Genomic DNA, 56,495 nt, shown 5'->3' on the forward strand with positions numbered 1-56,495 from the left:
GCAATTGCCAGAAACGACCGGCTCAATAGCTATTTGGCGGCCGGGCTGTCATTCTTCTTTGCTATCGCCTTCCTGAACCAAGGTGTTTTCCTCTTCAAATCGATGGGCTGGGAGATTCTCGGCGATAACGCCCTCCAAGCCACGCTAATTAACGCCATTGCCGGTACCCAGTTCCTCATGCTGGTAATCGCCATGGTGTATCTGGCAGTCGCCACCTTCCGAAGTCTCGCTGGCCAGTATTCGGCCCGAGATCATGAAGGCATGGTTGGCGCAGCTATGTTCTGGCACGCGGCGGTCATTGCTTATGCGGTGATCTGGGCTGCTATCTACAACATCAAGTAAGGGCATCACTGATGATTACACTTGGCGCAAAGATATATTTCGGCCTTAGCGTTATCGCCATTATCGCAGCAGCGATATTCGGTTTGGCCACCGATGCCTCACTCCTTGGGGTCCTTTCCTTTGGCTGGAGCGGGCCGATTGGCGATCAACACGCCTACATCTTGTTGATGAGCGTGGCGTTAGCGGCCTTCTTTATGGGGGTGGTAACCACTGCCTACCGTGATGCTGACCCACAAGCGGTGCTACAGCTCGCTGGCGGAGAAACTCTGCCAGTTGTAGAACCACCCGCCACTATTGCACCTTGGCCACCAGTGGCCGCCATGGGATTAGCACTGGTGATGATCGGCCTTGTGGCCGCCCCGTTTGTCTTCGGTGTAGGAATTTTAGTTCTTGCCATCGCCACCGTGGAGTGGACCGTTCTGGCCTGGTCAGATAGCGCCACTGGCAGCGCCGGAATCAATCGTGCCATTCGACATCGGGTGATGTCCCCGGTGGAAGTTCCTGCGGCAGCGGTACTCTTGGTCTTCACCTTTGTATTCTTTGTTTCGCGCATCCTGTTGTCGTTGTCACAGTGGGGGGCGCTAGCAGCATTTGCACTTACTGGAGCAGTGATTTTGTTGCTCGCGATCATTCTGTCTAACCGCGATGGCGCTGGCCGTGCTGTAGTCGCCACGGTCTTGATCTTGGGTGGTCTCGCAATTGTGGTCGGCGGCTTGATTGGTGTGGCTGTAGGGGAACGTGAATTCCACCAAGCTGGTGGTGGCAGTGCTGCGGTGGTTGTATCTAACGGCCACGAGCTAGTAGAAGCGACTGACGCCGGTGGGGCCAGTGCCCAGGCCAGCGTCCAGAGCCTTAGCATTGGAGAAAACAGAGCATGACCTTCGCTAAGAAGAATTCATCTCGCAAACCGAATTCCTGGCTTGGTTTAGGCCTCTTAGGTCTAGTAGCCGTTTTCCTAAGCGGTTGTGCTACTGGAACTCCGCTTGACACCTTGCAACCCGAAGGCCGCGAGTCAAAGGTTATTCACTCGCTGGTCGGCCCGGTCTTTATCGTGGCTGGCGTAGTCATGGTGTTCGTCCTGGGCGCGGCTATCTACATGGCTTGGCGTTTCCGTGAACGCTCGAGCGACGACCCCGATGTATTGCCAGAACAAATTCACGGTAATAACAAGCTTGAAATTGGCTGGACTGTGGTACCAACCGTGGTGCTAGCCGTGATCGCTGTGTTTACCCTGGTTCAGATTTTCGATCTCGAAAAGCGCGATGACGACGCCCTTCATGTGCTGGTGGAAGGTAACCAATGGTGGTGGCAATTTAGCTACGACCTTGATGGCGACGGTGAATACGACATCGTGACGGCCAACGAAATGGTTATAGAAGCTGGACGTCAGGCCGACCTTTCCATCACTTCGAACGACGTTATCCACTCTTTTTGGATTCCGCGGTTGAACGGTAAACGCGACGCAGTTCCGGGCCGTATGCACACCCTTTCCCTTGAGAGCGAGAAGCCTGGCTATTTCTTCGGACAATGCACCGAATTCTGCGGCTTGAGCCACGCTGAAATGCGTATGCGAGTGATCGTGCTTCCCCCCGATGAGTTTGAGCAGTGGATACAAGATCAGCTGGCCGATGCCCGCCCAGCCGAAACCGAAGCTCAACAACGTGGACAGGAAGTTTTCGAAGCAAACTGTGCCTCCTGCCACCGAATCCGTGGTTTGGAAACTCAACCCAGTGACGAAAAAATCCCTCTGGTGTCGAACACTGCTCCTGATTTAACACACTTCGCATCACGTCGGGTTTACGCTGGCGGGATCTTTGAATTGTACGACGACGACGGTAATGTTGATCGCGGTCAGCTGTCTGCTTGGATTCGAGATCCAAAGTCGCAAAAGGCAATGGCTCCCGATGAACAACGAGGAATGCCGACGCTTGGTTTGGATGAGGACCAGATCAGTGATGTTGTTGAGTATCTGATTTCGACCGCTGATGGACCGGTTTGGACCGGCCCCCGTAACGACTGAGCTTTCGGGCATCGGTCACTAGTTTCGGAGAACTAGCACTATGGCTAACATCGAGGCAACCCCCGCCGCATTAACAACAGGGGGCCATAAAGGTGGCACTGCCGCCCTGGGCGTATTCAAACGTCCAACGGCTAGCACGGGCTGGCGCTCATGGCTAACCACCGTTGACCACAAGCGTGTGGGCATCATGTACGGCGCGGCCGCGCTGTTCTTCTTGATGATCGGTGGTGTTGAAGCACTGCTGATCCGCTTGCAGTTGGCTGTACCAAACGGCACGCTGCTTGATGCTGACACCTACAACCAAGTGTTCACCATGCATGGCACCACCATGATCTTCTTGGCGGTGATGCCCATTGGTTCAGCTTTTGCTAACTACCTGATACCGCTACAAATCGGTGCCCGTGACGTAGCTTTCCCCCGCATGAACGCCTTCAGCTTCTGGGTGTTCCTCATGGGTGGAATTATGCTGAACTCGGCCTGGTTCCTAGGCGGCGCACCCGATGGCGGTTGGTTTAACTACGCTCCAAACTCTGGTGTCGTGTTCTCCCCAACTCACGGTATCGACTTTTGGAATATGGGTATCTTCCTCACTGGTTTCTCATCGTTGACCGGTGCGGTGAACCTAATTACCACCTTCTTTAACCTGCGTGCGCCAGGCATGACGTTAATGAAGGTCCCGGTATTTAGTTGGATGGCGATTGTTACCCAGTTCCTGCTGCTCTTCGCTGTTCCTTCGCTAACCGTTGCGCAGATCCTGTTGGCTATGGATCGCCTCTTTGACGCTAACTTCTTCAAGGTCGAAGCCGGTGCCGATCCGCTGTTGTGGCAGCACCTCTTCTGGATCTTCGGTCACCCTGAGGTGTACCTGATGATCATGCCAGCCTTCGGGATTGTCTCCGAGATCATTCCAACGTTCTCTCGCAAACCAATCTTCGGCTATCCCTTTATGGTGTTCTCTGGAATTGCCATTGGTTTCATGGGCTTCGGCGTTTGGGCGCACCACATGTTCGCCTCAGGTATGGGCCCACTTTCGGTGGCCGCCTTCGCCTTAGCCACCATGTTCATCGCGGTCCCAACCGGTGTAAAGATTTTGAACTGGCTGGCCACCATGTGGGGCGGGCGACTGCGCTTTACCTCGCCCATGCTGTTCTCGATTGGGCTTATCACCATGTTCACCATCGGTGGACTTTCAGGTGTAACCCACGCCATCGCGCCAGCTGATACCCAGCAAACTGACACCTACTACATTGTGGCGCACTTCCACTATGTGCTCTTTGGTGGTGCCTTCTTTGCCTTCATCGGTGGTTTCTATTACTGGTGGCCGAAAGCGTTTGGTTACACCTTGAGTGAGCGTTTGGGCCACTGGAACTTCTGGATCATGATGGTGGGCTTCAACCTCACCTTTGGTCCCATGCATATTCTCGGGCTACAAGGCATGAGCCGTAGGGTTTATACCTACGACGCTAACTATGGCTTCGAATTCTGGAACTTCTGGGCCACGGTTGGTGCCTTCATCCTGGCCACCTCGGTAATCATGTTCGTGGTGAACGTGTTAATGAGCTATGCCAAGTTCAAGAAGAACGCGGTCAACGTTGGTCCTGACCCATGGGATGCCCGAGGTTTGGAGTGGATGCTGCAATCTCCAACACCAGTTCACAACTTTGACGTAACGCCTACTGTCACTCAGATTGACGAGTTCTGGCACCGTAAATACGCCGAAGATGAAGACGGTGTGGTCCGTCGTATTGCTACCGGTGAGGAAATCGCACAGCCCGGTGACGGAACCGGGGTGCATTTGCCCTCACCGTCATACTGGCCATTGGTGACAGCGGTCGGAATGCCCTTCATTGCTTGGGGTCTAATCTTTAACCTGTGGATCACCCTTGGTGGAGTAGTGGTGTTTGTGGTCGGCGTTTGGGGTTGGGCTATGGAGCCACCAGATGACATCGACAACGTGCCTGGACACGGCGAAGACGATGCAGCAAGCCCATCGGGCGAAGCGTCGGCCATCGACGAGTCCGCCGAGAGCACCGATGCCGAATCGAGTGACGAATCCACGCTTACGCCTGAGGAGGCTCCCGTTGGCTGATGCAATGGCAGTAGCAGGGCATGCTCCTGCTGACCCAATGGATACCACCACAAATATTCCCAGCGTTAAGTTGGGCATGTGGGTGTTCCTTGGCTCTGAGTGCATGCTCTTTGGTGGGCTGATCTCCACCTATCTGCTCTATAAGGGGCGTGTCCCAGCGGGTGGTATCCAGCCGCGAGATGTGTTTGACATCTGGTTCACATCGGCTTCTTCGTTTGTGTTGCTGATGAGTTCTCTCACCATGGTTCTGGCACTGTCGGCCATTCAACGTGGCGACATTGCTCGGCTGAAGCTGTGGCTGCTGACTACCGGGCTTTTGGGTTCAACTTTCATCGCCGGTCAGGTTTATGAGTTCACTGCCTTCTACCGTGAAGGATTGGGCTTTACTACCAACATCTTTGCCTCGGCGTTCTACACGCTCACTGGTTTCCATGGCGTTCACGTAACCATTGGAATAGTGATGTTGTTCTCACTGCTAATACTGGCAATGCGCGGCAAATTAGATGAGCGTAGATCAGTGGCGGTAGAAACCGTTGGCTTGTACTGGCACTTCGTAGACATCGTGTGGATTCTGGTCTTCACGATTGTGTACCTGATCCCATAGGAACTAAAGATGAGCTCCATGTCTCCAGAATCTGGCGCGGCAAATACCAAGCTTAAGTCGGAAGCGCATCCGAGCGAAAAGACCTACGTCAAGATCGCCCTCATCTTGGCGGTGCTAACTGCAGCCGAGGTTGCCACCTACCCCTCAGAAGATGCTTTGGGCTCGGCGGTTATCCCCATCTTGTTGGTATTGATGGTCATTAAGTTCTGGTATGTCGCGGCCTTTTTCATGCACCTCAAGTTTGATACCAAGCTGTTTAGTTCGGTATTTGTTGCCGGGCTAGTGGCATCGTGTGCCGTTTACATTGGTGCTTTGGCTAGTTTCGAGTTCTGGTCGTCGGGTTACCTAAGCTAAACGGTCGGCGGCACGGTAACCGCCTACTAGGTTGCCACCACCGCGGTTAATACAACTCCATAATCTAAGAATTGATTTGGGCCCTTGCGCTCACTGCCAGCGAAAGAATTTACTCGCTAAAGCCGGTGAGACGAGGGCCCAAATGCTTAAAGTCACCCAGGCATGGGTCGGGCCCCATCCCCCGGCCAGGCTGGCCCTCACGAGCTGTGCGAAAGCTGTGCTAGGAAGCAAGCCCGAAAGGGTGGCCAGAATACCAGGTATACCATCAAGGGGAATGATGATGTCGCTGAAGAGGAGTAACACTAAGTAGACGGCGTTAGCAGCCGCCAAAACCACCAAACCGGGCAAGGTGCCTGCTAAGAGCAGGGCCACACCGGCAAAGGCAATGGTGGCCAAGACAACAGCGCCAACCAGCGGAAGCGGATGGATAGAAGGCGACCAGCCGAGCGCCAAGGCCAAAGGAAGTAGCACCAATAGCTGAATCAGTTCGATGGCGATGACGGTGGCGGTCTTGGCGATCAATAACCGAGGCCGACCAAGGGGCGTGGTACCTAAACGCTTCAAGACCCCGTATTGGCGTTCGAACCCAGTAGCAATGGCTAGGCCGGTGAAGGCACTTGATAGTACTGCCAGCGCCAAGATGCCCGGTGCCAAATAATCCACCGAATTGTCCACCTGCTCGGGCACCGGCAGAACGTCGACCAACGAAAAAAACGTCAGCAATAACACTGGAATGCCCAGCGTTAGAAGTAGCTGCTCGCCGTTACGAAGGTTCAGCTTCAGCTCAGTAGAAATCTGGGTGCGTAAAGCGTTCACTAGGTCTCTTCTTTAGTCAGGCGCAGGAAGATCTCTTCGAGACCCAAACGGCTGCCATGTAGCGTTCCAAGCGAAATCTGGTTCGCCGCCAGCCAAGCGGTCAGGGCTGCGATGAGAACTGGATCGGGCGGTGCGGCGATCAGATAGTTACCACCACCCAAACTTTCTACCTGATGTCCGAGGTGCCGCGATAGTTCGTGGGTTTCGAAGGTTGAGTTGGTTGAGAACTGCGTGTCAGCCGGATGGTCAGCAAGCAGCACTTCAATATCGGCATCGGCCACGACCAAACCGCGATTCATAATGATCACCCGATCGGCCAGGGTTTCAGCTTCCACCAGATCATGGGTGCCTAATACAAAGGTGACGCCTTCACTACGCAGTGTGCGGATAAGGCCATGCACCAGATGTCGTCCTTCAACGTCCAATCCAGCGCCCGGCTCGTCCAAGAACACAATGTCGGGCTGACCAATAAGAGCCAACGCCAGGCTCAACCGCTGTTTCTCACCTCCCGAAAGAGTGCGCCAGGTTGCTTTGGAGCGATGGGCCAGGCCAACCCTCTCCAAAAGAGTCTCGGGGTTCAGCGGGTTTGGGTAATAGCTAGCAAAGAGCCGCAGAACCTCCAGTGGTCGAATGCCAGGATACACGCCACCGGATTGCAGCATTACGCCCATGCGGGCCACCAAAGCTTTGTGATCACGAATGGGGTTCAGGCCGAAGACCGTAACAGAACCAGATGAAGGTTTAATATAACCTTCGAGCGCCTCGATGGTGGTCGTTTTCCCAGCACCATTAGGGCCTAGAAGAGCCGTTACTTGACCCGGGAAACCATGGAAGCTGATGCCTTTAACGGCACGGGTATCCCCGTAGTCAACCACCAACGAATCCACACTAATTGCGGGCGCCACACCTAGCTTCACCGCTACAACGCTAACCGCGAAAGGGCTGCTCTGCGATATAGGTATCGCATCATAGTGGGTGTGAGGGCGGTGTTAATTGCTAGCGTTTAGGTCATGCTGGATTTGCGCCGGGTAAGAACCGACCCCGAAATCGTGAAGGCTGCACTAGCGCGTCGTGGTGACGATGGTGTGTCTATCGACAACTTATTAGAGCTCGATGCTACACGGCGGTCGTTAGCCTCTTCTCGGGATGAACTGCGAACCCAAGTGAATGCCATCTCTAAAGAAGTGGGCCAGCTGTTTCGCGACAAACGCCAAGATGATGCCGCTCAGCTGCAGGCGAAAAGCCGTGAACTTGGTGCGAAAGAAGCTGAGCTAGATAGCCAAGTGGCCGAAGTAGAAGCGAAAATCCGTGAGGTGCTGCTGGTTCTGCCCAATCTGCCTAGCGACGATGCCCCTGATGGGGCCGGCGAACAAGACAACGTAATTTTACGGGTCGAGGGCTACGACGCCGCTAACTATGCTCCCCACCAGCGGGTACCGCATTGGGAAATTGCCAGTGAGCTGGGCTTGCTCGACCAAGAAGCCGCCGGTCGTATTTCAGGTGCCATGTTTTCTATGTACCGCGGCGAAGGTGCCCGTTTACTTCGAGCGATGATTCAATACTCCCTCGACCAAAACGGTGACGCCTACGAAGAAATTCGCCCACCAACTCTGGTACGTACTGACACCATGATCGCCACCGGCCATCTGCCGAAGTTTGTCGATGAGGCCTACCACATGGAACGCGACGAACTTTGGGCTATTCCCACCGCCGAAGTGCCCCTAACCTCGCTAGGTCGTGACCAGATATTTGAAGAGGCCGACCTACCAATGAAATTTATGGCCCATACCTCTTGCTACCGCCGTGAGGCTGGTGCGGCTGGCCGCGACACCCGCGGGGTGCTGCGCAGCCATGAATTCGACAAGGTGGAGTTGTTGGCCTACGCCGCCACTGCCGAAACGGCTCAGGAGGCCCAAGCCGATATTTTGGCTCGCTCAGAAGCTATTTTGCGTGACTTGGGGCTCGCATATCGGGTATTAGACTTGTGTGCTGGCGACATTGGAAATTCGGCTGCTCGTACTTGGGACATTGAAGCCTACGCGCCTGGTTGCGATATGTGGTTGGAAGTCTCATCGGTATCGTGGTTCTCGGACTACCAAGCTCGGCGTGCCAACATCCGTTTTCGTCCGTCCGCCGGTGGCTCTCCTGAAGTAATTCACACCGTTAACGGTTCGGCTATGGGCTGGCCTCGCACTTGGGCGGCGGTGGTGGAAACACACCGCCAAGCCGATGGCACCATTTCAGTTCCCGAAGTGTTAAGGCCCTACATGCGTGGCACCGAGGTGATTGGACCTCGCTGATGAGCGCGGATGAGGTAGCGATCCGGCTCGACTCGGTCACCAAAGTGTTTCCGGGCGCCACCACCGCGGCTGTTGCGTCGCTTGACCTCGAAATTCCGGCTGGTCGTCTGGTGGTCTTTGTGGGACCTTCGGGTTGCGGTAAAACCACCACGCTTAAAATGATCAACCGACTAATCGATCCCACCTCAGGCACGATTTCGGTGCTCGGCAACAATATTTTGGAACTCCCCAAGCATGAACTGCGTCGCCAAATTGGCTATGTGATCCAGCAAATTGGGCTGTTTCCTCATCGCACCATCGAAGCTAACATTGGCACTGTCCCCAAACTTTTAGGTTGGCCAAAGCGACGCATTCGTGAGCGGGTGGCCGAGTTGGTGTCATTAGTCGGCCTTGATCCGGAAATGATGCGGCGATATCCAAGTGAACTTTCCGGTGGTCAGCAACAACGGGTCGGTGTGGCCAGGGCCTTGGCGGCTGACCCACCGATCTTATTGATGGATGAGCCATACAGTGCTGTTGATCCAGTAGTTCGTGCTCGACTACAAAGTGAGCTGCTTGAACTTCAACGGCGGCTGAACAAAACCACGGTTCTAGTTACCCACGATATTGATGAGGCCATTCTCCTTGGTGATGAAGTAGTTCTCTTTGAAACCGGGGGTATTGTGGCGCAACAGTGCACCCCGGCAGAACTATTAGCGGCACCTGCCTCACCCTTTGTTGAAGAGTTCTTGGGTAAAGAACGGGGCTTGCGGCGGCTTTCATTAATGACCCCGAATGACATTGAAATCAGTTTGGACTGGACCGTGCAGGCCAATGCCACGGCGGCTGAAGCCTTAGGGGTAATCCAAGACCAAAAACTTGATTGGGTGGCGGTAGCTGATGGAGATCAGCTGTGCGGCTGGGTTTGGGAGGATGAAATACGTGGACTCGATCGAATGGGCGACGCAACCATGCATTCATTCCGAGCGGTCGTCGATTTAAACACCACCTTGCGTGCCACCCTTGATGAGATTGTAAATTCCAAGACCCGGGTGGCGGTCGTGATAGATGATGGGCGCTATTTAGGCATGGTGACCGTGGCGGCTATAAGCGAGGGCATCGCCTAGTAGGGGCAATTGTTGTGAACGAATTTTGGCTTGTCGCCCAAGCATCATTGCGAGATGAGTTCATCTCGTGGCGTTGGGTTGGCGACCACCTAGACCTGGTGTGGGAACGCACCATCGACCACCTTGAGTTGACGGCTTTTGCGGTGGGGGTGGGTTTAGCGATTGCGCTGGCCTTAAGTTTGGTGGCGCTGCGTTGGCCTAAAACCTACCCGCCCATTACTTGGGTCACAGGCTTCTTTTACACCGTGCCGTCGCTAGCGTTGTTCGCTTTCTTGGTCTCGATTACCGGTCTCGGCTTCACAACCTCAGAAATTGCGTTGGTTAGCTACACCCTGTTGATTTTGGTGCGCAATATTGTGACGGGGGTTAACAGTGTGTCGCCAGCAGTCATCGAGGCCGCTGATGCCATGGGCTATACGCCGCTGCGCCGATTCATAAGTGTGGAATTACGATTGGCGACCCCCACCATAATCGCCGGGGTTCGAGTGGCTACGGTGACGGTGGTCGGTCTAGTGACCATCACCGCCTTAGTGGGGATGGGGGGTTACGGCCTTTTTATTCTTGATGGTTTGCGCCGTGAATTCTCCACGCCCATCGTTCTAGGAACGGGACTCTCCCTCGTTCTAGCGGTACTGCTTGATCTGCTACTGGTGCTGTTGGAGCGGCTTTCGACCCCGTGGGCGAAGCGAGGTGCCCCATAATGCTCGACTCGTTTTCGGAGTTTTGGAACTACATAACCGAAGCCTCAAACTGGTGGGGTCGAAACGGTATCGCCAACCGTACCTGGGCTCATGTTCAGATTTCGGTGATAGCAACGGCCGTGGCCGCCGCCATCTCGATTCCACCGGCGTTGGTGCTCGGACATATAAAGCGTGGAGGTGTGTTGGCAGTCTCATTGGCCAACATCGGCCGGGCGCTACCCAGCTTTGGCATTATGGCATTAGCCGTGCCGTTCTCAATCCGTTGGGGGTTCGGCTTAGGGTTTTGGCCGACCATGGTTCCTCTGGTGCTCTTGGGGATCCCACCGGTTTTTACCAACACCTACACCGGGGTGCGCGAGGTTGACCCGGCCATAGTCCAGTCGGCTAACGGTATGGGACTGCAACCCTTTCAAGTGCTGGGCCAGGTAGAGCTGCCAATCGCGTTGCCATTAATTGTGAATGGTTTACGCATCGCGGCGGTTCAAATTGTGGCAACCGCTACACTTGGTGCGTTGATTGGTTTCTCTGCGCTCGGTTCTTTCATTACCGAAGGTTTGTCGCAATTTAATGACGGCAAATTGTTGACCGGGGCTTTCTTGGTAGCAGTGATAGCTGTTGTGACCGAGATGGCTTTTTCGGCGCTCGAGAAGGTGCTCACCCCTTGGCAACGCCAACGTGCTCGAGCACTGGCACCAAATCACGGTTCGAACAACAACCCCAACGGCAAATAATTGCCGGGAAGGAATAATTATGACTACTCGACGCCGAAGCTTGCTTCTGCTGGTTTCATTGCTTGGGGTACTTGGCCTCATAGCTGGTGCCTGCAGTAGCGATGACGACGACGCTGCTGGCGACGACGGTACTACCTCAACCACCGCAGCGAACAACGATGATAACGGTGGTGAAACCGACAACGGTGCCGGAGGCGATGTGGTGGCCTCTGACCTGCGCCTAGGTGGCCCCCCAGATTGCCCCACCAACCCGTTCTGCATTCCTGGTTTGGAAAGCGTTTACGGCGTTGACCTCTCAGCGAACTTTGTTTCCCTTGACGGTGCCGGTCCGTTAACCGTCGCGGCACTTCGAGGCGGCGAAATTGACGTAGCAGTTTTGTTTTCCACCAACCCGGTGATTGCTGAAGAAGGTTGGGTAGTGCTCGATGACACCGAAGGTTTGATCAACGCCGACAATATAGTGCCGGTCGCCTCGAACGAGCTTGATGAAGCCTACGGTGATGACCTAGAGAATGTGGTGAACGCCGTTTCCGCCAAACTCACCACCTCCGAGTTAACCGAGATGAACCGTCAGTTCGAAATCGAGCTGCTAGACGCCAAAGACGTGGCAGCTGATTGGTTAGAAGCACAAGAGCTTCTTGGTAACGATGGGGAAGCCAAAGATGGCCCCACCATTGTGATTGGTTCCCAAGACTTCAGCGAAAGCGAGCTGCTGTCACAGGTTTATGGCCAAGCCTTAGCCAGTGTTGGCTTCGATGTTAAATATCAGGCCCTCGGCGGTTACCGTGACATCGTCTTTTCGTCGTTCGACCGTGGAGACATTAATTTCACCGTGGAATACGTAGCTTCAGCGCTCGAGTTCCTAAACCAGAACGCTGGGGAAGCAACCGGTAATGTTGATGAGACCTTGGAGCTATTAATTCCTTATTTGGAAGACCAAGGGGTGCGTGCCTACGACGCTGCTCCGGCTGTTGATAGCAATTCGTTTGTGGTCACCCAAGAGACCGCCGATCAATACGGTTTGAAATCGATTTCCGATTTGGCTCAGTAATCCCACTTAGGCTGAAAAGCCCTAAGACTGATTAAGTTAGGTGGATAGTTCGCTGAAATAGTCAGCAGAACTATCCACCTTTTGTCTTTTGTCGCAAGGGCGGATGAATAGGTTGTGGCTACCAGCGTGCGACTTCAGGCATCACGGCTTGCGCAATCAGACCTAGGTGTTCGAGGTCCTCTAAGTCGAGCACTTGGAGATAGAAGCGCTTCGCTCCAGCATCGGCATAGGCACGAAGCTTGGCGAGCACCTCATCGGGGGTGCCCGCCGCACCGTTTTCACGAAGTTCAGCGCCTTCTCGCCCAATGTTGGCCGCTCGGCGAGCAAAGCTAGCTTCGTCTTCCCCGCAACAAACTACCAACGCCGCGGAATGCAACAAGGTGGCCGGGTCGCGCTCAATCGTTTCACAAGCGGCGTTCACACGGTCGTGCTGCTTGGCATAGCGATCAAGTGGTGTGAAGGGTTGGTTGAATTCATCGCCAAAGCGCGCCGCCAACGCCGGGGTGCGTTTAGGCCCACCGCCGCCAATTATGACGGGCGGACGCGGCTGCTGGTGTGGTTTGGGCAGCGCTGGTGAATTGGTCAATTGGTAATGCTTACCTGGATAACTGAACCGCTCACCAGCTGGGGTTTCCCACAGTCCAGTAATTATTTCTAGCTGCTCGTGAAGGCGCTCAAAACGCTCGCCGAGCGGCGGAAAAGGAATGCCATAAGCGGTGTGTTCCTCTTCGTACCAACCGGTACCAATACCAAGTTCAACGCGACCACCGCTCATCGCATCAACCTGAGCCACGCTGATCGCCAGCGGGCCAGGCAGTCGAAACGTCATGGCTGTTACCAAAGTTCCCAGGCGGATTCGTGAAGTCTCACGGGCTAGGGCAGCCAAGGTCAGCCAAGCATCCGTTGGCCCCGGTAAGCCCGACATGTTGCCCATCTTTAGGTAATGGTCGGAGCGAAAGAAAGCATCGAAGCCTAGGCGCTCAGTTTCTTTGGCTACGGCTAGAAGTGTGTCGTAGCTCGCGCCTTGTTGCGGTTCGGTGAAAATTCGAAGGTCCATACTTTCGAGTATGGCGCACCTAAGCTTCGGTGTTTGTCTTTTCCGGGGTGCTAGGCGATTTAGTGCCAATAGTGATGACCAAGGCGATGGCCACCACGGCACCTAGAACAATGGCCAAGCGTAGACCACCAACATTGGTAATAAGTTCTTTGAAGTTGGCGCTTAGATTGGTAACGAAGTCGACCGGCCCACTTGGCGGCGGATTCAACGGATCAGCAAGTACCCGCACTTCCCAATAGCCGTAATAGGTGAGGTAGAGACCTGCAATAACTAGCAAGACCCCAGAGATCTTATTGACGTAGGCCTGTAGCGACCGAAGACGTTTGACCAGTCCACCTTTAGCCAGTGCCAATGCCATGGTCACCGCCGAAAGGATTAGGCCCATGCCTGCCGCATAGACCACGAAAGTAGTTACCCCCGTGGCAAGGTTGTTGGCTTCAAATGCGTTCGCCATCACAGGCAAGAACAGTGGCAAAGTGCATGAGAGCGACGCGATGGCATACGAGATACCGAATAGAAACATCGATGAAAGCTCTCGACTACCAGTACCCATTTGCACCATGGGCAAGCGCACCGAAAGTTCAAAGCCCAACAACATTGCAATACCGAGGGCCACCAAGCCCACCCCAATAGCAAGAGTTACCCAAGCCAGGTGGTTGTTGATGGAAAGTGAGAGCTGTGTGATGGCCAACCCGATCACACCAAAAACACCCACAAATCCAGCCGTAACAGCCAAGCCAACGGCCAAGGCTCGTAGCACCCCAGCGCTCGTCTTCTCGGGGGCATCTTCAAGCCCAAGGAAGTAGGAAAGATAGGCGGGCAGCATAGCGAAGCCACAAGGGTTCACGGTTGAAACCATGCCCAAGGTGAACGCGTACGCCAGCTGCGTGCTGTTCATGGCTGCCTAGCCCTCACAAGATCAGCTCGTCGATCATGGAGCGCAAAGTTTTGGCATCAAGGGGACCGGTATGGACCTTAACCACCGTTCCACTACGGCTAACAAAGGCCGTGGTGGGCAAACCAAAGCCATCAAGGTCGGCCATCATCGTGCCCGATGGATCACGGCCCAACAAATACGTGACCCCGGTGGCGTCAATTACTTTTTGACCTTGTTCAGCCGACTCTAGGTGACTAACTCCTAAGAACTCGACCTCGCCATCCAGCTCTTGATAGACCGATTCAAAGGCTGGCATCTCGGCCAGACAAGGGGCACACCATTCGGCAAAAAAGTTAATAACTAGGGGAGTTCCCAGAAATTCCGCAGTGTTGGCCTCGGCCCCATCAAAAGTTTCATAAGGCAGCGCGACGGGCCGACCCTCAACGTCGGCGTTATCGTCTAGCGCTGGGTCGGAGAGGTTTACAACGTCGTCAGCTTTATTGGCGGCCGTGTCGTTGTCCGCCAAGGTGACAAAGGTGAGAAGGCCAGCTGCCACAGCGGCAATTACAGCCACGGCTAAACCGGTTAGCAAATGGCGAACCTGCATGCCCCAAAGGGTGCGGTTAGAGCTAGGCACCATCGACCTCCATATCTCTTAAGGTTAGTGGGTTAAATGCAACATGGGTAACACGGTTAGGTATCGTCGCAGCTATGAGTTCACCGATCGGGAAACTGCCAACCTCTAACGGTGAGATGGATAGTGAGATAGACATGGTCCCAATTCCTTCGCGGGGTAGAACGTTTAGCGCGAAGCGAATGGTGCGGCTAGGTGATGTTTCGCCGAAGGGCCGGTTAAGGCTCGATGCAGTGGCTCGGTATGTTCAGGACGTTTCAAACGACGACACGGTCGACGCGGGGTTGCGTGATGACATGTCGTGGGTGGTGCGTAAGACCGTGATAAACGTGCACCGGGAAGCAATGTTACGAGAGTCCTTGAGGCTTACCACTTTTTGTGGCGGCACCGGTAGCCGTTGGGCGGAACGCCGGGTGTCGATTCAAGGCGAAAATGGTGCGCATATCGAGGCCTCGACGTTATGGGTGCACCTCGATTCTGAAACAGGCAGACCCAAGAAGCTGCCGTCTCAATTTCACGAAATCTACGACGAGGCGGCCAATGGTCGAGTGGTACGAGCACGCCTTAGTCACCCCGGGCGTGATGACGCTGCCGATAAAACGGTTGCGTGGCCGTTACGTTTTTGTGACTTCGACGTCTTGGGGCATATGAACAACGCGCTGGCTTGGGCGGTAGTAGAAGAGGAACGTTCTACGGTCGGTGGTTTTGCTGTTCCTTATCGAGCCGAAGCCGAGTATCGGTTGCCGATCGAGCGTGGTGCCCAGGTCGAATATGCCGTGAAGCACGATATAAACGGCGGCCTACAACTCTGGTTGGTGACCCCAGAAGCCGATGAGCCGCTGGTGAGTGCGCTAATCGCGCCGCTTTAGCCTGCGTTCAATTACTCAGACACCAAATACTGCAATTCAGTGCCAGTGTCACGTACTTCGGCGCGTCCCGTGACGCGCAGATGTTCGAGATGAGCGTAGGTTTCACTATCAGCCAGACGACCCCAGGATCGAGGTTTGAACAGCTTGGTGGAATATTGAGAAACGGTGGCCCAACCGAACTCTCCAGAAGCTTCGCGCAATAGCCCGAGACGTTCTTGGTGGTGGTCAATCACGGCTTGGGCACGCTCTGCTAGGTTGGCGAACTCTAGACCGTGTGCGGGCAGAACTTTGTTGACCCCTTCTAGCTCTCCCACGGCTTCGAGCGAACGAAAAAAGTCGCTCAGCGGATCGACCACACTACCCAGACCAGAAATGTGTGGAGTGATGGTTGGCAATACATGATCACCGGAAATAAAGGTGCCAGTTTCTGGGTCTAGCAAACACAGGTGGTCATTGGTGTGCCCCGGGGTGAACACTCCCACCCAGCGCCGTCCGCCTAGCTCAATGCTTTGTTCATCATCGATACGGTGGGTGGGTCTTGGAACTGCACCCATTCGGCCGCCCACAAAGCGTAAAAGCCGGTAGCGCAAACGCTCTTTAGCCGGAACGTAATCGGGAGAATCTTGGTGCCCCTGGCTGCTGCCCCAGGGCAACTGGCCGGGCCAGGGATCGTTGCTCTTGTGGGTGGTGTTGGTCTCGTTGTCATTGATCGGGTTCACCACAGCCTTGGTGGTGGCAGCACCAATATCGTCGGTCGTGATCTCATCGATTTCTTCGTCGCGGTCGAAATACGTACGAAAGTTACGATGGGTCACAACTCGTGCTCCGTAGTCCTGGTGGAGCCGCCCGGCTTGGCCAAAATGATCAGGATGAGAGTGGGTAATCACCACGGTATGCACCCGCTTCACTGGTAGGTCAGCGGCTTTGAGGCGTTTGGTGAGCTCTCGCCAAGATTTGGGGCCGGGTAGACCCGGATCAACTAGTGTGATGCCCTCTTTGTCGGGCATGGCATAGCAGTTCACATGTCCTAGCCCGGGGATAGAGATGGGCAGCTGAACTCGAATTACACCAGGGCTGACTTCTACGGCCTCATCTTGTGGTGGCTGGCGCTCTTCACGGACAACGCCTTGGGTTGTGGCCCCGTGGCTGTGATCGTGCTGGTGGCCGTGTTCGGCTGAATTTCCCCGCATTAAAACGAGCTTAGGTCAATTCTTATGAATTTGCGCCCGGTGATGGCGGTGGTGGCAGTTCCGGTGACACAAACATGTAATGCCGATAAAACCGGAGCTCGTTGATGCTTTCTTTAATGTCATCCAGCGCTCGATGCGCCGTTTCTTTGCTGGGTGCCTTTTTAAAGATCGATGGGTTCCAACGTCGGGCCAGTTCTTTAATGGTGGAAACATCCACCGATCGATAATGCAAGAACTCCTCTACTTCGGGCATGTACTTATAGAGGAAACGCCGATCGGTGCCAATCGAATTGCCACAGAGCGGCACGGTACGAGCCTCCGGAATATGTTCTTGCAAGAAGGCCAGCGTTTGGGAAGTGGCATCGGCCAGGGTCACTTCCGACGATTCAATCCGAGGGATGAGACCACTTCTGGTGTGCATGTTCACCACGAAAGGGTCCATTTCGGCCAGCTCATCTGGTGAGGCGTGAAGAACTAACTCTGGTCCTTCGGCAATTATCTCTAGTTCATCGTTGGTGATGAGGGTGGCAATCTCAACAATTACGTGGCGTTCTGGGTCAAGCCCAGTCATCTCAAGATCCATCCAAACCAGCATTGTTGCGATGCTAGGCGTTCTTGGCGTCGCGCTCTAGCGGTCTAGGGTACATACATGCTTCACGTGCCAATTGTGCGTCTCGACCCCAAGCTTGCACTGCCCGCCTATGCCCGCGGCGGAGATGCTGGTCTTGACCTGGTCGCTAGTGAAGATGGAGTGGTGGATCGTGGTGGTGGCCGATTACTGGTCGCCACCGGCATGGCCGTGGCTATACCACCTGGTCACGCCGGTTTTGTGCTGCCTCGGAGTGGCTTAGCGCTGAATCACGGTGTCACGCTTATGAACTCGCCCGGCCTTATCGATGCTGGTTATCGAGGTGAGTTGAAAGTGATCTTGTTGAACACCGACTCCCACAATGATTTCGTGGTTAGCCGCGGTGACCGGATCGCCCAACTAGTAGTACAAAAAGTTGAAGAAGTTGGGTGGTTACCGGTGGCTAGTTTTGTCGAAGAAACTGAACGCGGTGCCGGTGGTTTCGGCCACAGTGGTCGCTAGAGCACCATCAGATAAGTAGCGATAACCAAATCGGCGAGAGCGCCTGAAAAGAGCACCTCAACACCGTCGAATGAAACGCCGTTAAAACGTGAGATCGAGCGTTTAACGAATGACCAACGCATTGGGTGGGCTGGCCACGCCTTGGCGAAGGTTCAACGGTGCCGAGGTGAAGAACCCCTCATAGGTGCCGGTAGCCGCGCAATCATCTGCTAGTGCATCCAGCTCGAAAAGTTCACCAATGGGAATGCCCAGAAGCGGCAGAATCCGCTGGTGAATGAACAGCTCCACGCTGGCACCTGGTCGGCCGCGAATGGCAGCAATTTCATCGGCACTATGTAGGGCACCCGGAGGCCACACCTCAAGTGAAGGGTTGTCGGCTGCCACCGCCGCCACGTGCAGATCCCACAGCATCTGAGCGGTGCTTTCGTCGGGGTGAAGCCCCGGGTTGGTATGAGATGGGCCCATAGCTTGGCGCTCGTCTTGGCTAAGTTGGCGGTACCACCCCAACCAACCGGTACGGATTAATAAAACATCACCTACCTGCGGCTGGGTGCCTTGGCTCTCTAGTGTGGCCAACACCTCTTCGGCGGTAATGGGGTCAGCTTTGGTGTGATCAATTGGGCGGCCCTGAGCGTCACGCCATAGGGCGACATCGGCCAGAATGGCACGTCCAGCCAAGCCTCGTTCCGCCCATGCGTCTATACCGTGAAAGCCTTCCGCGGCACCGCTGTACCAGCCATGGAGTGGATGGCGGATATGGCGAAAGCCATCCCACTGCGACGAGCCCTGCGTATTCCACCCGTGCAGCACGTCATCGTGGCTCGGGCCATCATCACCACCAGTCACCTCGTGGGTAAAGGGTTGACGATTAAAAAGCGGCGGATCGGGCGTGGCCATATCGGCGTTAAGGGCGAAAACTCTGCCCAGCTTTATGAGCTCGGCCGCGGCCGTGGCGCGCTCGGGGGTTAGCAGGTTCAGACAGCCGAACCGGTCGCCTTCACCCCACATTCCCCACGATGAGCCTTGGGGCGCACCATCGACTACCGGAAGCTCAGTGTAGGAAGGCAATATGCTTCGGTCAGAAGCGACCGGCCCCACCTCATCTTGCCAGCTCATTGGTTGTGCCCCCTTAAAGTCGTTGTAGCGATAGGTTTGACTCTACGCTAGGAAACATGAGCGTGCCGTCGGACACCAGCGATGAAGTTCGTTTGGCCATTCCCGCGCATCACGAATACGGGCGGATTGCACGCATTGCTACGGCAACCTTGGCCCTACGTTTAGGGTTTTCCTACCGCGAAGTTCAAGATTTGCGCTTGGCTGTCGATGAGACACTTATTCTGCTGCTCGGCCAAGACGAACCATGGCCCGCGGTAGAAGCCAAGAAGAACACAGACGCGGGCCGGGTCGAGATTCGATTTGTGGTGACACATCACAAAATTCAGATTCGATTGGCCGCCGATTTCGCCACTCATATGACTGCGGAATCCAAAGAACGGTATGCCATGTTTATGGCCGATTTGGTCGACGAGTGGTACCTGAGTGACGACGAACGGTCATTAAGGCTGCATAAAGTACACGACGCTAGCGGGGTCGATTAGCGTTTGAGCGTGAGCAACATGCACGTTCCCCCGAGGCCCAAAAAACTACCCAGTGAACGCCTGTTTCATGGCGATAAATTTATTGACGATTACGCCTGGCTGCGCGATAAAGCAAATAGCGAAGTAATTGAGCATCTGCAGGCCGAAAACTCATACACCGCCGACATGATGGCTCACACGGTCGAGCTGCAAAACAAGCTCTTTCAGGAGATAAAAGGTCGAGTTTTAGAAACCGACCTTTCGGTACCACTGCGTTTTGGGCCCTGGTGGTACTTCGGCCGAACCACCGAAGGTGAACAATATCGACTCCACTGCCGGGTCCCAGCCGAAGGCGGCATGCTGCGAATCTCCGATGTGCCTCCCAAGATAGAAGCTGGGGTACGAGCGCTTGATGAAGAGATACTGCTAGATGAAAACCTACTAGCGGGAGATTCGGAATACTTCGCGTTGGGGGCCTTCGAGCTGAGTATCGATCATCGCTTCTTGGCTTATGCCACTGACCATGATGGATCGGAGCGCTACACGCTACGGGTGCGTGATTTGGCAACCGGTGTCGATTTGGATGACGTTATTCCTGAGGTCACCTACGGAGTTGCCTGGTCGGACGCGGCTGATTACCTCTTCTATGTGAAAGCTGACGAGGCCGAACGGCCCTATCAACTTTGGCGTCACCGCATAGGCACCGGAAGCGATGTTGACGAATGTGTCTACACCGAAGAAGACGAGCATTTTTTCTTGTCTATAGAGCGGTCTAAAGATGATTGCTATTTAGTGATGCACCTCGGATCTAAGACCACCGATGAAGTCTGGATTCTGCCTGCTGACGATCCCACGGCTTCATTCGAGGTGGTTCAGCCTCGCGAGGCCGGTGTTGAGTATTCGGTGGAACATCAAGGCGATCGGTTCCTCATTTTGACCAATGCCGACGGTGCCGAAAACTTCAAGCTCATGACGACACCGGATGATGAACCCGGACGACGTTTTTGGAGCGAACTTATTCCACACGATCCTGAGGTGAAGCTCACGGCGCTAGAGCCTTTCTCTCATCACCTGGTTCTGCATGAACGACGTGACGGCCTGTCGGCACTTCGGGTGCTTGGTTTAGATAACGGTGCCGATTACTACCTTGAACAACCAGAACAAGTGAGCACTGTTTATGCTGGTGGCAACGCCGAATACGACACTTCCGTGTTGCGTTACGGCTACACGTCGTTGGTCACGCCTTCATCCATTTTCGATGTCGACTTGGGTAGCGGCCAACGAGAATTGCGTAAACAACAGCCAGTTTTGGGTAATTACAACGCCGCTGACTACGTGACGCAACGGTTGTGGGCGTTGGCTGATGATGGCACCGAAATACCAATATCGGTGGTAGCTCGCGCCGATCGCGACTTGAGCGAGGCTGGGCCGGTTCTGCTCTATGGCTACGGCTCGTATGAAATACCCATCGACCCCAGCTTTTCTTCGGCTCGGCTGAGCTTATTAGACCGGGGTTTCGTCTTTGCTATTGCCCATATTCGCGGCGGCGGTGAAATGGGTCGTCGCTGGTATTTGGAAGGTAAAGAACTAAACAAGCGCAACACCTTCACCGATTTTGTGGCTTGTGCAAAGCACTTGATCAACCTGGGCATGACCGACCCCGCGCATCTCGCCATTAGAGGAGGGTCAGCTGGTGGGCTGTTAATGGGTGCCGTTTTGAATCTGGCCCCAGAGCTTTTTGGTGCGGTTGTGGCAGAAGTTCCATTTGTGGATGCGTTAAACACCATTTTGGATCCGTCGTTACCTCTAACGGTCACCGAATGGGAGGAGTGGGGCAACCCATTGGCGGATGCGGAGGTGTATGAATATATGAAGAGCTATTCGCCGTATGAGAATGTGGTGGATTCTCGTCTGCCAGCAGTTTTAGTAACGGCGGGGCTTAATGACCCTCGGGTTTCTTATTGGGAACCAGCAAAGTGGGTGGCCAAGCTGCGTGAACACAACCAGGGTAGCGGCCGAATCTTGTTGAAAACCGAGATGGGGGCGGGTCACCAAGGCCCATCAGGTCGTTATGATGCCTGGCGAGACGAAGCGCTGGTGTTCGCGTTTCTGATCGACACGGTTGGCACACCGGAAATTGCGAGCACCACCTAAAACTTTTTGCTTGATGACTTTTCTTCCCTACCTACCGGTAGGTAGGCTAGCTAAATGGAAGATTCAGCCCTCTTGGCCGAACTCGCTCATGTGGCCGAAGCCAATCTTGAGCGCCACATCACCGCATCTAAGCCGTGGTATCCCCACACCTTGGTGCCGTGGAGTCGCGGGCGTGATTTTGAGGCTGATTATGAATGGCACCCTGAAGAAGCCATGGTGCCAGCACCGGTGCGTGCAGCCATGTACGTGAACTTGCTGACCGAAGACAACCTGCCCTATTACTTCCGTGACATTCACCGTATGTATGGATATGGCGATGGGGCGTGGGCGGAATGGACCCGACGCTGGACAGCCGAAGAAGGACGTCACGCCATGGTGATCCGTGACTACCTGACCGTAACGCGATCCATTGACCCGGTGTGGCTCGAAGAAGGTCGTATGGCGCAAGTGCAAAGTGGCCAAGTGCCCGAGCCGCCTACCGCGAAACACGGCTTTGCGTATCTGTCTCTACAAGAATTAGCCACCCGAATTGCGCATCGCAACACCGGAAAAATGATCGACGATCGAGCTGGATACGAAGTAATGGCTCGAGTAGCTAGCGATGAAAATCACCATTTTCTGTTTTATCGCGACATGGCCAAAGCGGCACTAGAAGTTGACCCTAATGGCATGATGGCAGCCATTGCCGATGAGGTGTCCGGCTTTGCCATGCCAGGTACGGGCATTCCTAACTTTTCCGAGCATTCAAAGGCCATTGCGCAAGCCGAAATCTACGATTTAGTTCAGCATTATGAACAGATTTTGGTGCCGGTGGTGCTGCGTCATTGGGATATCGAAAACTTGACCGGGTTGGATGCGACTGGTGAAGAAGCGCGCGCCAAAGCAATCAAGTACATCTCGAAAGTTGAACGAGCAGCTAAGCGGCTAAAAAGTCGTAGGGCCGAAAAAGTCGCCCAAGTTGAAAGCTTGATGTAAGATACAGCTACAAATTATATGGCGAAAAGAATTTGTACGGATTAGACGCGTATCGTAGTACGATCTACTAAGACGCCGGACCCGCCACCGGCGCGCCAAAGCAGGCCATTTGGCCGCTTGGCGGTGTGAGGCCCCTACCCACCAGGGGCCTCACATGTTTTTGGCATTATAAGCTCGCCCCAAGCCGCTTGGGCAAGAGCGGTCGCTTAGGCAGGAGCGCTTTGGGCACCGCGCACCAATTCACCCGGTAGGGCGCCGGTGTGTTCACCATTGTGGAAAGTTTCCACACCTTTGAGAAACGTGTGTAGGTAGCCTGTCGAGCGCTGTAACATCCGCCGACCCCCAGCGGGTAGATCATGCACCACACGGGGGCGGCGCACGCCCAGGTTTTCAAAATCAATGATATTAATGTCGGCTCGGTATCCCGGGGCGAGAACCCCTCGGTCTAACAAGCCCACGGTGGCCGCGGTATCACGACATTGCCTTTGAATCAGGTACGGCAGCTCGAATCGACCCTCCGGCCGGTCACGGCCCCACCAACTAAGCAGAGTGGTAGGGAAACTACCGTCGCAAATGGTGCCAACATGGGCACCACCGTCACCCAAGCCTGGTACAGCGTGTGGGTGTGCCAACATTTCACGAACTGCATCTAGGTTGCCCCAGGCATAGTTCAGAAACGTTACGTAGAACATGGCTTTGCCCCTACCGGCTGCCAACAAATCGTAGGCGTAAGCGGCGGGGTCAACACCAGCTGCTTTGGCCCGCGCCCCAATTGAGTGGTTAGGGCCGGGTTCGTAGTTGGGTGGGTCGCCTAGTTCGTACATCCGCTCAAAACGACCTATCAACTGCCCACCGATACGGGCCTTGGCGGCCTCAACGTCTTCGTGAGCCAACACCGCGCTGCGGAACTCTTCCGATTTCATGAGTTCCGCCACCTGGGCAGCTGATTTACCAGCGGCGCGCTCCATGAATATGGGGTTGGTTAAGAACGGATGCAGCGTGTTGTCCAAGCCCAAAACCAAACCCACCGGTCGGGGTGCAACTTGGGCACGCATGGGCAAACCAAGATCATTTGACTCACTGATGAACGCCAGTGTTTCACGGAATCGTTCGGGGTCATTAGGTGCCTGAACAACCGTCATAGACAAGGGTCGACCACTGGCTTCGACCATGGCGCGCAACATTGGAAACTCGTCGGGTTCACGAGGAAAGTCGCTCACCAGTTGTAGAACGCCGCGGCCAGTCTGTCCAATGGCTCTGGCTATGCCCACTAGTTCGTCTTCGCCTGCGGTCAAAGTTGGGGTGAGATCGCCACTGGCGCTTTTATGGTTGAGCGTTCTTGAGGTGGAGAAGCCTAAAGCCCCGGCCATGATGCCTTCGGCGGCTAGGCGTGCCATTTCGCGAATGTCGTCTGCGGTGGCCGCTTCCCTCGCCGCACCGCGCTCGCCCATCACGTGCAGGCGAAGCGCCCCATGCGGCACCTGAGCCGCAAAGTCAATGTCATGCGGAATTCTCTCCAGGGCATCCAGAAACTCGGGCATCGAGTTCCAATCCCATTTCAAACCTTCCTGCAGTGCCACACCCGGAATATCTTCCACGCCTTCCATCAGGTCGATAAGGCGGTCGTGGTCGGAGTCATGGACGGGAGCGAAACCTACCCCACAGTTACCCATAACCACCGTCGTCACACCGTGATCCGAAGAAGGATCGAGCCGTGATGACCAGGTGGCCTGGCCATCGTAGTGAGCATGAATGTCCACAAAACCCGGTGCCACGATGGCCCCATCGGCATTAATTTCTTGGGTGCCGGTCCCGGTAATTTTACCGACGTCTGCGATCACACCGTCTTTGACAGCAACGTCGGCGCCACGTTCTTTTGCGCCGGTGCCATCAATTACCAAGCCGTTTCTAATTACTAGGTCATACGTCGCCATAGTGGCCCTTCCGGTTCATAGGCGTGCCCTTAATGGACTTTCACCCTAGCCGATGTGACTTGGGTAACAGCTCCAGTGTTACGGCGGCGGTGTGGCTTCTTGTGTGCACACGGTATAGATAGAGATATGACAGTGCTGGTTGACGAAGCGATTTGGCCTTGGCGTGGACTGCGGTGGGCCCACCTCGTTTCGGACGAGAGCTACGACGAACTCCATCACCTGGCGCATCAAATTGGGATGCCATATCGGGCCTTTCAAGGTGACCATTACGATGTGCACGAGGATTTACGTCTGGCGGCCATTGAAGCTGGTGCGGTGCCCACGCCGTCTCGAGCCCTGCTTAGGGCCCTGAAGTCGGCCGGGCTTCGCCGCCGCGGACCGCTAGATGCTTGGCAATGGCATTGGTGGCGACCACTAGAGCGTGAATTCGACACCGAGCAAATATCAAACTGGCTAAGCAAACCTGAAGAGCCATCTTTTTTCAAAATGCCCTTGCCCCTTGAAGCTCCACAACACCTTGGTGAGCTGGTAGCGCAGTTGCCTAATTCATCAATGCCAGCTGGCATTCTGCTGGGAGTTGGTCAGCGTCGCAGCGAGGTGATTTTTGGTGTTCACAGCGAAGATCGCCTGAATGCTACAAAAGGTGCGCTCCGGCGTTATAACGACGAGGTTTCTCTCCACTATGCCAGTGGAGAACGGGGCACCTTTATTGAACTGTTGCGGGTTTCAGCTCGGGCTATTTAACGGCGGTCGGCGTCGATGCCGACCAAAATGCAATCGAGCATATAAGTGAAATGCTCATCGGCCGAAAGTTCACCCACATACATGGCAACTCGACCCACATCGACATGGTGATGCAGCTCTGGCATCTCGGCCTTCATGTCTTCGGTCAGCTCTTCCACGTTCCAAGCATTGGAAGAATGCGTGTCGAGCAGCCCCATGCGTTCTTCCTGGTCGCATCGCGCCAACACGAAGTTCACTAGTCCAGCAAAGGCACGGGCTGCTTGGCGTTCATCCAGCCCGGCTTCAATCATTACACTGGTGGCATCGTCAATGATTCGCCACGACAGAGTTGGCGGCGCATTTTGATGCATCAAATAACCCGCCACGCCTGGGAATCGGTGAAGTTCGTCTCGCCATTCCAGAGCGTAGCTACGAATCTGTTCCGTCCAAGGTCGACCATCACGCGCAATCTGCAAATGGCGCCCCACCTGATTGACCACTAAATCTAACAGGTCACTTTTATTAGGCACATGGTGATATAGCGCCATTGGGGTCACCCCAATACGATCCGCCAATCGTCGCATGGTTACCGCTGCGAGACCTTCGGCCGATACGAGCTCTAAAGCCGTATTAACTATTTCTTCTCGACTGAGGGCGCTACGCCTTGCCTCGGCCGAGTCATCGTTAAGATCGTTGGTTTCCTGCGTGCTGGTGTTAGCCACACTTCAAACCTACCGGGTTCCACTGCCGGTACAGAAATGCCGCTGCGAAACGTCATACCAGGCCAAGTATGACTAAATTGCACACAAAGCTCTAGAGGGGGATTACCTAACCATGCAACCAGATGAAGCAACCGCCCAGATTCTTGCTGTTGTGAACTCGGCCGAAGTTGATCCGGCGGAGCGCACACCACAGACCTCACGCGAGGCGTACCGTGGTCTATCGCTAATGCTGCCCGAGGGTGCCGATGTTCTGGTGACTAACCGCAGCGTGCCTGGGCCAGCTGGTGAAATTCCTGTGCGAGTTTATACCCCCGAAGGCCAAGGCCCATTCGGCGTGCTTATGTACATTCACGGCGGTGGCTGGGTCATTGGTGATCTAGATACCCACGACCACACCTGTCGTAGTCTTTGCGATGAGGCCGGGGTCATGGTGGTGTCGGTAGATTATCGCTTGGCACCAGAAAACCCCTTCCCGGCGGCGGTCGACGATTGTTGGTCGGTGCTTGAATGGTTGGGCAGCCACGCCGGTGAACTAGGTGGAGACCCAAATCGAATAGCGGTTGGTGGTGACAGCGCAGGCGGAAACCTAAGCGCAGTATTGGCGCTAATGGCCCGCGACGCTGGCGGTCCCAAGATCAAAGCCCAGCTACTGGTTTACCCAGCGGTCGATATGACGGCGCAAAATATCGAGAAGTATCCGTCACTAACCGAGAATGCGGAAGGTTATTTGTTGACCCTCGATTCGATGGTTTGGTTTGGTGAACAGTATTTAACCGATGAACAACAACGTAACGATTGGCGGGTGTCGCCTATGTTGGCCACCAACCACGCCGAGCTACCAAGGGCTTTGGTAATCACCGCCGGATTCGACCCGCTGCGTGATGAGGGCACGGCTTATGCCAAAAAGCTGAGCGATGCTGGCGTTGAAACCGAGCATTTACATTATCCAACCACGATCCACACCATGTTTCAGCTGGGCCCGGTAATTCCCGCTGGGGCCGAAGCTATTAGTGCGGCGGCCGAACTTCTGCGTGAAACGATTGGTTCGTAAGGGCCGGCCAGTCTTTCCCGATAATCCGATCCAACGTGACGGGGCCTTAGGTTAGGCTGGCCAAATGGCTCTCATTGACCGCTCAATTCTTGAAGACGCCGAAGCGTTCTTACCGGAGGTAGTTAAGCTTCGGCGCAAACTTCACCAACATCCCGAGCTGGGCCTAGATTTGCCTTTCACCCAGGCCGCCATTATTGAAGCGCTTGAGGGTCTTCCTGTGACTATCGCCACCGGACGCCAGTTGTCATCAGTGGTGGTCGAGTTAGAAGGCAGTGGCCCTGGGCGTCGAGTTCTGTTGCGCGGCGACATGGACGCTTTGGAAATGCCAGAAGACACTGGCCTACCGTTTTCAAGCCAGGTTCCAAATGCCATGCATGCCTGTGGGCATGACGGCCATGTTTCGATGCTGGTAGGTGCGGTTCACCTCTTAGCGGCTCGTCGTGATGACTGGTCGGGCAGCGTTCGCTTCATGTTCCAGCCTGGCGAAGAAGGCTACGGTGGGGCGCCGCTCATGATTGAGGAAGGTGTTACCAAAGATGTTGATGCCGCTTTTGCGATTCATGTAACGCCGAACCTGCCGAGCGGCTGGGTGGCAACCCGTCCCGGTGCCTTGCTGGCTTCAGAAGATACCATCGCCATCACGGTTCGGGGCCGTGGCGGTCATGCTTCAACACCTCATTTGGCAGCTGATCCAGTCACAACAACGGCCGAAATAGTAATGGCTATTCAAGCCACTGTGACACGCCAAATAGACATTTTTAATCCGGCCGTGGTTACGCTGACCCAGCTCCGAGCCAGTGATGCTCCCAACGTGATTCCCGAGTCAGTCTTTTTGGGCGGTACCATCCGCACGGTTTCGGAACATACTCGAACCAAGGTTAAAGAAGCTGTCACTCGAACGGCGCTCAACGTTGCTGCCGCTCACGGGCTTGAGGCCGAGGTCAACATCAAGAGCGGTTATCCGGTTACGACTACTCATCCGGCTACAGCGGCCTTGGTACTCGAGATTGCACCTAAGGTTCTGCCAGAAGGAGGACGCGCCGTTGAAGCTCCAGCACCGACCATGGGGGCTGAAGACTGGAGCTACGTTCTGCAAGAGGTGCCAGGTGCGATGGCTTTCTTGGGTGTTTGCCCACCTGAGATTCCCGACCCGCGCAATGCTCCGGCGTGTCATTCCAACGTGATGATGATGAACGAAGATGCCATGGCGTCCGGTGTGGCTTTGCACGTAGCTATGGCCTTGCGTTTGTTAGAAGGCCCGGCTTAGAGCATTCGCGGTGCCAAGCTATCGCTCTAAGCTTCTAACGCTGTGAGTCTTTCACCGAACCGATAAGAGGAAAGCCATCTAAAGCCTGAACGGCGCAGGTTAAGGCACGATCGTCTTGTTCGGCCCAGGTCGCTTCTGTGGGGCCGAGCCACAACAGGCCGAGTTCGGAGCGCGCCAAGGTGTGACCCACGTAATCTTCAAAGGCGTCTTGGCAAATGCGTTGTGATTCAGCGTCTCGAGCCGCGTTTCCAGGGTAGGTACTTCCCTTTTCACCGGAAAGAGCCGTGGTCTTGATTACCTCTGCCAGATGAGCATCTTCACAATCAAAAATATGGACCAAGGCCAGTATGATCGGCTCTTCTTCGGCTTCTACAGCCGGGCTGAAACAGTCACCGGTGGCTAGGTCAAAGACCGATGTAACCGAATCTTCGAGTTCGTCAGAATTACCTGCTTTAGAATCTAAGACCTCGGTTCCTTCGGTGGTAAGCGCGGCTTGGTTCTGGCCTGAATCTTCGTCGTTGCGCAGAGCGTCATTTGATGAATTTGTAACGTTGGCCTCTGATTCACCGTTATCGTCGGAATTGCTTAGAAGCCTAGAAACCCCGACGAAGACCACCAGAACACTTACCAAGGTTAAGGCCCCAATGCCCAGCCACTGTTTTACGGGACGAGAGTTGGGTCGGTCTAGGTTGAGACCGCGGCGCGGTCGCCTCGACTTTTCTTCCTCCCGGTCGAGGTCGAGCGGTTCCATTTTCCGGAATACGAATGGTTCTTGAACTCCAGGTTTAGAACCTCTGGGCCCGGCGGCATTACGACGCGTTTCTCGCGCTGGACGTGTCTCGCGTGACTGCGGAGCAGCGTTGGGCCGGTGTTCTCGGCCTGGTTTTGCTTGCGGTGGGTACCAGCGACCGTTGGAGGCTTGCCACCATCCAGGGCCTTGGGATGTGTCGCTCATTTGTTGTGACGTACGTTCATGACCAGCACTGACCTAATAGTTAGACTAAACGACACTAGTGGTTCAATTGCGGAGTTCTCGTAATGCGGTCCAAATCCTAATAGGCGCTCCCAACCGTAGGATTGAACGTTCATAGATTCGTGCCGCGATACGGATCAAGAACCAGGCACCCAACAAAGTGACGAGTACTGAACCCACGATATCTACAGGTGAGGCTGCTCCTTGGGCAATTCTGGCTGGCATCACCATTGGTGCCGTGAAGGGTATGTACGACACAATCCGGGCAGCCAAACTGCTGGGATTGGGACCGACAACTCCAAGCGACACAAAATAGCCAGCTAAGAGTGTGACGGTTAGTGGAGTAACGGCGCTCTGCGCATCTTCTTGGCGGCTAACGAGCGACCCGGCGGCCGCAAACGCTACGGCATAGAAACCGAACCCCAAAATGAACCAGCCTAAGACCGACAACATGGCCGGTAATAGATCCCACGGCACTGAGACCGAAGAAAAGATCATGGCCGCGCCCAAACCTAAAATGGCAGTGGTGGTGAGCTGAGCGAGGCCCAACAAGCCAATGCCAATGACTTTGCCAGCCAGTAATGAGCGAGCCGGAACCGCCGCCAAGACAACCTCCACCACTCTCGAAGATTTTTCTTCGAGCACACCAGAAAGCACCCAGGCCCCGTAGCTGTTGATGGCAATAAAAAGTGCGATTACTCCGATTAGGGCCGCCGCAGATTGCACTGTTTCCTGATCGGACTCATCCTCCCCAACCACATCGAGCGGTTCAGACTGGAGGGCTTCGCCGATTTGGGTTGCCGTCAATCCAGCATCGGTTAAACCCGCCACCAATTGTGCTTGGCTAAAACCAATCTGAACCGTTAAGACCAATGCGTCGGGAGTGGATTCCTTAGTGTAAATACTGGCGGGGTTAACAAGAACCGCGTCGTGGTCTTCCAGCTGATCGGCGACATCGGTTTCCGGGTCAAAGTTGGCCGTGTCGGTTGCCGACAAGTGTGTAATCACTAGGTTGGCTTCTTGGCTGGTGGCAGTTTGGCCTGCCAATTCTTCAAAAGCTTCGGGTGTATTGCCAACCACCAGCAAAGACCAGGTCGGCGGTTCGTCGTCGCCAGAAAAAATGGCGGGCACAATGATTATCGCTAAGACGATTACGATTGTGATTACGGAGGAAACTTGGAAGCTGCGAGAGCCACCTCGTTGACGAATTTCGCGTTCTGCTACTAGCCACACGTTCTTCATCCGCCAACCTCCGAAACGTCGACTTCGCCGTTAACAGCCTCTACAAAAATCTCAGCTAGTGACGGTGGCTCCCAGCTAAACGAACTGACTTCACCAGCTGCTTGGGCATCGGTGAGCAAACGTCCAACCTCCACAGCACTAGACACCAGGGCTGTGGTTTCGTCAGCACGGCGTTTCAATTTCGTAGGGTTCGCAAAGCTCAAGTCCCACTCGGTTTGGGGATCAGTGAACCGTGCGGTGAGGCGCCGAACTTGGCTGGTCGCTCGAAGCTCGGCCAGAGTCCCAGCGAGTGCTTTGGCCCCACGGTGGATAATCACGATGTCATCGCAAAGCGCTTCCACCAAATCGAGTTGATGGCTAGAAAAGATAATGGTGCGTCCCCGTGCAGCTTCGGTTCGCAGCACTTCTTCCATGTCCGCCACGCCAAGGGGGTCAAGGCCTGAGAAAGGCTCGTCAAGCACTAAGAGATCGGGTGAATGCACCAGAGCCGCTGCTAACTGTACGCGCTGCTGGTTCCCATGAGAAAGTGTTTCGAGAGTGTCATTAGCGCGATCGGTTAGACCAAAGGTTTCGAGCCAAGTGCTGGCGGCCAATGTGGCCTCGGCTTTGGTTAGCCCGTGGGTCCGACCAAAATAAATTAGCTGATCGTTACACTTCATTTTGGGGTAAAGGCCGCGCTGTTCGGGCATATAACCAAATGAAGAACGCGCGGTGGCGTCAACGGGTTTCCCACGCCACTGCACCCGGCCCGAGTCGAGTGAGATTAAACCAAAAATCGAGCGCATAGCAGTGGTCTTACCGGCTCCATTAGGACCCAAAAACCCGAGTAAACGACCAGGTTGGGCACTAAAAGACAAGTTGTCTAATGCTTGTAGTTCACCGAAGTGTCGGTTTAGGCCTTCAAGTTCAAGCATCGTTCAACCCTAGATGCACAAGTTGAAGCTGACGTGGCATGCAGGTGATTCCAGGTGGTGAGAACCGGCCTCGACGATAAAGTCAAGACCAATGTATTCCTTCTTCTCCAACGGTGAACAGAAACCGGTTGCGCCCGAGTCGAAGGCCGTTGGGGTGTCCCCTAGAACCATGGTGGACAAAATTTGGGATTCACATTTGGTAAATCTTCCCGTTGCGACGCCACCTAGCAAGATTGGCAGCCAAACCCAAGCCGCTCCGGCCAGCGAAGCCAGGGTCGACCATGTGTACCTGCACGAACATGAACTTGGTCTAATCGCACGCCTGGGGGAACAAGGGGTGCAGATTCATTCCCGCCACGGCATTGTTGCCTGCGCCGATCAACAAATTTCAACGCGTCGGGTAGGCAAATCTGATTCCGAGAGTGAGCCTCGATGGGCACCGCTGTCGGCCCAGGATGTGGCGACCTTTGAGAGACTTGAAGATTATTCGGCCCAGCTCGACGTACCGATTTTTGGTCCTGGTGATGACCGTGGCGGGGTACTGAATGTGGTCGGTCCGGAACAAGGCATGACCTGGCCTGGGGCCCTGGTGGTGGGTTCGGACAATCACATGTCGACCCACGGCGCTTTTGGCGCGCTCGGCTTGGTGCTAGCGCCACAAGATTTAACAGCCGTGGTTTCGCGGCGATCAATCATTGGTATTAGGCCCAAAGTTGTACGGTTGGCCGTTCAAGGCGCGTTGCGGGAGCCAGTCGATGCCAAAGATTTGGCTTTGTGGCTCTTAGGCCAGCTCGGCCCGTTAACAAACCGTGATGTGGTGCTTGAACTTGGTGGTTCAGCGGTGCGTGGATTGTCCATCGAAGGCCGCATGACCTTGTGCAACATGATGGTGGAAACCGGTGCGCTGAGTGCGTTGGTGGCCCCCGACCAAAAAACGTTTGACTATTTAGAATCGCGGCTCTTCGCCCCCAAGGGTCATGAGTGGGAGCGTTCGCTGAAGCAATGGCGGGCGCTAGTGAGCGATGCTGGCGCTCCTGTTTCTGCCGAATGGGCTCTATTGGCCTCGGGAATTTCACCCCAAGTCAGCTGGGGCACGCGAGCCTGGCAAAGCTGCGCCATCAATGGTGTGGTGCCCGACCCTCATCCCACCAACGAAACACGCCGCAAAGCTGATCGGGAAGCCCTTTTCCTCCAAGGTCTTGAGCCGGGTCAACCGATCAACTCGATTGCTATTGACCAGGTGTTTATCGGTTCATGCACTAACGGTCGTATTGAAGATCTACGGGCCGCCGCTAAGGTTCTGCAACAAGGCTCAGTGGTAGTTCCCACCTTGGTAGTGCCTGGTTCTCAGCCAGTGGCGCGCCAAGCGGAAGCTGAAGGATTGCCCGAAATTTTCCTGGCTGCCGGTGCCGAATGGCGGGCACCAGGGTGCTCGCTGTGCATCGGCGCCAACGGTGACGCCGTGGCACCGGGGACCCGACTAGCGTCAACCGCTAATAACCCAAGCCGAGACCGAGTGGGTCCTGATTCACGTGTTCACGTGTTAGGGCCCACCACGGCCGCAGCTACTGCCCTACGTGGTTTCCTCTATGACGCGAACTCGCTTGGTGAAGCGGCGCTTTAGGCCGTCCATTAGCGAATACACCACCGGCACCACTAAGAGAGTTAGGAAAGTGGAGCTGAACAAACCACCAATCACCACCCGACCAAGCTCTTCAGAAATTAATCCGCTGCCGCCAAAGCCAAAGGCCAGCGGGATGAGGGCCAACATGGTGGCCAGAGCCGTCATTAGAACCGGACGCAGGCGAGTCATTGCACCTTCGACAAGTGCGTTGTGCACGCTATAGCCGCGTTCGGTACGCAGCATGATGATGTATTCCAACATCACAATGGCGTTGGTCACCACAATGCCAACCAACATCAACAAGCCCAGCATGGCGTTAATGCTCAACGAGGATCCGGTGACCCACAAAGCTGAGATGGCACCGATCACGGCCAAGGGCAGCGTGAAGAGGATCACGAATGGGTCAAGCCAGCTTCGGAACAAAGCCGCCATAATGCCATAAACCAAGATGATTGAGGCTCCAATTGCTAGCAACATATTGGTGAAACCTTCATCTAAGTCGCTAGCCACACCGCCTTGGTAAACCTTGATTCCATCGGGTAACTGAACGGCGTCAACGGCCTCATTCACCTTGATCGTGATAGCGGACACATCATCGGCAACGATCTCGGCTCCGACCGAGGCTGCTTCGTGACCGTCTACCCGGGTGAGCACCATTTGTCGAGCGACCTCGGTCGGTGTCGCTACATCACCGAGGGTAACTTCGTTGTTAAGTGGCAATGAGGCCAGCTCGTTAGCGGTGACCGGTTGGGAGGTGACTACTCTTAGCTGTACCGGAAGAGCGCCGTTCTCAGTGGGTATCACCGTTACCTGTTCACCAATGCTCAGCTGCGCGACGGCACCCGCAATTTGCTCGGCGGTAAAGCCAGCGTCAGCGGCGCGTTGCTGGTCGATTTGAAGCTCAATTGCTGGAACGGCACCGGAAATATCGCTGTGGATGTTAACCAGCTCATCAATTTCAGCAATGGCAGCTTCAATGGCAGCAGCCGTTTCCGGCAAAACTGTTGCTGCTTCAGGGGTTTCAGCACTGATCGTGATGTCAACGCTGCTAGTTGAAAAGCCGGTAGTTTCCGTTGAGATCGTGATGTTCTCGCCACCCTCAACTTCCTCTGGCAGCCGCTTCCGTAGGTCTTCTGCTACGCGCCCTTTGGGGTTCGAGTTAGCAAAAGTTGCCGTGATAGTGGCGGAGTTTGGATCTTGGCCACCCAGAATTGCGCTCAAAGCACCGAGGCCCCCCGAGCTTCCCGTAATTACCGTTTCGTAGGTTTCCACGTTGTAGTCGGCCAGTAATCCTTCCACGGAAATAGCTCGCTCAAGCACAACATCGCGTGATTCTCCAGGTAAGGCAGGCACGCTAATTACGACCGTGTTCTCACCAGTATCGGGTAGGAAAACAAGTGGGAGGGTAGGTACAAGCGCCAAACTCCCAACTAACAAGACACCAGAAATTCCGAGTGTTGCCCCACGGCGGCGTAGTGACCATTCAAGGATCGGCTGGTACATCCGGGCCAGACGGCCATGTCGGGAATCATCGGGATTCTCGTGAATCTTCACGCCTTTGGACATCAAGAGACGCACCAAAGCGGGTAACACCGTTACTGCTGCCAAGAGCGATGCCAACAAGGCGAACACCACGGCCAGGGCAAAGGGCAAGAACAGCTCTCCGATGATGCCACCGACCAAACCAAGCGGTAAGAAAACAGCGGCTGTGGTGGCGGTTGCTCCCACGATGGCTAACGTGACTTCTCTTGCCCCTCGGGTTACCGCGGTGTGGGTTTCTTCACCGGCAGCCATATGCCGGTAGATACTCTCGAGCACCACAATCGAATCATCGATAACTCGACCGATGGCGATCGTTAAACCGCCTAGCGTCATGAGGTTTAAGGTGTTCCCAGTCAGGTGAAGGGCCACAATGGCGGTCAAGATCGAAAATGGGATAGAAACCGCGGTCACAATGGTGCTGCGTCCGCTCCGCAAGAAAGCCAGCACAATCAGGACTGCAAGCACCCCACCGATAACGCCTTTCAACACCATGTCGAACACGGACTCTTCGATGAAATCGGCTTGGTTCTGTGTGATGTTGATATTCACACCGGCCGGTAGAGAGTCGGCCAACTCATCAAAAACGTCGAGCACATCATGTGCGACCGCCACGGTATTACCCGATTTGTTCTTTGCTACTTGTAGCCCCACGGCAGGTTTGCCATTTGAACGGTTTACCCCGGTTGGCGTGCTCTCAATAACGTCGATTGAGGCAACGTCGCCCAAGCTTAGGGTTCCACCCCCAGGAAGTGGAACTGCAGCGGCCGCTAGGGCATCGCTTGATGAAAACGTCATAACTGCATCAACCGGTGTGAATCCGCTGCTGCTGACTACACCACCAGCGGGAAGTACAACGTTGTTGGCCCGCAGTACGTTCGCCACCTCTTCGTAGCTCAATCCGTGAGAAATTAGGGCCTCGCGATCGAGTGAGATGCTGATTTGTTGCAAGGCACCGCCCACGATTTCGACACTGCCGACTCCGTCGATTCGATTGAGCTTTGGCGCGACAACGTTGTTGGCCAAGGTCAGTAGCTCGTGGTCGCTTAAATCACCCTCCAGGGTGGCCATAACCACCGGCAAGGTGGCTGGGTCAAGCATCAGGGTGTTCGTCTGTACCGAAGGTGGTAACGGAACGCCGCGTAAGGCTTCATTAACGGCGGCGTTGGTTTCCTTCAGGTCAATTCCGAAGTCAAACATCAACAGCACCACGCCTAAGCCACTAGTGGTGGTCGATTGTGAGGTGTTCAGACCGTCAAGTTCAGCCGTAACGGCCTCAAGCGGCGCGATGGCACTGCGTACAATTTCCCCAGGCTGCATATCGGGGGCTTCGACAACTACGACCACCAATGGCAGGTTGATGTCCGGTAGCAGCTCTTGGTTGATTTGTTTGGCCGAAATTGTGCCAGAACCGGCGAGGATAAGAACAACCAGGACCACAAGACCGGCACGCTTATATGACTGCTCTGTCAGCCATCCAACAATGCGACTCATGAAGCCACGCCCCAGCTGTGCAATGGTGCCATCGCTTGGATGGTGTGGGGCGCAGATCGACTACACCCGTGCATATCAGGATTATCCATTTAATTAGGATAGTCACACTCTATGGATATAATGCAAGGCAGGCTAAGCTCTTCATTGTGGAGCGGGAACGATGACTAAGCGTCAACATCTTGTAGAAGCACTGCGCCAAGAGTTGCGCGCAGCGATGACTCAAAACAGTGGTCAGTCTGGGCCCTGGCTGACCGTGGATCTGACCATGGCGCAGCTCAAGGCGCTATTGGTGCTTAATAACCAAGGCGAGGCACGCGTTGGTGAAATCGCTTCGCTGCTAGGGCTCTCACCTAACGCCACCACAGCCTTGCTCGACCAACTCGAGACTGCCGGTTACAGCGAACGGCGACCCGATCCGGCTGACCGGCGGGCGGTGTTGGTAGTGCTAACCCCCGCCGGAGCTGAGCTGATTGCCGAACTATTGACCGCCAACCTGGTGGCTTTCGAAGTGATTCTCGAGTATCTCTCACTCGATGAACTTGAAGATCTACATCGTGGAATGACAGCGCTCATGCGTGCGTTATCGGAACATGAGAGCAGCCTAAAACCAGAGGACTAGCCTCGTAGGGGTGCCAATGCTTCTGCTAATTTGGCGATCTCGTTCAGTTGCGCCTCGAGGACCGTTGATTGCTGCTCGTTTGGTTCGAAGACTCCGTCGGTGATTTGTTCTCCGGGGAAGTTAATTTCGATATTTCCCATGGTCATAACCATTCCCAACAGGCTTACCACTGGCCGAAGAGCGGCTTGAGCTCGTGAACCACCCGAGTTACCGCCCCAGTTCACAAACCCCACTGGCTTGCGAAACCATTCACGGTTCAGATAATCGAGAGCATTCTTAATCGGGGCTGAGTAGCTGTGGTTGTACTCAGGAAACACGAAGAGGAACCCGTCAGCGGCATTCACCCGTTCAGCCCAAGACTTGGTGTGTTCACGGGTATATTGCTGCAACCTAGGATGAGTTGGTTCATCCATGAAGGGCAGATCAATTTCCTTCAGATCAGCAAAATCAACATCAAAACGTCCGTCGGCTGCGGCCTCTTGGCACACCCAGTCGGCAATTGATTTACCAACTCGAACTTCACGGACACTTCCTAAAACAACCATCAGTTTTGGCATACCAATCTAAGCCTATCGGTCGCCAGACCTAAGATTCGATTGGGGTTGTTAGCAAGGCCATGGCACGGCTTAATGCATGGTGGGCCGCCCGGGACTCGAACCCGGCACCTTGGGATTAAAAGTCCCCTGCTCTACCTGATGAGCTAGCGGCCCAGAAGCTTCAACGGCTCTTATGAACCGGCTACAGATTGTGGCACATTTCGACAGAAGTGAACCATCTGAGAATTAGAGAAGTTACTGCCTAGACCGAAGACGATACCAGTTGACCCATGGTTCTAAGCTAAACAATAGGAATGAAAAGAATGCGTTTCCTAGCTGTCTTAGCGTTCATAGCGTTGCTTGGTGCCGCCTGCGGCAACGATTCTTCCGATTCTAATAGTGGCACCTCTTCCACTACCGAGGCTGAAAACAGCACCACCACGCTCGCCGATGACAACAACAGCGACGAACCAGAAAATGGTGATGACGATGCCGATGAGCGAAGCATCAGCTTGTCGGCCTATTGGCTTGACGAAAATAATGAGCTTCGGGTTGGTTACACCCACGTGGTCGCACCGGGTTCACCAGGGGCAGATATCGTGAACGCGCTATTGGACGGTCCACTTGATGAAGACGTGGAATTGGGTTTGCGTACGGCGCTGCCTACGGATGCTCGTTTGCGGTCCCTCGACATCATTGGGTCCGAAGTGATCGCCGACTTTTCTGCCGAGTTCGCCGCTGGTGACGACCCGCTAGAGGCCCAAGCACGCCTAGCTCAGGTTGTTTATACCCTCACACAGTTCCCAGTTGTGGAAGCCATCGAGATTCTGATTGAAGGTCAGCCTGAAGCGACAATGGGTGATAGTGGGATCGTGATCAAGCCGATTCTGGCTCGTTCCGATTTCGAGTGGGATGGCGAGTATGAAACCTTTGCGCCCACAGTTCTGGTGGAATCACCCCGGCCTGGTCAACTGACCGCCGGAAACGGAGTAGAAGTTGCCGGATCCGCCTTCACTTTCGAAGGGGCGCTCTATCTGGAGGCGATTTCAGCAACTGGTGAGGTGCTGGCCCCGGAAACCTATTTCATGACCGATGTCGACGGTGAGAACATGAAGGGCACTTTTTCGGTTTGGCTCGACTTTGATAGCGACCTGTTGGGCGATATCACCCTGCGCGCATATGACATCTCGGCCGAAAGTGGTGAGCCCACCGGAGTGGTTGAGGTTCCGATCGTCCGTGCGGGCTAGTCCAAACTTGGCGCAGCTCAAAGGCAGTTCAAAGGCCAGTTAACCCTAAGCAACAGCACCCACTCGTGCTGGTGAGTTGGCAAGGCGCGCCTACCCATGGCGCTCGATACTGAGCAGTCTTAGCACGGCGCGTCCTTCTTCGTTTGATGCCTCTAGGTCAACCTCGGCCTCGAAATACCATTCTCGGTTTGCTTCGGGGTCGAGAAGGCCTTGTCGCACCCGCCAGTCTTCTTTTGTTTTGGTCAAGGCAAATAGTGTTGAACCACGCGCCTCATTGCCAATTTCTACGGTGTCATACTCTGCCCAGTATGGGGCCATAGCTTCCGTCAAGGCTTCGGAGCGCCAGTGTGGAGAACCTTCTCGTTCGGCCAAAGCCTCGTAATCTTGGCGGCTAAGTAGCTCCACCCAACGAAACGCCTCGTTACGGATCATGATGGCAAAGGCCCTCGCATTGTCGCTGAGTTTTGCGGGCTGATTTTGGGCGGCATGTTGTAGATCGCCGGGACGAACCTCGGGTGCCTCCTCGCTGTCGGGGTGTAGCAGCTCTTCCCACTCGTCTAACAAGCTAGAGTCGATTTGGCGTACGGTTTCGCCCAGCCAGGCTTCGAGGTCATGCACCTCGTCCGTCTTGGCCTCGGCAGGTACGTTCTGCACCAGACCTTTGTAGGCATCGCTTAGGTAACGCAGCACCAAGCCTTCCGAACGAGCTAGTTCGTAATGGCGGATGTAGTCACTAAAGGTCATGGCACGTTCATACATGTCACGAGCCACTGACTTGGGGCGAATATTGTGATCGCGCACCCAGGGGTGCAAGGTGCGGTATTCATCGAACAGGTTGTAGGTGAATTCGCGTAATGGTTTGGGGTATTCAAGCTGGTCAAGTTGGGCCATGCGCTCTTCGTACTCCACCCCTTCTGCTTTTAGCCGAGACACGGTTTCAGTGCGGAGCTTGTTGAGCTGTGCCGACAACACCACCCCCGGGTCTTCCAAGACTGCTTCCACCAGCGACAAAACATCGAGGGAGTAGTGCTCGCTCTCATGTTCAAGGTGGGGCACCGCGGCCAATACAAAGGGCGACAATGGTTGGTTTAGAGCGAAGTTTTCTTGCAGCTCTACGGTCAGGCGAACTTTTCGGCCTAGCTCATCGGGTTCGTCGAGCTCTTCTACCACCTTGGCTTGGCGAAGTGACCGGTATATCGAAATTGCGTGACGAATATGTTGACGTTGTTTGGGTCGGGTTTCATGGTTGTCAACCAGAAGGTGGCGCATAGCACCACAGCCATCGCCGGGCCGGTTCAGCACGTTCAAGAGCATGGAGTGGCTCACCGTAAAGCTTGAGGTGAGGGGTTCGGGCGACTTAGCGATCAACTTGGTGAAAGTGTCCTCACTCCACGGCACATAGCCACGGGTAGGCGGTTTCTTTTTCACTATTTTGCGAAGTTTTTTAGCGTCGCCAGCCGCTTTTTCAACCGCTTTTTCATTCTCAATTACATGTTCAGGTGCTTGTGCCCACACATATCCAATGGTGTCGAAACCGGCCCGACCAGCTCGCCCAGCGATCTGGTGAAATTCTCGTGCCGTCAAAATTCTTGAACTCACGCCGTCATATTTGGCTAGTTGCGTGAACAGCACGGTACGAATGGGCACGTTGATGCCAACCCCGAGGGTGTCGGTGCCACAGATGACTTTGAGGTGCCCGTCTTGGGCCAAGCGTTCCACCAAACGGCGGTACTTGGGCAACATACCGGCGTGGTGCACCCCAATACCGTGTCGTAGAAAGCGAGAAAGAGCCTTACCAAATCCGGGGTTGAAACGAAACTCTCCAATAGCGGCTGCAATAGCCGCTTTTTCTTCTTTGGTGCACATGTTGATGCTCATCAACGACTGTGCTCGTTCGACCGCCGATGCCTGCGTGAAATGCACCACATAAACGGGGGCTAGGTTGGTTTCCAACAAAGTTTCTATGGTCTCGTGCAGAGCGGTGTGACGGTACTCGTAAGTGAGCGGCACGGGACGTGTGGCGCTGGTGATGGTGCGGGTGGGGTAGCCGGTTCGACGGCTGAGATCATCCTCGAAGCGTTTCGTGTCGCCCAGGGTGGCCGACATTAAAATAAACTGTGCTTGGGGTAAACAAAGCAGCGGTATTTGCCAGGCCCAACCGCGGTCAGCTTCGGCATAGTAGTGAAATTCATCCATCACAACTTGGGCCACCTCGGCCCCTTCGCCTTCGCGTAGCGCCAGATTGGCCAGTACCTCAGCGGTGCAGCAAATCACCGGAGCTTCGGCATTGACGGCAGCATCGCCGGTCATCATGCCTACATTTCCCGAACCTAGCTCGTCGCAGAGCGCAAAAAACTTTTCGGATACCAACGCCTTTATGGGAGCGGTGTAGAAGGTGCGCATTCCTTGTGCCAGGGCCGCGAAATGAGCCGCTAAGGCCACCAATGACTTACCGGTGCCAGTTGGGGTGGCCAAAATGATGTTGGACCCCGAATATATTTCAAGGATGGCCTCTTCCTGGGCCGGGTAGAGCGTGAGGCCCCGAGTTTCCGACCATTCGGTGAAAGCCTCGAGCAGTAAATCAGGGTCGGCCCCATGGTTTGGTGACGGTAAAAAGTCAGATAGAGGCGCGTTCATGTTCACTGATAATGCCTCAGTTGGGCAACATATACAGATGGACACAAAGATTCGTGTGGGAATTGTTGGCTATGGCAACCTCGGCCGAGGGGTGGAACTGGCCATCAGCCAAAGCCCCGACTTGGAGTTGCAGGGGGTGTTTTCCAGGCGTGATCCGGCCGCGGTGCAAACCGTTGGCGAGACGGTTTCGGTGTACAAAATGACCGAGCTTGAACGTTTCGCTGCCGAGGGGACCATAGATGTAGCCATCCTGTGTGGCAGCTCCAGCGGTGATCTGCCGACTCAGACCCCCGAGCTGGTGCGCTGGTTCAACACCGTTGACAGCTTCGATACCCACGCTAATATCCCCGCCTATTTTGAAAGTGTTGATGAACCTGCCAAAGAGCATGGCCATGTGGGCATAATTTCGACCGGCTGGGACCCGGGGCTTTTTTCGGTGAATCGCGTCATTGGGGAAGCCATCCTTCCTGAAGGTGATACCTACACGTTTTGGGGAAAAGGGCTAAGCCAAGGGCATTCGGCGGCTGTTCGAGGCGTGGACGGCGTCGCCGATGCCGTGCAATACACGGTTCCGTCTGAACGCGCCATGGATCGTGCTCGAAGTGGCGAGCGGCCCCAGCTTTCGACCCGTGAAAAACACGTTCGGGAATGTTACGTGGTGCTGGCCGAGGGTGCTGATGCCGATGCGGTGCAGCAGACCATTGTCAATATGCCAGCCTATTTCGCCGATTACGACACCACCGTGCATTTCATCTCACAGGCTGAGCTTGATCGTGATCACGCCGCCATGCCACACGGCGGCTTTGTGATCCGCAGTGGCCACACCGCAGATTCGGCCACCCAAACCATAGAGTTTTCTCTGAAACTGACCAGCAACCCGTCGTTTACGGCAGCGGTTTTGGTAGCTTATGCCCGAGCCGCTCACCGCTTGGCTGATAGCGGTGCTACCGGCGCGTTCACCCCATTTGATATCGCGCCCGGCTTACTTTCACCCAAAAGTCCGGCCCAGCTTCGCCAAGAACTGTTGTAGCCAGGCCGCTAAATTTGGTCGGGGATCGTGATCTCGTCGTGGTTCACCAAAGTGACACGATCCCCGAGAGTGACTTTTCCGGCATCAAGTTCAACCTGGCGTGCACCTAAGTTGGCGATGCGTTCCCACGGTTGTCCGAGGTCAGCTTCCAAAGCGTAGATAACCCCGCCGTGAGTAACCACCAATATTTCGGCACCCTGGTAGTGCTCTTCGATACGACCAAAGGCCATTCTCAATCGAGTTAAAACCACCTGGTCGTCTTCCCAACCCGGGGCGCGTTTCCCAGCGTCCAGGTAGCCCGGCCAGGCCTCTTCGATTTCAGCACGAGTTAGACCCGACCACTCTCCGGCGCTTCTTTCTCGTAGGTCGGAATCGATAACAACCGGGCCAACCCCAAGGGTCTCGGAAATAATTAACGCCGTGTTATGGGCACGTTCGAGGTCGGAGGAAATGATCACATCTACTGTTCCAATGGCGGATGAGGCATGAAATGCTTGCAAGCGCCCCAGCTGACTCAGCGGAGGATCGGCCTGGCCCTGCCAGCGGCCTTGCGCGTTCCAGGTTGATTGACCATGACGGGCTAAAAGAAGACGAGTCATCAAACGACGTTACCCAAAACCGTAGAAATCGGCGAGACTAAAGAGATGACCACCATGCTCAGCGGAAACCAATTGATTTTGCGTCCCCTCCAAGTAGCTGACGCCCAGGCACTGACCGCCATTTTGAATACCCCAGATGTGGCGATTTGGTGGGAGGGTTACGACTATGACCGTGTGCTTGATGAAATTGTGGCGGAAGGCGACGGCGAGAGCTTCGGTATTTTTACCGAAGACCAACCCGAAGTCTTGCTGGGCATGATCCAGTATTACGAACAAGATGACCCCGACTACCTTCACGCTGGTATCGACATCTTTGTGGATCCGGCTCGTTATGGTCACGGAATTGGTCAGCGGGCCATTCTATTGTTGGTGAAACACCTGATTGACGATTTGGGCCACCACCGGATAATTATCGACCCGGCGGTGAACAACGAGCGTGCCATCGCAGTCTTTCAAAAGGTTGGTTTCCGCGAAGTTGGTGTAATGCGCCGTTATGAACGACGCGCCGATGGCAACTGGGGTGACAATGTGCTCCTCGAGCTTTTGGACACCGACCTAGCCGGATAAAGATCGTTGTTGATTGGTTAATTGGAAGGTAGAAGCCATGGCGCTGTTGCGTTTATTTGCTTCGGCTCGAGAAGCGGCTGGTGTGGGAACGACGAAAGTTGACGGTGACACAGTTGCCCAAGTTCTAGAGGCGGCTGTTAGCCGTTTCGGTGCTGACTTCGAGGCGATTTTGGAAACCTGTCAGGTGTGGTGCAACGGTGAACCCACCCAGTTACACCAGGAAATTAGCGCCGAAGATGAGATCGCGATCTTGCCGCCAATTTCTGGAGGCGCATGAGTTCCAGCGGCCAGAGCCATACTCAAGACCATCGCAAACCAACCACGTCGAAGCGCAAGCCAAACGTGAACTCGAAGCCGCCACGAAAGGTTTCGAAGAGCTATCGCCAGCGAAAGGTTGAATCATCACGATTCGGAATCGTGTATGACATTGAGGGTCCGAGAGTTCGGCTTGGTTTCGCGTGGTTTGTGGTGGCTTGCCTGACTATCTGGGCGGGACTATGGCCGTTCGCGCTGCTGATTGCATCGGTGGCGGCTCTAGCTGCAGCGCAGATTTCAACTCAGCTTCGAACCCGCTGGCGTCGCCCGAATCGTGTAGTGGTGGCAGCGTTTGGGGGCATGTTACCGCTGAGCGCGGCGGTTAACCCGAAACTCTTTGGCGGTGTGACCATCGTGTTCGCTATTGCCAGTGTGGTCGCCGAGCTGGGGCGGCCAACCGCTGCTGCATCACCCTTGCTTAGCGCATCGGCCATGGTGCGATCTTGGTTGAACGTGGGTCTTGCTGGTGCCACATGGGTGGCGCTCTATCAAATAGATATTGGTGCCGCTTTTTGCTTGTTGTTGCTAATAAGTGCCTATGAAGTTGGTGATTTCCTGGTTGGTAGTGGGGCGGGGAACCCTATTGAAGGCCCCGCTGCGGGCTTACTGGCGTTAGCGGTGGTGGCAGCAGCACTGTTGGTAGTTGAACCGGCTCCTTTTGAGGGCAACTCGCTGTTGGTTTTTGCAATGGGGGCCGGTTTGGCCGCTCCGCTTGGTCAAGTGGTGGCATCCGCAATTTTGCCTCGCGCTGGTGCCGATGCGCGGGCCTTGAGGCGTTTAGATTCATATCTGGTAGCCGCACCAGTTTGGTTAGTCTTGTTCTGGGCCGGTCTACACACCGCTGGGGTGGCTTGAGGCGCTAACCTTCTAGCTATGCAACCAGCTTTGGACCAGATGCTGAGCTCATTGGGGCCTCACGAATACAGCGCATTAGACCTAGAAAATCTGAGGGCACTGCGTTCCAAAGCCACTGTTAACGAAGAAGCAATTTCTTATCTACGTCGGGTGATTCAGGTTCGGCTCGACATCATCACTTCCGAGTTGAACAATCGCCGCAGCGGAGCTTCACCGTCTGATGTTTCCGACATCATTAATCGCCTGCCCCACATCCTTTTCGAAACCCATGTTGCCGGCGGTTCAAATCGGCCGCCCAGCAGTCTTGAAGTGCCCGAAATTCCTGACGATCTGACCTTGATGGTGGATGAGGTGTTGCCTACGTCGCGCCTTGTCGCATTGGGCGAGCTGCAAGAAGACGAAATCGTGGCGCTATGTGCCGCAGCCGAAGAGCTAGAACGTGAAATTTCCGACGCACGCCGTAAGCTACATGACATCATCGACGGTCTCGGACATGAACTAGCCCGGCGTTTTCGTAGTGGTGAATCACCAGTTGGCTCGATTGAAAACTGATTCCCGCTATCAGCGTCAAAACTAAGGTTTGGTTCCAAGATCGGAACATTTTTCACAACTTAGGTGTTTAATCTGACCGTGCAGACCCTCGCTATTCTTTCTCTTCACACTTCGCCTTTAGCCCAGCCGGGTACCGGTGACAGTGGCGGTATGAACGTTTACGTGCGAGAGCTGGCAAGCTCGTTGGCTCAGGCCGGCGTAGCGTCTCGAGTTTATGTGCGTAGATGGGCGAAAGATCTGCCGACTCAGGTTCATGTGGAACCTGGTTTTGAAGTGGTGCACATTGATGCAGGGCCACCCGAGTTAGCGAAAGAACAACTGCCAAGTGTGGTTGATGAGTTCACCGCCGGGGTGAAACGTGATCTGTTGCATGCCGGTCCAGTTAACGCCTTGCACGCCAACTACTGGCTTTCAGGGGTGGCCGGTCACAACCTTAAGCACTCTTTAGGTCTGCCGTTGGTCTCTACTTTTCATACCCTGGCCCGGGTGAAGGCCGAGCGAGACAACGAGGAACCGCGTGGGCGTGAAGACGCCGAAACGGCGGTGATTGGCTGTTCCGATATGATCTTGGCCAATAGCCCAGCTGAAGCCCAAGAACTTAGCGACCTGTATGGCGCCCGGCCGGAACGGGTTGAAATTGTGCCCCCTGGCGTTGACCATGCATTCTTTTCTCCTGGTGATAAGCGTGGGGCCCGCGCTGCTTTAGGTTTAGGCGATCAGCCGGTACTGCTGTTTGTGGGGCGAGTGCAGCCCCTGAAAGGCCTCGACGTAGCGGTGGCCGCCTTAGCGTGTCTACCCGATCAAAACACCACTTTGGTGGTCGTAGGCGGGCCAAGTGGTCCCGAGGGCCACTCCGAGTTGCAACGGGTCAAAGCCCTAAGCGAACACCTGGGTGTTGCGCATCGTGTTCGTTTTGTAGACCCACAACCCCATCACCTGCTAAGCACCTACTACCGAGCAGCCGATGTGACAATCGTGCCCAGCCGGTCCGAGTCGTTCGGCTTGGTGGCGCTCGAAGCGGCAGCTTGCGGTTCCCCAGTGGTGGCCTCAGATGTAGGCGGTTTACGGACCTTGGTGATTGATGGTGTGACCGGTCGATTGGTCGATAGTCGTGACCCAGGCGATTTTGCCACTTGTGTTGCCGAAATCCTGGGCAATGCCGCCACTGCCGATGAAATGTCAAAGAACGCGGTTCAGTTGGCAAAGAGTTATACCTGGTCGACCACAGCGGCGCGTTTGCGACGCCTTTATGCCGACATCGCTTCACGGCAACCTGTAGATTGCGCCATATAACAACGCTGCTGTAGCGCTGTGCCCTTGAAAGGAACCACCCCTAGATGTCGGATGAGGACCCCTACAGCGATGATCCGCCCGCTAGCCCCGAACAGCTGGCCCAAGCGGAAGCTTTTGTGGATGCCTGGCTTTCAGGTGAGCTCGCCAACAACCCTGTGGTGGCGGCCGTGGACCGTGTTGATGCCGATTATCGACCTTGGTATGTGCGGTTACTCGGCGAAGAAAAAGATACCTTTGCTATTTGGCTGACGCTGCGCCAACGCTCGCTGCATTACGAGACCTATGTGATGCCAGCTCCAGAAGAGAACCATGCGCAGTTTTACGAGCACTTGTTGAGGCGTAATTTGAAACTGGTGGGCGCGGCTTTTGCTATCGGTGCCGAAGACGCCGTTTTCCTACAGGGTGCTATTCCAATCGGGTCTATTGGGAAGCGGTCGCTCGATCATATTTTGGGCTTGTTGTATGTGACGGTAGAACAAGCTTTCCGGCCTGCGTTACGGATCGGTTTCGCATCCCATTTTAAGAAATAGTGGCTTTTCATTGCATTTCATGAATTGCCATGTTAACTTAATCTCTGAACCTGGAGGGTCAGTGGCACCACGGGCATCGGGGAAGTGGCTGTGAGCAGCTCTAACCCTCCAAGTTCAACCCAAAGGCATGAAAGCCACACACAGCGGCCCAGCTTCTCGTTGATAGCAGCCATTACGGTCACCGGTATTTTGGCAAATACCTTGCCGAACGCTGGTATCCCCAACATTTTGGAAGACTTCCACCGACCCGACAGCGCCGCGGGAATTCTGGTAGCTGCGGCCAGTGTGCCGGGAATTTTAGTGGCACCGATTGTGGGCATTTTCGCTGACCGTTATGGCCGACGCGCCGTGTTGGTGCCGTGTTTGGTGGCCTTTGGCCTTTTTGGTCTCATGGGGGCATTTGCACCCAGCTTCACCTGGCTGATTGCTGCTCGTTTCGGCCAAGGTATTGGTTCTGCCGGCCTGATTAACCTCACCAATATTTTGATTGGTGATCATTGGCAAGGCTTAGAAAGAACCAAAATGTTTGGTTATAACTCGGCCATTCTCACCGTTTCACTAGCTGTTTTGCCCTTCCTCGGCGGCTTCCTAACCGACCTTGGAGGTTGGCGCCTAGCCTTCGCGCCATACCCCTTAGCCATAATCACGGCTTTGGTGGTGATGAAACGCTTAGGTCCCGGACCGACCGACGGTACCTCCACCATTCGTGAACAACTGGCGGCAGCGGCCACCGTAGTGCGCTACAAAGCGGTACTGATTCCTATTGTTTTGGCGTTGGCCACCTTCGTTATGATCTTCGGGCTCTTCCTAACCGCGCTACCGGTGCACCTGGAAGAAGATTTCGGCATGAGTGCCACCCAGCGAGGTTTAATCATTGCGTTGCCTGCCATTGGTGGCACCATTGGTTCACTCACCGTAGGCCGATTACGGGGTGCCTTTAGCGCTTACCGCATTGCCGCCGCGGCCTTCGCCCTTTTCGCCGTTGCCTACCCGCTCATTGGTCTCACCAACGCCTTGTGGATGCTCACCGTCGCGGCGGTGGTTTATGGCCTTGGAGAAGCATGGCTCTTAACAACCCTCACCGATTTAGTAGCTGAGGCTACCCCTGAAGCTACTCGTGGTGCGGTCATGTCGGTTCACATGGGTGCTGCTCGAACCGGCCAGTCAATCGGACCGCTGCTTGCGGGTGCCGGAATGGCCGTCATGAGCACCGGCATGGTGTTTGTGGTCGCTGGTATTATGGCGGCGACTCTGTGCCTAGCGGTTATCGCAGGTGGTCTAGACTCTTAAGAATGTTTGAACTTCTAATCGTGGGTGGCGGCAAGATGGGTGCCGCATTAATCAGTGGTCTGCTTGCTCACGGTTCGATCAAACCCCAAGATTTGGCGGTACTTGAGGCTCTGGCCGATCGACGGCACGAACTGGAAACCGAATTTCCTGGCGTAACTGTAACGTCGCAGCCGGTTTCGGCCCAAGCTGCTGTTTTGGCGGTTAAACCCGCTGACATTGTCGCTGCCTCCACCACACTGGCCGAGGCTGGTGTAACCCGAGTTCTGTCTATTGCGGCAGGGGTCAGCACCAAGGCTCTTGAAGAAGCGACCAATCATAAAATTGCGGTGGTTCGTGCCATGCCGAACACACCGGCGCTGGTCCGCCAAGGTGCTTCGGCCTTGGCTCCAGGAACTATCGCCAATGAATCCGACCTTAAGTGGGCAGAGGAGATTCTGGCTTCAGTAGGCACCGTGGAACGTGTGCCCGAAGCCTTGCTCGACGCTGTCACCGGCCTTAGCGGATCGGGGCCAGCCTATGTGTTCCTAATGATTGAATCGTTGATAGAAGGTGGGGTACTGGCTGGAATTCCACGAGTTACCGCCTCACGGCTAGCGATCCAAACAGTGCTTGGTGCCGCTACGTTGCTGGCCGAAACCCTTGATGAACCAGCCGAGGCCCGCGCTGCGGTCACCTCACCCGGTGGTACCACCGCCGCAGGGTTACGTGCGCTCGAAGAACACGCCACTCGCAGTGCCTTTATCGAAGCAGTCATGGCTGCCGCGTCGCGTTCGCGGGAACTGGGCGAAAACCGATAACGTCAAAGAGACATGGACGAGCGCTACCAAACCATCTCATTTCTGTCGGACTACGGCACCCGCGACGAGTTTGTGGGTGTAGTGCATTCGGTCATACGCCAAATTGCTCCGAGTGCTGGGGTTATTGACGTCACCCACGAGATCACCCCTTTCGACGTTCGTGCGGCCTCGTTGGCCTTGGCACGTGCTGCCCAATACCTGGCGCCGGGCATTGTGCTTGGCGTTGTTGATCCTGGAGTTGGTGGCAAACGTCGAGCGGTGGCGGTTGAGGTTGGGAACGGCACATCAATACTGGTGGGCCCCGACAACGGCCTCCTAGCCCCGGCTGTGGCCATGGTTGGCGGTGCCAGTCGAGCCGTAGAACTAACCAACACCGAATATCATTTCGAAGCTCCTGGACCAACTTTTGCTGGCCGCGACATCTTCGCTCCGGTGGCCGCTTATTTGTCCTCGGGAGTGCCGCTGGAAGAATTTGGCCCCGAGCTCGATCCAAACTTGCTGACACCTAGTCTTATTCCTCTGCCTCGGGAAGAAAACGGTGGGCTTGAAGCAGAAGTGCTTTGGATTGACCAATATGGCAACGTTCAGTTGAACTTGGGCCCGGAAGATTTGGAAGCCCACGGCGAGGCCATTCGAGTGGTCGTGGGCGATATCGAACGCAGCGCCTATAAGGTCTCAACCTTTAGTGAACTGACCACCGGCCGACTTGGATTCCTAGTGGATTCCTATGGCTTGATCGCATTAGTGCTCGATCAAGCTTCGGCGGCCGCCGACTTGGGCTTGGGCGATTCTGACGCTGTCCGAATAGAAGCCTTCGATGAGGCTAACCCTAGTCACAGCGCTCCGAGTGTAAAGGTTGAGCTGCGGGGGTTTGGCGCCTAATGCGACCGGGTACGGTACTAATTCTGGCCTTGTTGTTGGTGGCATTACTTAGCGCCGCGGTTCTGCAGCTGTTCTTTTTAGCTCGTTAAGTCTTGCGCCTCGGTACCCAGGTCGCTGAAACCGCTAACTTGCGGGGGTTTTGGCCCAACCGGTGTTAACGAAATGGCAGTACAGCGCTGGTTAAACCTGAGTAGCAATCTTGTCTCGGGTGAATAGGCGAGCCCCTCGAACGACAAGCCATAACGCCACCGCCCAAATCACCGCGCCAATCGCCAAGGCCACGGGCAGATCTAAAAGCATCAGCCCGGTCGATTGGCCAACCGCTAAAAAGATCAACGGTAACACCACTGCTCCGCCCAGCTGGTTGGCTTCCTGAGTGGTTCGAGTTCGTGCCGAGACCCGTACCATCACGCCCAAGCCAAGCATCGCCACCGCGGGTGCTACCCACAGAATCACCACGGTCCACAACTTGGTGGGAATGAAGATGCGATGCATCACACTCCAGCCCACGGCATTAGTAACGACCGCAAAGACCACAAAGCCAATCCAAGAGATCGCAACGGCTGGTATGAAGGCCCCCAAAAGCTTGGCGATGAAAAGGTCACGGTTCGAGATTGGTAAATGTAGGAGGGCTTCCATGGTGCGACGTTCTTTTTCCCCGGCGAACGCGTCGGCGGCCAACACCGAGGACACCATTAGCGGCACAATCAGAAACAGCGGCGCTAGAAGATAACCGTTAATCAGCACTAGCAACTGTTGGGCTTCGGGCAATGACGTTATGGGCGCAGTGAGGTTTGAAGGCAGTGCCCGCAGCATGCTCTCAACCCCAGCATCCTTACCGCGCGCCGTAAGGCCTATGAGAAATGGAACGACCACCAACAATATGGTGGGTACCACCAGCATTGGAATCATGACAGCCTTCGAACGTCGTATGGCCAGGTTGTCTTTGTGGATGACCGCTCGGATGGCATTCCAGTTGGGGCGGGGAACACCGGTCTGTTGTGGTGTATACCTTCGGTGTCGGGGTGTGAAGGTCATGTCGTTCCCACCTGGCGGTCGTGATGAGCGGCTGTCGAAACCTTTATTGGTTGTTCACTCTCGGGCAAGGTTTCATTGGCGATAGCTTGAGCTTCAATGGCGAAATAAACGTCTTCCAAGCTATAGGGGTCGGGGATCGCGGCGTAGACCATAATCTTGGCGCGTAACAGGGCCGCAATTACCTGGGACAAGACATCATGGTGGGTGCTTTCAATCCGAAGCCCCTCATCCGTAGACAGCGCCTCTAAAACTCCCTCTACACGGCGCACAATGCCAAGCACACGAGCGTCTGCGGGGCGCGATAGCTCAATGCGTGCGGGAATGCCGGGCCACATCTCACTAGCTAAATCTTGGGGCCGTCCGATGGCTTGAAGTTGGCCTTTGTAGAGAACCGCCATGCGGTCCGCCAGTCGGCCTGCTTCACCCAAGAAATGCGTACACAAAATCACCGTACGGCCATCTTGTTGAGCGAGAGACGAGATCAGGGCCATCACCTCTCGGGTAGCGGCCGGGTCAAGCCCAGATGTCGGCTCGTCTAAGAACAAAACTTCAGGATCGTGGATCAGTGCCCGTGCCAGAGCTAAACGCTTTCGTTGACCGGTTGAGGCCCCTTGGACAGGGAAGTCAGCGCGGTCAGCTAAACCAAAGCGTTCCAGGGCTTCGGCGGCCTTAAGCCCCGCTGCTGCTTTCGTGAAGCCGCGCACCCTAGCTACGAATTCGAGGTTTTCACGGGCGCTTAGGCGATCGTCTAATCCAGCATTTTCGGTGAGTACCCCGGTACGTCGCCGAAGCTCGTCTCCTTCACGAAGTGGGTTCAACCCTAGTACTAGTGCCTCGCCCGAATCTGGGGCCAGCACGCCATTCAAAATTCGCACCGTGGTCGTTTTCCCAGCGCCGTTGGGGCCCAGCAACGCTAGTACTTCTCCCCGGTTTACCTGAAGACTCAAACTATCGAGTGCTCTTCCCGATGGGAACGATCGGCTGATTCCATCCGCCAAAATCACTGGATCCATAAGTAAACCGTTGATCTAGAAGGTTTATTAGCGCTGTGTACTTTGTGAAAAATTGCACCAACCAACTAACTTGCCTCTTATGGTGGACCAGAAGCGGAGAATCCCAGAGGCTACCGTAGCCCGTCTACCGGTTTATCTTCGGTGTTTAATCAGCTTGGCTGAAGAACGGGTGCCAACAATTTCTTCGGGTGATCTAGCCGAGCTAGCCGGAGTTAATGCTGCCAAGGTTCGCAAAGATCTTTCGTACTTGGGCTCTTTTGGGACCAGGGGCGTGGGTTATGAAGTCGAATCACTGCTTTATGAAGTGAGTCGTGAACTTGGCTTAACCCAAGACTGGCCCGTTGTGATTGCGGGCGTTGGTAACCTTGGACAAGCTCTGGCCAACTACGGTGGCTTTACCGATCGAGGTTTTCCGGTAGGTGCCTTAGTCGATGTTGATAGCGCCAAAGTGGGCACCTCGGTGGCGGGGGTTGTGGTCAACCACCTCGACCGTTTACCCGAGCTGGTAAACGACAAGGGCATCGCCATCGGAATTATCGCTACCCCTGCTGCGTCGGCCCAAATGGTGGCCGATCGAATGATGGCTGCCGGTATTGGTTCGATCTTAAATTTCTCACCAGCTCTGATTAACGTTGAAAACAACGTGTTGGTTCGGAAGGTAGATCTGGCGGTCGAACTACAGATTCTTTCCTTCTACCGGCGTCGTTCCGACCTATTGGGCGAATCCTAAAAACTAATTGGGTCGTTCGGTTGATGCTGATTGGCCAAATTGCCATGCACAAATAACAACGCCCGGGTGGCGTTTAAGCATCACCCGGGCGTTTAAGTTTTGGCTAAAACTTCAGACGGTCGTTTGCTAAGGCCTATTCGCCAGTGCCTAAGAGATCGGGCAGGTCGCCTTCTTCGGGAAGCTCTTCACCGCTTTCGGCTAGTGCTTCTAGGTAGGCCAAGAGCTCCGAGTCCTCAAGCGGTTCGCCACCTACGAAACCACTGCGCTCGTACAGGGTCACTTGCAGAATTTCCAGGCGGGTTAGGCCGCCACCATGGGCTACTGACTGCGGAGGCATGAAACCAAAGCTACGACCTTCGTGCGCTCCACCTTCACGGTCGGGGTCACCGTAGACCTCACCGTCAAAGGCGTTGGTGCCTAGCTCAATGAACTCAACTTGGTCACGCCAGTCAGGGAATGTTTTAACAACTTCGCCGTTGTTGAGTTGGCGACCGGCCCCGGCGTTACCACCCGGATGACAGCCAGCACAGGTGGCTGCGAAGATTTGTTCCCCGTCGACTACTGGGTTGCCTTCTTGGGGCGGTAGTTCCAAGGTGCCGATATATACAGGAACCCAAAAGAACAAGCCCGCAATAACTGGCATAGCCCAAACTGGAATACGTCCACGACGTTTCGAGGCCTCGACGTAATGGGGGTCGGGCTCGGGTGGCTTTACAACCGGCTCGGCCGCGGAAGCCTTTGGTGCGGCTGCCGGTGCTGCTGCGGTGGCTGCGACGGCCTGGCCTGCAGGCGCGGCTGCCGGTGCCGCTGCTGGGGCGGCCGGGGTTGCCTCACCGCCTCCCCCAAGACCGAGGGCGGCGCGTCGGTCACGTGAGCGCTGAAGCAGGTGCTCAGGAATCTCAGTCAAGAAGGTCCTCCGCGAAAGATGAACGCCAACACACGCTATTACAACTGCGTTGGATAATTCGTCACTCTACGCGGAATCTAGCGCTCTAAGCCAAGCCAAGACGTAGTTTGATTGTTGCGGGTGACAGAAATCGGAATCTGATTCGTGCTAAATGTGCCACAGCTCAGCTAATCGTGCTAGACATTTTTGGACCTAGCTAGCTTTCCCCGCATTCAGTGGGGTTGTGAGAGAATTCACGAGGAGGTGCCTACTCGATGGTCGCATTTATTGCTTCAATCTTGGTAATGCTGGTCGTGACGGCCGCCATATTCCCGATGATGAAGCGTCGCCCAGTAGGTACACCATTGACTTGGGGTGAAGCGATGGTGGCTTCGGTCTACGTCTTTTTCTTGTTCTTTTGGGCCTACGGAATTGTGCCCCACCAGTGGCTGATGTTGGCTGACAACGAATGGAACTGGCGGGCCGATCGTCTTATCTCTGGACCGGGTGGAATCATTGATGCTCTACCCGTAGAGATCTCCTACATGGTCATTCGCGACATTATTGCGGTGGGCCTTTATGGCGTGATGTTGGTGGCCAACGTGGCACTTTGGGTTATGTGGCAAAAACGTGGCTCCAAGAAGGTTTCAGAGGTCGAAACCTCACGCTACGGTCGTCCCTTAGTGAAGGGAGCGTGATATGGCCCGTACCGAAGCCAACCCGCCAATGCCGGAGTTCCGTGACGACTATGTCCTTCAGGAGGTCGACGCGGCCTGGCTGTCAGCGGCTGTAAAGCCGAAGCAGTTCATTCACATTGACCAGTCCGAGTGCATTCTGTGCGAAGGCTGTGTCGATATTTGCCCGTGGAAGTGCATCCACTTGGTGAAGACCTCCTCAGTAGCCGAAGCTATCGGCACTGAAGCACCCGGTCTTGACCCTAGTGATCATGCAATGTTCACCATTGATGACGACGTGTGCACTCGTTGTGCATTGTGCGTTGATCGTTGCCCCACTGGCGTAATCATCATGGGGAAGGTCGGAGACCCAGACCCGAATGGCGATCTACATCAACGCGACAACGCCCATGGTTATGGCTATGGGATGCGGTTGGGTTGAATAAGACTGGATTAGTGAGGGAGTAATCGCCTAGTGGCCACCTCGATGCAAGACAAAATGAGCGAGCTGACCGACAAGGTCCAAGGCTCTCAGGCTTGGAGTTCAATCTTCCGGCCGGGCTCCATTTTTCGTAAGGGCTACACCGATAGTCCCCGTAACCGTTCTTATGTGATCATGAACAGCGTGCTGTATCACCTTCATCCCGTGAAGGTGAAGCGGCACGCAGTGAAGGTTAGCTACACTTTGTGCTTGGGTGGATTGAGCTTTTTCCTGTTCATTCTGCTCACGGTAACGGGCATCTTCTTGATGTTCTTCTACCGCCCCGAAGCCGCCCAGGCTTGGAGCGACATGTACGCGCTGCAAACCTCGGTGACTTTTGGTTTGTTGGTACGAAACATGCACAGATGGGGCGCTCACCTGATGGTGATGTCGGTCTTCTTGCACATGGCACGAGTCTTTTATCATGGGGCTTATAAGCCTCCCCGTGAGTTCAACTGGGTGATTGGTGTAATCCTGCTCACCCTTACCCTGCTGCTTTCCTTTACCGGCTACTTGCTTCCGTGGGACCAATTGGCCCTCTGGGCGGTAACCGTGGGAACCAACATGATGGGGTATACCCCGGTGTTCGGTAGCGAGGTGCGATTTGTGTTGCTGGGTGGATCTGAGATCGGCTCTGACACATTAATTCGTTGGTACGTATTACACGTGCTGATGCTGCCGTTCGTGATTGTCATATTTATGGCAATCCATTTCTGGCGAGTACGAAAGGACGGAGGCATCTCCGGCCCCTTATAGGTCGAAGCCGAGAGAGGAACTCATGACGGAGATTCCCGAACACCTTCGCAAGCGAGCTGAAGAAGCACGCGCGAAGGCCGAAGCTAAAAAAGCTGGTGGAGGAGATGCGGCACCGGCCGCTGAAGCTCCCGCGGCTGCGGCGGCACCTGCCGGTGATAGCCGCATCCCAGCCCATTTGTTAGAGCGCAGTCGTGCTGCAAAAGATCGCCAAAGTGGCGGTGGTGTGGCCACGGCACCGGCGCCAGTTGCGGCAGCTGCTGGTGCAGCCGTACCTGCGGCGCCTGCTGGTCCGGTAGGTACTGGCCCAGGCGGTCATACTCAGCGTCTCTTAACCGTTGTTAAGTCTGGCTCAATTCAAGATGTTAAGGCCAAGCCGACCGACAAGGTGCACACCTGGCCTCACCTCTTGGCGATCGAGTTCGTAGCGGCTCTGGCCATGCTCACGTTTATCTTTATCTTCTCGATATTTGTAAACGCCCCGTTGCTTGAGTTGGCCAACCTCAACCAAACACCTAACCCTTCCAAGGCCCCTTGGTACTTCCTCGGTCTACAGGAACTCCTAACCATGTTCCACCCCATGGTGGCGGGTGTGACAATCCCTGGTATGGGTATCTTCTTACTTATCTTGGCGCCCTATATCGACAAGAACCCGTCCAATAAACCCGAGGATCGAAAGTTCGCGATTTCTCTAATGACGGTTCACTTGATGTTCTGGGCGGTCTTGACGATTATTGGTTCCTTCTTCCGTGGTCCTGGGTTCAACTTTGTGTTCCCGTGGAACGACGGTCTCTTCTTCGAGCTGTAACCGGAGGCATCGGTTGAGTCCAATAGTTATTATCGCCATAGTCGTTCTCGTCGTACTGGCGGGCGTTGGTCTGATTGCCGCAGGTTCACGTCGCGACAGCGGCCTGGCCACCGGTCAGCTTTCATCCACCACCCGCAAGCGCGACAAGCAAGGTTCGCGCCGTAGCACCACTTCTGAAGAACAGCTCGGCGGTCGTAAATACGAACGCCAAGCGTTGGCCCCCTCAACTGAGGTTGAGGTTGTCGCTCCAGCTGCGCCTACACCTTGGGTAGCACCAGAAGTCGAACAAGTTGGGGTTTCCCGTCGTCAGTTTTTGAACCGCAGCATTATCGGTTTCATGGGC

The 56,495-nt window shown here is 55.0% G+C and carries 58 protein-coding genes, 1 tRNA gene and 1 pseudogene (2 of these 60 only partly in view); 38 read left to right on the forward strand and 22 right to left on the reverse strand.

Features of this window, described 5'->3' with window-relative positions:
- The 6 genes in view from WC184_09305 to WC184_09330 are tightly spaced (at most 40 nt apart) and all read left to right on the forward strand, a layout consistent with a single transcriptional unit that may run on beyond the window.
- Positions 1-342: the 3' portion of a cytochrome c oxidase subunit 3 gene (locus WC184_09305; protein MFA7478073.1), read on the forward strand. It extends 276 nt beyond the left edge of the window; the window shows 342 of its 618 coding nt (coding positions 277-618); the start codon falls outside the window, past its left edge; its stop codon occupies positions 340-342.
- Positions 343-353: 11 nt separating this feature from the next.
- Entirely contained in the window at positions 354-1,220 is an 867-nt protein-coding gene (locus WC184_09310; GenBank protein ID MFA7478074.1) for a hypothetical protein, read from the forward strand.
- Entirely contained in the window at positions 1,217-2,362 is a 1,146-nt protein-coding gene (gene coxB, locus WC184_09315) for a cytochrome c oxidase subunit II (GenBank protein ID MFA7478075.1), read from the forward strand. The genes WC184_09310 and coxB overlap by 4 nt, the downstream gene beginning before the upstream one ends.
- A gap of 40 nt (positions 2,363-2,402) precedes the next feature.
- Positions 2,403-4,451: a cytochrome c oxidase subunit I gene (gene ctaD, locus WC184_09320; protein MFA7478076.1), complete on the forward strand. Its 2,049-nt coding sequence runs from the start codon at positions 2,403-2,405 to the stop codon at positions 4,449-4,451.
- The gene (locus tag WC184_09325; protein ID MFA7478077.1) at positions 4,444-5,055 is read left to right on the forward strand and encodes a heme-copper oxidase subunit III; all 612 of its coding nucleotides are present in this window, start codon (positions 4,444-4,446) and stop codon (positions 5,053-5,055) included. Before ctaD ends, WC184_09325 begins: the two co-directional genes overlap by 8 nt.
- A 9-nt stretch (positions 5,056-5,064) precedes the next feature.
- On the forward strand, positions 5,065-5,409 hold the full coding sequence (locus WC184_09330; protein MFA7478078.1) for a cytochrome C oxidase subunit IV family protein: 345 nt from the start codon (positions 5,065-5,067) through the stop codon (positions 5,407-5,409).
- A gap of 90 nt (positions 5,410-5,499) precedes the next feature.
- Here the strand turns inward: WC184_09330 and WC184_09335 are convergent, their stop codons facing one another.
- Together WC184_09335 and WC184_09340 are read right to left on the reverse strand one after the other, a co-directional pair.
- Positions 5,500-6,225, reverse strand: coding sequence for an ABC transporter permease (locus WC184_09335; GenBank protein MFA7478079.1), 726 nt, complete (start codon positions 6,223-6,225; stop codon positions 5,500-5,502).
- Positions 6,225-7,142, reverse strand: a complete 918-nt coding sequence (locus WC184_09340) for an ABC transporter ATP-binding protein (protein ID MFA7478080.1) — start codon at positions 7,140-7,142, stop codon at positions 6,225-6,227. The genes WC184_09335 and WC184_09340 overlap by 1 nt, the downstream gene beginning before the upstream one ends.
- Positions 7,143-7,235: 93 nt before the next feature.
- On the opposite strand from WC184_09340, the gene serS reads away from it, so the two are divergent.
- From serS to WC184_09365, 5 genes are read left to right on the forward strand one after another with little or no spacing between them, the layout of a single operon-like run.
- Positions 7,236-8,525, forward strand: a complete 1,290-nt coding sequence (gene serS, locus WC184_09345) for a serine--tRNA ligase (GenBank protein ID MFA7478081.1) — start codon at positions 7,236-7,238, stop codon at positions 8,523-8,525.
- Positions 8,525-9,631, forward strand: a complete 1,107-nt coding sequence (locus WC184_09350; protein MFA7478082.1) for a betaine/proline/choline family ABC transporter ATP-binding protein — start codon at positions 8,525-8,527, stop codon at positions 9,629-9,631. Before serS ends, WC184_09350 begins: the two co-directional genes overlap by 1 nt.
- Before the next feature lie 14 nt (positions 9,632-9,645).
- Positions 9,646-10,332, forward strand: coding sequence for an ABC transporter permease (locus WC184_09355; GenBank protein ID MFA7478083.1), 687 nt, complete (start codon positions 9,646-9,648; stop codon positions 10,330-10,332).
- The gene (locus WC184_09360; GenBank protein ID MFA7478084.1) at positions 10,332-11,063 is read left to right on the forward strand and encodes an ABC transporter permease; all 732 of its coding nucleotides are present in this window, start codon (positions 10,332-10,334) and stop codon (positions 11,061-11,063) included. Before WC184_09355 ends, WC184_09360 begins: the two co-directional genes overlap by 1 nt.
- 19 nt (positions 11,064-11,082) lie before the next feature.
- On the forward strand, positions 11,083-12,114 hold the full coding sequence (locus WC184_09365) for a glycine betaine ABC transporter substrate-binding protein (GenBank protein ID MFA7478085.1): 1,032 nt from the start codon (positions 11,083-11,085) through the stop codon (positions 12,112-12,114).
- 118 nt (positions 12,115-12,232) lie between these two features.
- On the opposite strand, the gene WC184_09370 is transcribed toward WC184_09365, so the two are convergent.
- Genes WC184_09370 through WC184_09380 form a run of 3 tightly spaced genes read right to left on the reverse strand, consistent with a single transcriptional unit; the run spans position 12,233 to position 14,655 of the window.
- Positions 12,233-13,171 (reverse strand): LLM class F420-dependent oxidoreductase, encoded by a 939-nt coding sequence (locus WC184_09370; GenBank protein ID MFA7478086.1) that lies wholly within the window; start codon positions 13,169-13,171, stop codon positions 12,233-12,235.
- 19 nt (positions 13,172-13,190) lie between these two features.
- Positions 13,191-14,069, reverse strand: a complete 879-nt coding sequence (locus WC184_09375) for a cytochrome c biogenesis CcdA family protein (protein ID MFA7478087.1) — start codon at positions 14,067-14,069, stop codon at positions 13,191-13,193.
- 13 nt (positions 14,070-14,082) lie between these two features.
- Entirely contained in the window at positions 14,083-14,655 is a 573-nt protein-coding gene (locus tag WC184_09380) for a TlpA disulfide reductase family protein (GenBank protein ID MFA7478088.1), read from the reverse strand.
- Positions 14,656-14,759: 104 nt separating this feature from the next.
- Here WC184_09380 and WC184_09385 point away from each other — a divergent pair, with 104 nt between their 5' ends.
- Positions 14,760-15,551 carry an acyl-ACP thioesterase domain-containing protein gene (locus tag WC184_09385; GenBank protein ID MFA7478089.1) on the forward strand — a complete coding sequence of 264 codons (792 nt, stop codon included), beginning with the start codon at positions 14,760-14,762 and terminating at the stop codon, positions 15,549-15,551.
- 11 nt (positions 15,552-15,562) lie between these two features.
- Here WC184_09385 and WC184_09390 read toward each other — a convergent pair whose 3' ends face one another.
- Entirely contained in the window at positions 15,563-16,741 is a 1,179-nt protein-coding gene (locus WC184_09390; GenBank protein MFA7478090.1) for an MBL fold metallo-hydrolase, read from the reverse strand.
- A gap of 22 nt (positions 16,742-16,763) precedes the next feature.
- Complete coding sequence (orn, locus tag WC184_09395; protein MFA7478091.1) at positions 16,764-17,336, reverse strand: oligoribonuclease; 573 nt, start codon at positions 17,334-17,336, stop codon at positions 16,764-16,766.
- 54 nt (positions 17,337-17,390) lie between these two features.
- Here orn and dut point away from each other — a divergent pair, with 54 nt between their 5' ends.
- Complete coding sequence (gene dut, locus WC184_09400) at positions 17,391-17,831, forward strand: dUTP diphosphatase (protein MFA7478092.1); 441 nt, start codon at positions 17,391-17,393, stop codon at positions 17,829-17,831.
- On the opposite strand, the gene WC184_09405 is transcribed toward dut, so the two are convergent.
- Positions 17,828-17,953, reverse strand: coding sequence for a hypothetical protein (locus WC184_09405; GenBank protein ID MFA7478093.1), 126 nt, complete (start codon positions 17,951-17,953; stop codon positions 17,828-17,830). The genes dut and WC184_09405 overlap by 4 nt on opposite strands.
- Entirely contained in the window at positions 17,934-18,947 is a 1,014-nt protein-coding gene (locus WC184_09410; GenBank protein MFA7478094.1) for a cyclase family protein, read from the reverse strand. Before WC184_09410 ends, WC184_09405 begins: the two co-directional genes overlap by 20 nt.
- Before the next feature lie 56 nt (positions 18,948-19,003).
- Here WC184_09410 and WC184_09415 point away from each other — a divergent pair, with 56 nt between their 5' ends.
- Genes WC184_09415 through WC184_09425 form a run of 3 tightly spaced genes read left to right on the forward strand, consistent with a single transcriptional unit; the run spans position 19,004 to position 22,537 of the window.
- Positions 19,004-19,429, forward strand: a complete 426-nt coding sequence (locus WC184_09415; GenBank protein ID MFA7478095.1) for a hypothetical protein — start codon at positions 19,004-19,006, stop codon at positions 19,427-19,429.
- A gap of 18 nt (positions 19,430-19,447) precedes the next feature.
- A complete protein-coding gene (locus tag WC184_09420; GenBank protein MFA7478096.1) occupies positions 19,448-21,562 on the forward strand; it encodes a S9 family peptidase in 2,115 nt (704 codons plus the stop codon).
- A gap of 54 nt (positions 21,563-21,616) precedes the next feature.
- Positions 21,617-22,537 (forward strand): acyl-ACP desaturase, encoded by a 921-nt coding sequence (locus WC184_09425; protein MFA7478097.1) that lies wholly within the window; start codon positions 21,617-21,619, stop codon positions 22,535-22,537.
- A gap of 206 nt (positions 22,538-22,743) precedes the next feature.
- Here WC184_09425 and WC184_09430 read toward each other — a convergent pair whose 3' ends face one another.
- Entirely contained in the window at positions 22,744-24,471 is a 1,728-nt protein-coding gene (locus WC184_09430; GenBank protein MFA7478098.1) for an amidohydrolase family protein, read from the reverse strand.
- Between the two features lie 126 nt (positions 24,472-24,597).
- On the opposite strand from WC184_09430, the gene WC184_09435 reads away from it, so the two are divergent.
- The gene (locus tag WC184_09435; GenBank protein ID MFA7478099.1) at positions 24,598-25,215 is read left to right on the forward strand and encodes a DUF4031 domain-containing protein; all 618 of its coding nucleotides are present in this window, start codon (positions 24,598-24,600) and stop codon (positions 25,213-25,215) included.
- On the opposite strand, the gene WC184_09440 is transcribed toward WC184_09435, so the two are convergent.
- Positions 25,212-25,916, reverse strand: a complete 705-nt coding sequence (locus WC184_09440; GenBank protein ID MFA7478100.1) for a TetR family transcriptional regulator — start codon at positions 25,914-25,916, stop codon at positions 25,212-25,214. The genes WC184_09435 and WC184_09440 overlap by 4 nt on opposite strands.
- Positions 25,917-26,028: 112 nt before the next feature.
- Between WC184_09440 and WC184_09445 the strand changes: the two genes are divergently transcribed.
- Together WC184_09445 and WC184_09450 are read left to right on the forward strand one after the other, a co-directional pair.
- Positions 26,029-26,967: an alpha/beta hydrolase gene (locus WC184_09445; protein ID MFA7478101.1), complete on the forward strand. Its 939-nt coding sequence runs from the start codon at positions 26,029-26,031 to the stop codon at positions 26,965-26,967.
- A gap of 64 nt (positions 26,968-27,031) precedes the next feature.
- On the forward strand, positions 27,032-28,234 hold the full coding sequence (locus WC184_09450; protein MFA7478102.1) for a M20 family metallopeptidase: 1,203 nt from the start codon (positions 27,032-27,034) through the stop codon (positions 28,232-28,234).
- A gap of 34 nt (positions 28,235-28,268) precedes the next feature.
- On the opposite strand, the gene WC184_09455 is transcribed toward WC184_09450, so the two are convergent.
- The 3 genes from WC184_09455 to WC184_09465 form a co-directional block, all read right to left on the reverse strand.
- Entirely contained in the window at positions 28,269-29,189 is a 921-nt protein-coding gene (locus WC184_09455; GenBank protein MFA7478103.1) for a septum formation family protein, read from the reverse strand.
- A 63-nt stretch (positions 29,190-29,252) separates the two neighbouring features.
- On the reverse strand, positions 29,253-30,449 hold the full coding sequence (locus WC184_09460) for an ABC transporter permease (GenBank protein MFA7478104.1): 1,197 nt from the start codon (positions 30,447-30,449) through the stop codon (positions 29,253-29,255).
- A complete protein-coding gene (locus WC184_09465) occupies positions 30,446-31,363 on the reverse strand; it encodes an ATP-binding cassette domain-containing protein (GenBank protein ID MFA7478105.1) in 918 nt (305 codons plus the stop codon). Before WC184_09465 ends, WC184_09460 begins: the two co-directional genes overlap by 4 nt.
- Positions 31,364-31,454: 91 nt before the next feature.
- On the opposite strand from WC184_09465, the gene WC184_09470 reads away from it, so the two are divergent.
- A complete protein-coding gene (locus WC184_09470) occupies positions 31,455-32,987 on the forward strand; it encodes an aconitase family protein (GenBank protein ID MFA7478106.1) in 1,533 nt (510 codons plus the stop codon).
- On the opposite strand, the gene WC184_09475 is transcribed toward WC184_09470, so the two are convergent.
- Positions 32,937-36,020, reverse strand: coding sequence for an efflux RND transporter permease subunit (locus tag WC184_09475; protein MFA7478107.1), 3,084 nt, complete (start codon positions 36,018-36,020; stop codon positions 32,937-32,939). The two genes, WC184_09470 and WC184_09475, sit on opposite strands and share 51 nt — an antisense overlap.
- 160 nt (positions 36,021-36,180) lie before the next feature.
- Between WC184_09475 and WC184_09480 the strand changes: the two genes are divergently transcribed.
- The gene (locus WC184_09480) at positions 36,181-36,639 is read left to right on the forward strand and encodes a MarR family transcriptional regulator (GenBank protein MFA7478108.1); all 459 of its coding nucleotides are present in this window, start codon (positions 36,181-36,183) and stop codon (positions 36,637-36,639) included.
- Here WC184_09480 and WC184_09485 read toward each other — a convergent pair.
- Together WC184_09485 and WC184_09490 are read right to left on the reverse strand one after the other, a co-directional pair.
- Entirely contained in the window at positions 36,636-37,196 is a 561-nt protein-coding gene (locus WC184_09485; GenBank protein MFA7478109.1) for an NADPH-dependent FMN reductase, read from the reverse strand. The two genes, WC184_09480 and WC184_09485, sit on opposite strands and share 4 nt — an antisense overlap.
- A gap of 77 nt (positions 37,197-37,273) precedes the next feature.
- Positions 37,274-37,349 (reverse strand) — tRNA-Lys (locus tag WC184_09490).
- Positions 37,350-37,489: 140 nt separating this feature from the next.
- Here WC184_09490 and WC184_09495 point away from each other — a divergent pair.
- Positions 37,490-38,422, forward strand: coding sequence for a GerMN domain-containing protein (locus WC184_09495; protein MFA7478110.1), 933 nt, complete (start codon positions 37,490-37,492; stop codon positions 38,420-38,422).
- A gap of 90 nt (positions 38,423-38,512) precedes the next feature.
- On the opposite strand, the gene WC184_09500 is transcribed toward WC184_09495, so the two are convergent.
- On the reverse strand, positions 38,513-41,059 hold the full coding sequence (locus WC184_09500) for a DUF3516 domain-containing protein (protein MFA7478111.1): 2,547 nt from the start codon (positions 41,057-41,059) through the stop codon (positions 38,513-38,515).
- Positions 41,060-41,096: 37 nt separating this feature from the next.
- On the opposite strand from WC184_09500, the gene WC184_09505 reads away from it, so the two are divergent.
- A complete protein-coding gene (locus tag WC184_09505) occupies positions 41,097-42,089 on the forward strand; it encodes a diaminopimelate dehydrogenase (protein ID MFA7478112.1) in 993 nt (330 codons plus the stop codon).
- Positions 42,090-42,097: 8 nt separating this feature from the next.
- Here the strand turns inward: WC184_09505 and WC184_09510 are convergent, their stop codons facing one another.
- Entirely contained in the window at positions 42,098-42,688 is a 591-nt protein-coding gene (locus WC184_09510; protein ID MFA7478113.1) for a histidine phosphatase family protein, read from the reverse strand.
- Between the two features lie 45 nt (positions 42,689-42,733).
- On the opposite strand from WC184_09510, the gene WC184_09515 reads away from it, so the two are divergent.
- The 9 genes from WC184_09515 to WC184_09555 all read left to right on the forward strand — a co-directional run bounded on the left by WC184_09515 (position 42,734) and on the right by WC184_09555 (position 49,769).
- On the forward strand, positions 42,734-43,255 hold the full coding sequence (locus WC184_09515; GenBank protein ID MFA7478114.1) for a GNAT family protein: 522 nt from the start codon (positions 42,734-42,736) through the stop codon (positions 43,253-43,255).
- A gap of 13 nt (positions 43,256-43,268) precedes the next feature.
- Positions 43,269-43,532: a MoaD/ThiS family protein gene (locus WC184_09520; GenBank protein MFA7478115.1), complete on the forward strand. Its 264-nt coding sequence runs from the start codon at positions 43,269-43,271 to the stop codon at positions 43,530-43,532.
- A complete protein-coding gene (locus WC184_09525) occupies positions 43,529-44,425 on the forward strand; it encodes a hypothetical protein (protein MFA7478116.1) in 897 nt (298 codons plus the stop codon). Before WC184_09520 ends, WC184_09525 begins: the two co-directional genes overlap by 4 nt.
- An 18-nt stretch (positions 44,426-44,443) precedes the next feature.
- The gene (locus tag WC184_09530; protein MFA7478117.1) at positions 44,444-44,977 is read left to right on the forward strand and encodes a hypothetical protein; all 534 of its coding nucleotides are present in this window, start codon (positions 44,444-44,446) and stop codon (positions 44,975-44,977) included.
- Positions 44,978-45,055: 78 nt separating this feature from the next.
- Positions 45,056-46,270: a glycosyltransferase gene (locus tag WC184_09535; protein ID MFA7478118.1), complete on the forward strand. Its 1,215-nt coding sequence runs from the start codon at positions 45,056-45,058 to the stop codon at positions 46,268-46,270.
- 44 nt (positions 46,271-46,314) lie between these two features.
- Positions 46,315-46,800, forward strand: a complete 486-nt coding sequence (locus WC184_09540; GenBank protein MFA7478119.1) for a YbjN domain-containing protein — start codon at positions 46,315-46,317, stop codon at positions 46,798-46,800.
- A gap of 90 nt (positions 46,801-46,890) precedes the next feature.
- Complete coding sequence (locus WC184_09545) at positions 46,891-48,090, forward strand: MFS transporter (protein ID MFA7478120.1); 1,200 nt, start codon at positions 46,891-46,893, stop codon at positions 48,088-48,090.
- 2 nt (positions 48,091-48,092) lie between these two features.
- Positions 48,093-48,887, forward strand: coding sequence for a pyrroline-5-carboxylate reductase (gene proC / locus WC184_09550; protein MFA7478121.1), 795 nt, complete (start codon positions 48,093-48,095; stop codon positions 48,885-48,887).
- Between the two features lie 12 nt (positions 48,888-48,899).
- Positions 48,900-49,769, forward strand: a complete 870-nt coding sequence (locus WC184_09555) for an SAM-dependent chlorinase/fluorinase (protein ID MFA7478122.1) — start codon at positions 48,900-48,902, stop codon at positions 49,767-49,769.
- A gap of 180 nt (positions 49,770-49,949) precedes the next feature.
- Here the strand turns inward: WC184_09555 and WC184_09560 are convergent, their stop codons facing one another.
- Both WC184_09560 and WC184_09565 read right to left on the reverse strand, forming a co-directional pair.
- Entirely contained in the window at positions 49,950-50,807 is an 858-nt protein-coding gene (locus WC184_09560) for an ABC transporter permease subunit (GenBank protein MFA7478123.1), read from the reverse strand.
- Complete coding sequence (locus tag WC184_09565) at positions 50,804-51,820, reverse strand: ABC transporter ATP-binding protein (GenBank protein ID MFA7478124.1); 1,017 nt, start codon at positions 51,818-51,820, stop codon at positions 50,804-50,806. Before WC184_09565 ends, WC184_09560 begins: the two co-directional genes overlap by 4 nt.
- A 79-nt stretch (positions 51,821-51,899) precedes the next feature.
- Between WC184_09565 and WC184_09570 the strand changes: the two are divergent.
- A pseudogene (locus WC184_09570) lies at positions 51,900-52,526 on the forward strand (redox-sensing transcriptional repressor Rex).
- A gap of 157 nt (positions 52,527-52,683) precedes the next feature.
- Here the strand turns inward: WC184_09570 and WC184_09575 are convergent.
- Positions 52,684-53,457, reverse strand: a complete 774-nt coding sequence (locus WC184_09575) for a cytochrome c (GenBank protein ID MFA7478125.1) — start codon at positions 53,455-53,457, stop codon at positions 52,684-52,686.
- A 254-nt stretch (positions 53,458-53,711) separates the two neighbouring features.
- On the opposite strand from WC184_09575, the gene WC184_09580 reads away from it, so the two are divergent.
- The 5 genes in view from WC184_09580 to WC184_09600 are tightly spaced (at most 45 nt apart) and all read left to right on the forward strand, a layout consistent with a single transcriptional unit that may run on beyond the window.
- Positions 53,712-54,134, forward strand: coding sequence for a hypothetical protein (locus WC184_09580; GenBank protein MFA7478126.1), 423 nt, complete (start codon positions 53,712-53,714; stop codon positions 54,132-54,134).
- Between the two features lies 1 nt (position 54,135).
- Positions 54,136-54,552, forward strand: a complete 417-nt coding sequence (locus WC184_09585; GenBank protein ID MFA7478127.1) for a 4Fe-4S binding protein — start codon at positions 54,136-54,138, stop codon at positions 54,550-54,552.
- A gap of 45 nt (positions 54,553-54,597) precedes the next feature.
- Positions 54,598-55,347: a selenite/tellurite reduction operon b-type cytochrome ExtP gene (extP, locus tag WC184_09590; GenBank protein ID MFA7478128.1), complete on the forward strand. Its 750-nt coding sequence runs from the start codon at positions 54,598-54,600 to the stop codon at positions 55,345-55,347.
- Between the two features lie 22 nt (positions 55,348-55,369).
- Positions 55,370-56,152 (forward strand): menaquinol-cytochrome c reductase cytochrome b subunit, encoded by a 783-nt coding sequence (locus WC184_09595; protein MFA7478129.1) that lies wholly within the window; start codon positions 55,370-55,372, stop codon positions 56,150-56,152.
- 13 nt (positions 56,153-56,165) lie between these two features.
- On the forward strand, positions 56,166-56,495 hold the beginning of the coding sequence (locus WC184_09600; GenBank protein ID MFA7478130.1) for a Rieske 2Fe-2S domain-containing protein. Its footprint extends 507 nt past the window's final position; the window shows 330 of its 837 coding nt (coding positions 1-330); the start codon lies at positions 56,166-56,168; the stop codon falls past the right edge of the window.

The sequence above is a fragment of the Acidimicrobiia bacterium genome, assembly GCA_041676705.1.
Lineage (GTDB): Bacteria > Actinomycetota > Acidimicrobiia > Acidimicrobiales > SKKL01 > Actinomarinicola.

Bases quoted from the DNA above. Each gene is read 5' to 3' on its own strand.
- WC184_09310 (MFA7478074.1), top strand. From the start codon at position 354: ATGATTACACTTGGCGCAAAGATATATTTCGGCCTTAGCGTTATCGCC.
- coxB (MFA7478075.1), top strand. From the start codon at position 1,217: ATGACCTTCGCTAAGAAGAATTCATCTCGCAAACCGAATTCCTGGCTT.
- ctaD (MFA7478076.1), top strand. From the start codon at position 2,403: ATGGCTAACATCGAGGCAACCCCCGCCGCATTAACAACAGGGGGCCAT.
- WC184_09330 (MFA7478078.1), top strand. From the start codon at position 5,065: ATGAGCTCCATGTCTCCAGAATCTGGCGCGGCAAATACCAAGCTTAAG.
- serS (MFA7478081.1), top strand. From the start codon at position 7,236: ATGCTGGATTTGCGCCGGGTAAGAACCGACCCCGAAATCGTGAAGGCT.
- WC184_09350 (MFA7478082.1), top strand. From the start codon at position 8,525: ATGAGCGCGGATGAGGTAGCGATCCGGCTCGACTCGGTCACCAAAGTG.
- WC184_09360 (MFA7478084.1), top strand. From the start codon at position 10,332: ATGCTCGACTCGTTTTCGGAGTTTTGGAACTACATAACCGAAGCCTCA.
- WC184_09365 (MFA7478085.1), top strand. From the start codon at position 11,083: ATGACTACTCGACGCCGAAGCTTGCTTCTGCTGGTTTCATTGCTTGGG.
- WC184_09370 (MFA7478086.1), bottom strand. From the start codon at position 13,171: ATGGACCTTCGAATTTTCACCGAACCGCAACAAGGCGCGAGCTACGAC.
- WC184_09375 (MFA7478087.1), bottom strand. From the start codon at position 14,069: ATGAACAGCACGCAGCTGGCGTACGCGTTCACCTTGGGCATGGTTTCA.
- WC184_09380 (MFA7478088.1), bottom strand. From the start codon at position 14,655: ATGCAGGTTCGCCATTTGCTAACCGGTTTAGCCGTGGCTGTAATTGCC.
- WC184_09385 (MFA7478089.1), top strand. From the start codon at position 14,760: ATGAGTTCACCGATCGGGAAACTGCCAACCTCTAACGGTGAGATGGAT.
- WC184_09390 (MFA7478090.1), bottom strand. From the start codon at position 16,741: ATGCGGGGAAATTCAGCCGAACACGGCCACCAGCACGATCACAGCCAC.
- orn (MFA7478091.1), bottom strand. From the start codon at position 17,336: ATGCTGGTTTGGATGGATCTTGAGATGACTGGGCTTGACCCAGAACGC.
- dut (MFA7478092.1), top strand. From the start codon at position 17,391: ATGCTTCACGTGCCAATTGTGCGTCTCGACCCCAAGCTTGCACTGCCC.
- WC184_09405 (MFA7478093.1), bottom strand. From the start codon at position 17,953: ATGCGTTGGTCATTCGTTAAACGCTCGATCTCACGTTTTAACGGCGTT.
- WC184_09410 (MFA7478094.1), bottom strand. From the start codon at position 18,947: ATGAGCTGGCAAGATGAGGTGGGGCCGGTCGCTTCTGACCGAAGCATA.
- WC184_09415 (MFA7478095.1), top strand. From the start codon at position 19,004: ATGAGCGTGCCGTCGGACACCAGCGATGAAGTTCGTTTGGCCATTCCC.
- WC184_09420 (MFA7478096.1), top strand. From the start codon at position 19,448: ATGCACGTTCCCCCGAGGCCCAAAAAACTACCCAGTGAACGCCTGTTT.
- WC184_09425 (MFA7478097.1), top strand. From the start codon at position 21,617: ATGGAAGATTCAGCCCTCTTGGCCGAACTCGCTCATGTGGCCGAAGCC.
- WC184_09430 (MFA7478098.1), bottom strand. From the start codon at position 24,471: ATGGCGACGTATGACCTAGTAATTAGAAACGGCTTGGTAATTGATGGC.
- WC184_09435 (MFA7478099.1), top strand. From the start codon at position 24,598: ATGACAGTGCTGGTTGACGAAGCGATTTGGCCTTGGCGTGGACTGCGG.
- WC184_09445 (MFA7478101.1), top strand. From the start codon at position 26,029: ATGCAACCAGATGAAGCAACCGCCCAGATTCTTGCTGTTGTGAACTCG.
- WC184_09450 (MFA7478102.1), top strand. From the start codon at position 27,032: ATGGCTCTCATTGACCGCTCAATTCTTGAAGACGCCGAAGCGTTCTTA.
- WC184_09455 (MFA7478103.1), bottom strand. From the start codon at position 29,189: ATGAGCGACACATCCCAAGGCCCTGGATGGTGGCAAGCCTCCAACGGT.
- WC184_09460 (MFA7478104.1), bottom strand. From the start codon at position 30,449: ATGAAGAACGTGTGGCTAGTAGCAGAACGCGAAATTCGTCAACGAGGT.
- WC184_09465 (MFA7478105.1), bottom strand. From the start codon at position 31,363: ATGCTTGAACTTGAAGGCCTAAACCGACACTTCGGTGAACTACAAGCA.
- WC184_09470 (MFA7478106.1), top strand. From the start codon at position 31,455: ATGTATTCCTTCTTCTCCAACGGTGAACAGAAACCGGTTGCGCCCGAG.
- WC184_09475 (MFA7478107.1), bottom strand. From the start codon at position 36,020: ATGAGTCGCATTGTTGGATGGCTGACAGAGCAGTCATATAAGCGTGCC.
- WC184_09480 (MFA7478108.1), top strand. From the start codon at position 36,181: ATGACTAAGCGTCAACATCTTGTAGAAGCACTGCGCCAAGAGTTGCGC.
- WC184_09485 (MFA7478109.1), bottom strand. From the start codon at position 37,196: ATGCCAAAACTGATGGTTGTTTTAGGAAGTGTCCGTGAAGTTCGAGTT.
- WC184_09495 (MFA7478110.1), top strand. From the start codon at position 37,490: ATGAAAAGAATGCGTTTCCTAGCTGTCTTAGCGTTCATAGCGTTGCTT.
- WC184_09500 (MFA7478111.1), bottom strand. From the start codon at position 41,059: ATGAACGCGCCTCTATCTGACTTTTTACCGTCACCAAACCATGGGGCC.
- WC184_09505 (MFA7478112.1), top strand. From the start codon at position 41,097: ATGGACACAAAGATTCGTGTGGGAATTGTTGGCTATGGCAACCTCGGC.
- WC184_09510 (MFA7478113.1), bottom strand. From the start codon at position 42,688: ATGACTCGTCTTCTTTTAGCCCGTCATGGTCAATCAACCTGGAACGCG.
- WC184_09515 (MFA7478114.1), top strand. From the start codon at position 42,734: ATGACCACCATGCTCAGCGGAAACCAATTGATTTTGCGTCCCCTCCAA.
- WC184_09525 (MFA7478116.1), top strand. From the start codon at position 43,529: ATGAGTTCCAGCGGCCAGAGCCATACTCAAGACCATCGCAAACCAACC.
- WC184_09530 (MFA7478117.1), top strand. From the start codon at position 44,444: ATGCAACCAGCTTTGGACCAGATGCTGAGCTCATTGGGGCCTCACGAA.
- WC184_09540 (MFA7478119.1), top strand. From the start codon at position 46,315: ATGTCGGATGAGGACCCCTACAGCGATGATCCGCCCGCTAGCCCCGAA.
- proC (MFA7478121.1), top strand. From the start codon at position 48,093: ATGTTTGAACTTCTAATCGTGGGTGGCGGCAAGATGGGTGCCGCATTA.
- WC184_09555 (MFA7478122.1), top strand. From the start codon at position 48,900: ATGGACGAGCGCTACCAAACCATCTCATTTCTGTCGGACTACGGCACC.
- WC184_09560 (MFA7478123.1), bottom strand. From the start codon at position 50,807: ATGACCTTCACACCCCGACACCGAAGGTATACACCACAACAGACCGGT.
- WC184_09565 (MFA7478124.1), bottom strand. From the start codon at position 51,820: ATGGATCCAGTGATTTTGGCGGATGGAATCAGCCGATCGTTCCCATCG.
- WC184_09580 (MFA7478126.1), top strand. From the start codon at position 53,712: ATGGTCGCATTTATTGCTTCAATCTTGGTAATGCTGGTCGTGACGGCC.
- WC184_09585 (MFA7478127.1), top strand. From the start codon at position 54,136: ATGGCCCGTACCGAAGCCAACCCGCCAATGCCGGAGTTCCGTGACGAC.
- extP (MFA7478128.1), top strand. From the start codon at position 54,598: ATGCAAGACAAAATGAGCGAGCTGACCGACAAGGTCCAAGGCTCTCAG.
- WC184_09595 (MFA7478129.1), top strand. From the start codon at position 55,370: ATGACGGAGATTCCCGAACACCTTCGCAAGCGAGCTGAAGAAGCACGC.